46 protein-coding genes and 1 pseudogene (2 of these 47 cut by a window edge) are annotated in these 57,671 nt (G+C 67.4%); 15 read left to right on the top strand and 32 right to left on the bottom strand.

Translation table 11 applies throughout. The features are described from left to right. Nucleotides 1-1,129: the 5' portion of a low temperature requirement protein A gene (locus NJ1_RS26045; protein ID WP_169813209.1), read on the bottom strand. Its footprint begins 17 nt before the window's first position; the window shows 1,129 of its 1,146 coding nt (coding positions 1-1,129); it begins with the start codon at nucleotides 1,127-1,129; its stop codon lies beyond the left edge, outside the window. A gap of 163 nt (nucleotides 1,130-1,292) precedes the next feature. Between NJ1_RS26045 and NJ1_RS26050 the strand changes: the two genes are divergently transcribed. The 3 genes from NJ1_RS26050 (at nucleotide 1,293) to NJ1_RS26060 (ending at nucleotide 2,977) form a co-directional block, all read left to right on the top strand. Continuing rightward, nucleotides 1,293-1,880, top strand: coding sequence for a GNAT family N-acetyltransferase (locus tag NJ1_RS26050; RefSeq protein WP_067698982.1), 588 nt, complete (start codon nucleotides 1,293-1,295; stop codon nucleotides 1,878-1,880). 238 nt (nucleotides 1,881-2,118) lie between these two features. Beyond that, nucleotides 2,119-2,679: a TetR/AcrR family transcriptional regulator gene (locus NJ1_RS26055; RefSeq protein ID WP_067698984.1), complete on the top strand. Its 561-nt coding sequence runs from the start codon at nucleotides 2,119-2,121 to the stop codon at nucleotides 2,677-2,679. Nucleotides 2,680-2,695: 16 nt separating this feature from the next. Beyond that, on the top strand, nucleotides 2,696-2,977 hold the full coding sequence (locus NJ1_RS26060; protein ID WP_067698986.1) for a hypothetical protein: 282 nt from the start codon (nucleotides 2,696-2,698) through the stop codon (nucleotides 2,975-2,977). 15 nt (nucleotides 2,978-2,992) lie between these two features. Here the strand turns inward: NJ1_RS26060 and rlmN are convergent, their stop codons facing one another. After that, nucleotides 2,993-4,105 carry a dual-specificity RNA methyltransferase RlmN gene (gene rlmN, locus NJ1_RS26065; protein WP_067698989.1) on the bottom strand — a complete coding sequence of 371 codons (1,113 nt, stop codon included), beginning with the start codon at nucleotides 4,103-4,105 and terminating at the stop codon, nucleotides 2,993-2,995. A 283-nt stretch (nucleotides 4,106-4,388) separates the two neighbouring features. Here rlmN and NJ1_RS26070 point away from each other — a divergent pair, with 283 nt between their 5' ends. The 4 genes and pseudogenes from NJ1_RS26070 to NJ1_RS41210 form a co-directional block, all read left to right on the top strand. Then, nucleotides 4,389-5,549, top strand: coding sequence for a hypothetical protein (locus NJ1_RS26070; protein ID WP_157574206.1), 1,161 nt, complete (start codon nucleotides 4,389-4,391; stop codon nucleotides 5,547-5,549). Between the two features lie 23 nt (nucleotides 5,550-5,572). Continuing rightward, nucleotides 5,573-5,989 carry a YbaB/EbfC family nucleoid-associated protein gene (locus NJ1_RS26075; protein ID WP_067698993.1) on the top strand — a complete coding sequence of 139 codons (417 nt, stop codon included), beginning with the start codon at nucleotides 5,573-5,575 and terminating at the stop codon, nucleotides 5,987-5,989. A 13-nt stretch (nucleotides 5,990-6,002) separates the two neighbouring features. Then, nucleotides 6,003-7,781 (top strand): WXG100 family type VII secretion target, encoded by a 1,779-nt coding sequence (locus NJ1_RS39375; RefSeq protein WP_157574207.1) that lies wholly within the window; start codon nucleotides 6,003-6,005, stop codon nucleotides 7,779-7,781. Beyond that, nucleotides 7,778-8,158 (top strand): annotated as a pseudogene (locus tag NJ1_RS41210) (WXG100-like domain-containing protein); the annotation flags it as partial. The gene NJ1_RS39375 and the pseudogene NJ1_RS41210, both read left to right, overlap by 4 nt. Nucleotides 8,159-9,276: 1,118 nt before the next feature. On the opposite strand, the gene NJ1_RS39385 reads toward NJ1_RS41210, so the two are convergent. After that, the gene (locus NJ1_RS39385) at nucleotides 9,277-9,471 is read right to left on the bottom strand and encodes a hypothetical protein (RefSeq protein WP_157574209.1); all 195 of its coding nucleotides are present in this window, start codon (nucleotides 9,469-9,471) and stop codon (nucleotides 9,277-9,279) included. Nucleotides 9,472-12,370: 2,899 nt separating this feature from the next. On the opposite strand from NJ1_RS39385, the gene NJ1_RS26090 reads away from it, so the two are divergent. Further along, the gene (locus tag NJ1_RS26090) at nucleotides 12,371-24,376 is read left to right on the top strand and encodes a LuxR C-terminal-related transcriptional regulator (RefSeq protein ID WP_157574210.1); all 12,006 of its coding nucleotides are present in this window, start codon (nucleotides 12,371-12,373) and stop codon (nucleotides 24,374-24,376) included. Between the two features lie 135 nt (nucleotides 24,377-24,511). Beyond that, nucleotides 24,512-24,832, top strand: a complete 321-nt coding sequence (locus NJ1_RS26095; protein ID WP_067699002.1) for a LapA family protein — start codon at nucleotides 24,512-24,514, stop codon at nucleotides 24,830-24,832. A gap of 172 nt (nucleotides 24,833-25,004) precedes the next feature. Here NJ1_RS26095 and NJ1_RS26100 read toward each other — a convergent pair whose 3' ends face one another. The 4 genes from NJ1_RS26100 to NJ1_RS26115 form a co-directional block, all read right to left on the bottom strand. Continuing rightward, on the bottom strand, nucleotides 25,005-25,856 hold the full coding sequence (locus tag NJ1_RS26100) for a phosphatidate cytidylyltransferase (RefSeq protein ID WP_067699087.1): 852 nt from the start codon (nucleotides 25,854-25,856) through the stop codon (nucleotides 25,005-25,007). Between the two features lie 308 nt (nucleotides 25,857-26,164). Further along, nucleotides 26,165-26,722: a ribosome recycling factor gene (gene frr, locus NJ1_RS26105; RefSeq protein WP_067699004.1), complete on the bottom strand. Its 558-nt coding sequence runs from the start codon at nucleotides 26,720-26,722 to the stop codon at nucleotides 26,165-26,167. Between the two features lie 51 nt (nucleotides 26,723-26,773). Further along, entirely contained in the window at nucleotides 26,774-27,508 is a 735-nt protein-coding gene (gene pyrH / locus NJ1_RS26110; RefSeq protein WP_067699006.1) for a UMP kinase, read from the bottom strand. Between the two features lie 217 nt (nucleotides 27,509-27,725). Continuing rightward, a complete protein-coding gene (locus NJ1_RS26115; RefSeq protein ID WP_067699008.1) occupies nucleotides 27,726-28,607 on the bottom strand; it encodes a helix-turn-helix transcriptional regulator in 882 nt (293 codons plus the stop codon). A 106-nt stretch (nucleotides 28,608-28,713) separates the two neighbouring features. On the opposite strand from NJ1_RS26115, the gene NJ1_RS26120 reads away from it, so the two are divergent. Both NJ1_RS26120 and NJ1_RS26125 read left to right on the top strand, forming a co-directional pair. Continuing rightward, on the top strand, nucleotides 28,714-29,595 hold the full coding sequence (locus NJ1_RS26120; RefSeq protein WP_067699089.1) for an NmrA/HSCARG family protein: 882 nt from the start codon (nucleotides 28,714-28,716) through the stop codon (nucleotides 29,593-29,595). A gap of 9 nt (nucleotides 29,596-29,604) precedes the next feature. Further along, on the top strand, nucleotides 29,605-30,132 hold the full coding sequence (locus NJ1_RS26125) for a cupin domain-containing protein (RefSeq protein WP_067699010.1): 528 nt from the start codon (nucleotides 29,605-29,607) through the stop codon (nucleotides 30,130-30,132). An 87-nt stretch (nucleotides 30,133-30,219) separates the two neighbouring features. Here NJ1_RS26125 and tsf read toward each other — a convergent pair whose 3' ends face one another. Together tsf and rpsB are read right to left on the bottom strand one after the other, a co-directional pair. Beyond that, entirely contained in the window at nucleotides 30,220-31,044 is an 825-nt protein-coding gene (tsf, locus tag NJ1_RS26130) for a translation elongation factor Ts (protein WP_067699012.1), read from the bottom strand. A 101-nt stretch (nucleotides 31,045-31,145) separates the two neighbouring features. Next, nucleotides 31,146-32,030 carry a 30S ribosomal protein S2 gene (gene rpsB / locus NJ1_RS26135; protein WP_067699014.1) on the bottom strand — a complete coding sequence of 295 codons (885 nt, stop codon included), beginning with the start codon at nucleotides 32,028-32,030 and terminating at the stop codon, nucleotides 31,146-31,148. A 332-nt stretch (nucleotides 32,031-32,362) separates the two neighbouring features. On the opposite strand from rpsB, the gene NJ1_RS26140 reads away from it, so the two are divergent. Both NJ1_RS26140 and NJ1_RS26145 read left to right on the top strand, forming a co-directional pair. After that, on the top strand, nucleotides 32,363-32,872 hold the full coding sequence (locus tag NJ1_RS26140; RefSeq protein ID WP_157574211.1) for a M23 family metallopeptidase: 510 nt from the start codon (nucleotides 32,363-32,365) through the stop codon (nucleotides 32,870-32,872). 67 nt (nucleotides 32,873-32,939) lie between these two features. Beyond that, entirely contained in the window at nucleotides 32,940-33,452 is a 513-nt protein-coding gene (locus tag NJ1_RS26145; RefSeq protein WP_067699017.1) for a DUF1990 domain-containing protein, read from the top strand. Nucleotides 33,453-33,609: 157 nt separating this feature from the next. Here the strand turns inward: NJ1_RS26145 and NJ1_RS26150 are convergent, their stop codons facing one another. The 11 genes from NJ1_RS26150 to NJ1_RS26200 all read right to left on the bottom strand — a co-directional run bounded on the left by NJ1_RS26150 (nucleotide 33,610) and on the right by NJ1_RS26200 (nucleotide 43,279). Further along, complete coding sequence (locus tag NJ1_RS26150) at nucleotides 33,610-34,374, bottom strand: siderophore-interacting protein (RefSeq protein ID WP_067699093.1); 765 nt, start codon at nucleotides 34,372-34,374, stop codon at nucleotides 33,610-33,612. Between the two features lie 154 nt (nucleotides 34,375-34,528). Then, the gene (locus NJ1_RS26155) at nucleotides 34,529-35,293 is read right to left on the bottom strand and encodes an N-formylglutamate amidohydrolase (RefSeq protein WP_281202161.1); all 765 of its coding nucleotides are present in this window, start codon (nucleotides 35,291-35,293) and stop codon (nucleotides 34,529-34,531) included. Nucleotides 35,294-35,336: 43 nt separating this feature from the next. Beyond that, nucleotides 35,337-36,260, bottom strand: coding sequence for a tyrosine recombinase XerC (locus tag NJ1_RS26160; RefSeq protein ID WP_067699021.1), 924 nt, complete (start codon nucleotides 36,258-36,260; stop codon nucleotides 35,337-35,339). Nucleotides 36,261-36,507: 247 nt separating this feature from the next. Then, nucleotides 36,508-37,785 carry a DNA-processing protein DprA gene (dprA, locus tag NJ1_RS26165; RefSeq protein WP_084478842.1) on the bottom strand — a complete coding sequence of 426 codons (1,278 nt, stop codon included), beginning with the start codon at nucleotides 37,783-37,785 and terminating at the stop codon, nucleotides 36,508-36,510. Continuing rightward, complete coding sequence (locus tag NJ1_RS26170) at nucleotides 37,782-39,290, bottom strand: YifB family Mg chelatase-like AAA ATPase (protein ID WP_067699024.1); 1,509 nt, start codon at nucleotides 39,288-39,290, stop codon at nucleotides 37,782-37,784. The genes dprA and NJ1_RS26170 overlap by 4 nt, the downstream gene beginning before the upstream one ends. A 1-nt stretch (nucleotide 39,291) precedes the next feature. Continuing rightward, nucleotides 39,292-39,651, bottom strand: coding sequence for a YraN family protein (locus tag NJ1_RS26175; protein ID WP_067699097.1), 360 nt, complete (start codon nucleotides 39,649-39,651; stop codon nucleotides 39,292-39,294). Between the two features lie 87 nt (nucleotides 39,652-39,738). Then, the gene (locus NJ1_RS26180; protein ID WP_067514125.1) at nucleotides 39,739-40,044 is read right to left on the bottom strand and encodes a DUF2469 domain-containing protein; all 306 of its coding nucleotides are present in this window, start codon (nucleotides 40,042-40,044) and stop codon (nucleotides 39,739-39,741) included. Nucleotides 40,045-40,087: 43 nt separating this feature from the next. Next, the gene (locus tag NJ1_RS26185) at nucleotides 40,088-40,771 is read right to left on the bottom strand and encodes a ribonuclease HII (protein WP_281202162.1); all 684 of its coding nucleotides are present in this window, start codon (nucleotides 40,769-40,771) and stop codon (nucleotides 40,088-40,090) included. A 133-nt stretch (nucleotides 40,772-40,904) separates the two neighbouring features. Further along, complete coding sequence (gene lepB / locus NJ1_RS26190; RefSeq protein WP_422615779.1) at nucleotides 40,905-41,708, bottom strand: signal peptidase I; 804 nt, start codon at nucleotides 41,706-41,708, stop codon at nucleotides 40,905-40,907. 95 nt (nucleotides 41,709-41,803) lie between these two features. After that, nucleotides 41,804-42,145 carry a 50S ribosomal protein L19 gene (gene rplS / locus NJ1_RS26195; RefSeq protein WP_067699026.1) on the bottom strand — a complete coding sequence of 114 codons (342 nt, stop codon included), beginning with the start codon at nucleotides 42,143-42,145 and terminating at the stop codon, nucleotides 41,804-41,806. 261 nt (nucleotides 42,146-42,406) lie between these two features. Then, a complete protein-coding gene (locus NJ1_RS26200) occupies nucleotides 42,407-43,279 on the bottom strand; it encodes a hypothetical protein (protein WP_067699028.1) in 873 nt (290 codons plus the stop codon). A gap of 231 nt (nucleotides 43,280-43,510) precedes the next feature. Between NJ1_RS26200 and NJ1_RS26205 the strand changes: the two genes are divergently transcribed. Continuing rightward, nucleotides 43,511-43,735, top strand: coding sequence for a hypothetical protein (locus NJ1_RS26205; protein ID WP_157574212.1), 225 nt, complete (start codon nucleotides 43,511-43,513; stop codon nucleotides 43,733-43,735). Between the two features lie 259 nt (nucleotides 43,736-43,994). Here NJ1_RS26205 and NJ1_RS26210 read toward each other — a convergent pair whose 3' ends face one another. The 6 genes from NJ1_RS26210 to NJ1_RS26235 form a co-directional block, all read right to left on the bottom strand. Then, nucleotides 43,995-46,421, bottom strand: a complete 2,427-nt coding sequence (locus tag NJ1_RS26210; RefSeq protein ID WP_422615780.1) for a Tex family protein — start codon at nucleotides 46,419-46,421, stop codon at nucleotides 43,995-43,997. A gap of 162 nt (nucleotides 46,422-46,583) precedes the next feature. Beyond that, nucleotides 46,584-47,267, bottom strand: coding sequence for a tRNA (guanosine(37)-N1)-methyltransferase TrmD (gene trmD, locus NJ1_RS26215; protein WP_067699105.1), 684 nt, complete (start codon nucleotides 47,265-47,267; stop codon nucleotides 46,584-46,586). 5 nt (nucleotides 47,268-47,272) lie between these two features. Next, nucleotides 47,273-47,809: a ribosome maturation factor RimM gene (gene rimM / locus NJ1_RS26220; protein ID WP_067699033.1), complete on the bottom strand. Its 537-nt coding sequence runs from the start codon at nucleotides 47,807-47,809 to the stop codon at nucleotides 47,273-47,275. After that, on the bottom strand, nucleotides 47,810-48,052 hold the full coding sequence (locus NJ1_RS26225) for an RNA-binding protein (protein ID WP_067699035.1): 243 nt from the start codon (nucleotides 48,050-48,052) through the stop codon (nucleotides 47,810-47,812). Beyond that, on the bottom strand, nucleotides 48,052-48,504 hold the full coding sequence (rpsP, locus tag NJ1_RS26230; protein ID WP_067699037.1) for a 30S ribosomal protein S16: 453 nt from the start codon (nucleotides 48,502-48,504) through the stop codon (nucleotides 48,052-48,054). The genes NJ1_RS26225 and rpsP overlap by 1 nt, the downstream gene beginning before the upstream one ends. Before the next feature lie 472 nt (nucleotides 48,505-48,976). Further along, entirely contained in the window at nucleotides 48,977-49,462 is a 486-nt protein-coding gene (locus NJ1_RS26235) for a hypothetical protein (protein WP_067699039.1), read from the bottom strand. Between the two features lie 258 nt (nucleotides 49,463-49,720). Between NJ1_RS26235 and NJ1_RS26240 the strand changes: the two genes are divergently transcribed. Further along, entirely contained in the window at nucleotides 49,721-50,152 is a 432-nt protein-coding gene (locus tag NJ1_RS26240) for an SRPBCC family protein (RefSeq protein WP_067699040.1), read from the top strand. A gap of 182 nt (nucleotides 50,153-50,334) precedes the next feature. Here NJ1_RS26240 and NJ1_RS26245 read toward each other — a convergent pair whose 3' ends face one another. The 6 genes from NJ1_RS26245 to NJ1_RS26275 all read right to left on the bottom strand — a co-directional run. Next, entirely contained in the window at nucleotides 50,335-51,438 is a 1,104-nt protein-coding gene (locus NJ1_RS26245) for an amidohydrolase family protein (protein WP_067699042.1), read from the bottom strand. A gap of 498 nt (nucleotides 51,439-51,936) precedes the next feature. Further along, nucleotides 51,937-53,499, bottom strand: coding sequence for a signal recognition particle protein (ffh, locus tag NJ1_RS26255; RefSeq protein WP_067699046.1), 1,563 nt, complete (start codon nucleotides 53,497-53,499; stop codon nucleotides 51,937-51,939). 91 nt (nucleotides 53,500-53,590) lie between these two features. Further along, complete coding sequence (locus NJ1_RS26260) at nucleotides 53,591-53,899, bottom strand: hypothetical protein (protein ID WP_245717589.1); 309 nt, start codon at nucleotides 53,897-53,899, stop codon at nucleotides 53,591-53,593. Nucleotides 53,900-54,079: 180 nt separating this feature from the next. After that, complete coding sequence (locus NJ1_RS26265) at nucleotides 54,080-56,536, bottom strand: [protein-PII] uridylyltransferase (protein WP_067699048.1); 2,457 nt, start codon at nucleotides 56,534-56,536, stop codon at nucleotides 54,080-54,082. Between the two features lie 128 nt (nucleotides 56,537-56,664). Continuing rightward, entirely contained in the window at nucleotides 56,665-57,003 is a 339-nt protein-coding gene (locus NJ1_RS26270) for a P-II family nitrogen regulator (RefSeq protein WP_040811017.1), read from the bottom strand. Between the two features lie 3 nt (nucleotides 57,004-57,006). Then, a protein-coding gene (locus tag NJ1_RS26275) for an ammonium transporter (RefSeq protein WP_157574216.1) crosses the window boundary here: on the bottom strand, nucleotides 57,007-57,671 show its final stretch. Its footprint extends 673 nt past the window's final position; the window shows 665 of its 1,338 coding nt (coding positions 674-1,338); its start codon lies off the right edge, out of view — the gene reads right to left on this strand; it ends in the stop codon at nucleotides 57,007-57,009.

Raw genomic sequence — 57,671 nt, forward strand, 5'->3', positions numbered from 1 at the left:
ACCTGAGCACGGGCAGCGGCCGCGCGGTGGCGACGATCCAATGCTCGTAGCCGTTCAACGCCGCGATCACACCGGCCACGATCGCGAGGCTGACGAGTCCGGGCAGATGCGCGGCCAACGGCGTCAGCGCCCCGAGTGCCACCGCCACCGCGGTCCGCCCCACGGTGGGCGCGCCGAACATGCGCCAGCGCGTGAAACAGAAGCCGAGCACGAACAGCGCCGCACCCATCGGCAGCAGGTAGGCGGTGACGCCGTGCACCGCGTCGGTGGGATGCTCGACTGCGCCGCGAGCGCCGACCGACACCAGCACCAACCCGACCACCAGCAGCATGTGGCCGTAGCTCAGCACATCGCGAACGACCGTGCCGCGCACCTGATCGGTCCGCAGCGAGTGCTCTACCGCCGAGAATCCGAAGGCGAAATACAGCCACCACAGCCCGCATCCGAGCACGAAGGTCAGCACCACCGCGATCCAGGCCGCCACTCCCAGATGCGATTCCGCGGCCTGCGAGCCGACCGCCGCCACCGTCTCACCGAGGGCGATGATCACGAAGGTCGCGAACCGCTCGGGCAGATGACTCGCCCCGAACCGCACGGCCTTCATCCGCTGTGACAGCACCGCCGGACCCGCGAAGGCGATCAGCACCGCGATCACCCAGAGTCCGTTGCGCACAAGCCCTTCCGGCGCGACCGCCGCGATCACCAGCAGCACCGCTCCGGCCATCGAGATGGTGTACGGATTCACCCGGTCCGGGAACGACCCCTTGCGCCGGATCTCGATCCACAACAGCGTCCGCAAGACCAGATGCGCGATCGCGAAGATCAGCGGCTCACCGTGCCCGGCGAAGGCGTGCGGCGCCGTGATCGCCATGAAGAACATGCAGAGCCCGCACGCGAAGAGGAAGAACCGCTGCCGATTCGAGTCCTCGACCCCGTGCACCGTCAGCGTGGTCCCCACCCACGACCACCACATCACGGCCAGCAGCAATACCGCCTGCCCCACCGCGGCCCAGTTCGGATGCCCGACCGGTAGATGCGCCGCCTGCGTCACCGCGAACACCAGCACCAGGTCGAAGAACAACTCCGCCCAGCTGGCCCGCTCGTGCGCCTCGTGTTCAGGTTCCGTCACCACGTAAATCCTTGCCTAGCTCGACTTTTTCAGCGCGCTCACACTAGCGGCAGTGGGTAACCCGCCGATGCCGGCCGCTATTCCGGTGCGATCCCATCCACCCGGGAACAGCGCGGCGAAGAATCGCCTTGCTCGCAACCCGTGTGCCGGACAAGATTTCCGAATGGAACCGGCGCCGCCGCCCGCACTCGCGCCCGGGGTGATTCCGCCCGAGCGAATCGACCTCGGCGATATCCTGCTGCGCCGTTGGCAACCCGGCGATCTGGAAGCGCGATTCGAGGCGATCTCGGCGTCCTTCGAGCACATTCACCCGTGGATGCCATGGCTGGCCGAGCGCCCGACCCTCGAGAGTCAGCGCCTGCACAGCGAGAGCGCGGATGGTTCGTGGCCGAGCCCGGACGGCGGTTTCACCTTCGGGATCTTCGATGCCGCGGGCACGGTACTGGGGGCCGCGGGACTGCACGATCGAGTCGGTCCGGCAACCCTGGAAATCGGGTACTGGTGCCATGTCGCGCACACCGGACGAGGCGTCATCACCCGCGCCACCGCGGCCCTGACCGACATCGCGCTGAAGTTACCCGGCATCGAACAAGTCGAAATTCGTTGCGACGCCGCGAACCTGCGCAGCGCGGCGGTTCCGCACCGGCTCGGATATCGACTGGATCGGGTCATCCCACGCGAACGCCTGGCACCGGCCGAATCCGGATTCGGCATGATCTGGGTGAAATCGACTGCGGCGCCGGACAACTGAGCGGCGACTACCCTCGATTCGCGCCGACCTCTCCCTTCGGCGAACATGGCCCGCGAGTTTCGATCGCGGCCTCGAAGTCACGTCGACCGCGACGCAGCCGCGCGCGGAAGTGTTGCCGCACAGGGCCGTTGCGGCCCGACCCCGCACAGGCCGACGCGGTCAGGGCGATGCAGCCCATTGCCTGGCACGCGCACCGAGGTTAAAGTGAACGAAACCGTTTCGTTCAGATGGGTGTGGCGTGGCGCGAAGTGACGACCGGGAAGAGGCGATTCTGCTCGGAACGCTGGAGCTCATCGGCGAAGTGGGCTACGACCAGATGACCATGGACGGCATCGCCACCCGGGCCCGCGCCAGCAAGGCCACGATCTACCGACGATGGCCCGGCAAGGCCGAACTCGTCGTCGCCGCGCTCGAGCGGTACAGCGCACCCCCGACGATCCCGCCCGATTCGGGCACGCTGCGCGGCGACCTACTGGGCCTGCTCGCCACACTGCGCGACAACCTCGCGGGACAGGATGCCTCCCTCGTCCTCGGACTGATGAAGGCGATGCATCACGACTCGGCCCTGGCTCGAGTCGTCCGCAGCAGGCTCGTCGATGTCAAACGCGCCGCGTTCGACGCCGTGGCGGCCAGAGCCGTTGCGCGGGAACAACTATCAGCCGAGGCCGACCATGTCCTCGCCGCCGAGGTCGCGAGCGCTGTGCTGTTCTCCCGACTTCTCATCACCGATCAACCATTGGACGACGCGTTCATCACGCACCTGGTGGACGCGGTACTCCTGCCGATACTGCACCGATAGCATCGAGGGGCAAGACATGTGGCCTGCACTCACCCTGGGGTTTCTCGGCGGCCTGATGGCCGGAAACGCCGTTCCGCACTTCGTCCGAGGGATCACCAAGCAGCGATATCCCACCGTCTGGGGTGGCGGCCCGATCCCCAATCTCATCGCGGGCTGGGCTGGTCTGGTCATCGCGGCGCTCCTGCTGCACACCGCATTTCACGACCACCCACACCCGTGGGCCTTCTCCGCCGCCGCCCTCGGCGTCCTTCTCATCGGCCTGTTCCACGCCGGACCCGGCGCTTTCGGTCACGAATGACGCGGTAGGCCGAATTCAGCCTTCGGCGGCCAGCTGCCCGCAGGCCGCGGCGATTTCCTGGCCGCGGGTGTCGCGGACGGTGCAGGGGACGCCCTGTTCGTTGACGCGGCGGACGAATTCGCGTTCGACGGGCTTCGGGGAGGCGTCCCACTTGCTGCCGGGGGTGGGGTTCAGGGGGATGAGGTTGACGTGGACCCGGGAGCCCAGGGCCTTGTGGAGCTTCTTGCCGAGCATGTCCGCGCGCCACGGCTGGTCGTTGATGTCGCGGATGAGGGCGTACTCGATGGAAACGCGGCGGCCGGATTTGTCGGCGTAATACCGTGCGGCGTCGAGGACTTCGGCCACGGACCAGCGATTGTTGACCGGCACCAGGGTGTCTCGGAGTTCGTCGTCCGGAGTGTGCAGGGAGACAGCCAGAGTCACCGACAGATCCTCGTCGGCGAGCTTGCGGATGGCCGGGGCCAGGCCGACGGTGGAGACCACCACATTGCGCTGGGAGATGCCCAGGCCGTCGGGGGCGGGAGAGGTGATGCGGCGGACCGCGTTCACGACACGCTTGTAGTTGGCGAGCGGCTCGCCCATGCCCATGAAGACGATGTTGGACAGTCGCCCGGGGCCGCCCTCGACCTCACCGTCGCGCAGGGCGGCCGCCGCCGCGCGCACCTGGTCGACGATCTCGGCGGTGGACAGGTTGCGGGTCAGGCCCGCCTGGCCGGTCGCGCAGAACGGGCACGCCATCCCGCAGCCCGCCTGGCTGGAGATACACAGCGTCGCCCGGTCGGGATAGCGCATCAGCACCGATTCGAGCAGGGTGCCGTCGCCCGCCTTCCACAGCGTCTTGCGGGTCTGACCGTCATCGCACGCGATATGCCGCACGGCGGTCAGCAGCTGCGGGAACAGCGCCTCCCCCACCGCGGCGCGCATGGCCTCGGGCAGATCGGTCATCTGCTGCGGATCGGCCAGCAGCCGCCCGTAGTACTGCCGCGCGATCTGATCGGCCCGGAACTTCGGTAGCCCCAGCGCCTCCACCGCCGCCTTGCGCTCGGTGGCGTCGAGGTCGGCGAGATGCTTCGGCGGCATGCCACGGCGAGGGGCGTCGAACACGAGGGGAAGCGGGGCGGCAGTCATAACCCGCCTATTCTTCCACCCGGAACCACGCTCCCGGGCAGGGGGTGGTGGAACTCATGCAGAAACCCGCCATTACCCGGCCGCGGCCTTACCGCCCGACCGCGCGAGGCCGCCGACTCGATGTCCGAGGCCGTCGAGCACTCGAGAAGATCCGCGGCCCTCGGACAGCACAACCCGGGAGGTGCGGCGCCGCGCACCAGGACCGCGACTCCCCACCAATGGGAAGCCTCGACAATCGAGGGCAGGTGTATGCGGATTTCCGGCGTGGAACGAGGAGGATTGCTTGGCGGAGGCATTTCACGCTCACGCCGCCGAGCGCAGACTGACCGAGGCGTTGACAGCACTCGGGCCGACGGGCTGGCACCGAATGGAGGCCGTCTTCGCGATGACGGTGGCGAGCGAAGTCAGCCGGCTCGTGTATTCCATCGGCGAGCGAAGGGTCTCGATATCGCCGCCGGAGGACGTCCTGGCCCTCGTGCGTGAGCAGCGGGCGCTCGCGGCCGCCGCGAGCACGGGACCGTGGTGGCGAATGTCCTTGGTGTTGAGCGCGTCCGGCGCACTCGATGTCGAACACGACTACGGCGAGGAGCCGTTTCCGCACGGGCAGTTGTTCGCGCCGGAGGCCTACCGCGCGGATCTGGCCGCCTACCCGCGTGACCGACTTCCGGTGTGGCTGGCCGCCTATACCGGTCACGGCGACCGGCAGCGCCGCTCCCCGCAGCAGGCGGCCCGCCAGGCACGCGCCGATCGCGCCGACCGGGTGTGGCCGGTGCTGTCGGAGTACGAATTTCCCCCCTTTCCGCTGCTGTGGGCACGCTGGGCGACCATCGCCGCGGCATTCGTCGCCGTCGGATCGGATCGTGGTCCGCGCATGTTGCCGTGGACAGCGGTATTCGAGGGCTCCGCGCTCGACGGGTCGATCCTGCACGCGCTGCCCTCGGGTCGCGCGGTGCTCTCGGGCGGAGTGTGGAACGCGCCGACTCTCGACGCGGTATACAACGGCGGCGCACCGATGCCGAATTTCTATGCGGGCGCACCGGATTGGGTGGCCGATCCGGTACTCGACCCGCGCGCGACCTCCGGATTGCTGTCGTTCTGCTACTGGTGGGACGCCGGGCGCTGGTATCGCGGAGCGTCGCCGTCGGCGCAGGAGTGCGAGGTGGCCGTGCCCGGTGTGTGGACAAAGGACATCGTGACCGGCGTGATCGCCGGCCTGTTCGACGAGCAGCCCCTCCCCGCCACGCTGGAGGCGATCGGCGCGCTGCTGCGGGCGGCGGAGGCCGGCACGGTGACGCGACGGGAACTAGTCGCGGTGTTCGGCTCGACGGAGAGCGTCGATATCGATGGCGCGCTGTATCAATTCGGATTGGCCGGGCTCGTTCCGCCGACACCGGAACCGATGTCGGAGTCCGATGCCATCGCCCGAGTGCGGGACGACACCTGAACGAGAGGCAAGGAACCAGACCGATGGATCGTTGGGAACAAGAAGGACTGCACTCGGCGAACTTCGGGATGCGCAACCAGGTCGACCACATCCTCGACGCGCTCGCCGAGCAGCAAGCTCGCCTCACCGAGGTCCAGCAGCGACTCGACGCGGCACGCATCACCGTGGCCTCGGCCGATGGTCTGGTCGAGGTGACTGTCGATTCCGCCGGCGTCCTCACCGACGTCACGTTCACCGCAGCGGCGTTGCGCGGCACGGCCGAACAGCTCGGCAAGTCCACCCTCGAGACCGGTCGAGAGGCCGCCCGGCGCGCGCAGGAGCAGACCAGGGAGATCCTCGCCCCGGTCGCCGAGGCGGGCGCGGCGATGCCCGATCTGTCCGATCTGGTACCGGGTGCGCCGAGCCTGCGCGACGGGCTCGACACCGCTGGTGAGAGTTGAAGGACAACCCACCATGGGTCAGTCGTTCGATTTCGATCCGAGCCTCGCTCAGACGCTCATCGCCGAACTCACCGCCATCGCCGAAGCCGCGCACCAAGACCTGACGGAGCTGAGGAATGCCCTCGCGCGTGAAGGCAAGCCGTGGGGTGACGATGAACCGGGACGGACGATCGGCCACACCTACGAACCCGAAGCCGAGAAAGGCTTGACGGGCTACGGGAACCTGGTCGACAATCTGCGCGGATTGAGGACGGGGCTCGCCGACGCCAACGAGGCCTTTCAGAGCCAAGATCGGGCCGGGGCTCAGCGGATCACCGCGTCCGGCAGGCCGAGCAGCGGACCGAACCAGCCACTCACCTACTTGGCGACGCCGGCACAGCAGAGTCCTGGTCCGTTTCACTCAGCGCCTCCGCTTCACTCAGCCGGTTCGTTTCGATCAGCGCGTCCGCCAACCAATTCGGAAGCCCTATCCGGCAACGGCACGCAGAGTCCGTCGAATGCCTCCGGTCGCCCCGCCGCCGCACAGCCGGAAGTGACCCCGGGCAACCATCAGCAGAGCCCGATCGGCGATCCGCGGCCGAGGACACCCGGGCACAGCCCGTTCGGCGCCACACCGACGGCCGACAACCAGCCATGGCGCACCGACCCCGGCGCTGTCACACCGGGCGAGCAGGACACGACGTCCCGACCCGGTGCGAACGGTACGTCCGAGGGCGTTTCCGATGCCGTGCCACCCACGGTCCCGGACAGCTCCCCCCAGACCGCACCACCGCCCACCACGCTGCCACCCGCCACACCGCTGCCTGCCACACCGCCGCCCGGGGCGGCGGCCCCCCGCCCGGGAGAGGTCGCCGCCACCGGGAAATCCACGGCCACACCATGGTCGAGGGCTTCGGCAGCACCGATGTCGCCGAACTCGCCCGCCACCCCGTGGGCCGGAGGTCGATCCGCCGCCGGCCACTCCGGCCAGATCTCTCCGCCACCGCTCTCGGGGAACAGGTCCGGCGCGGCGAAACCCGGCACGCTGGGCCGAGATGGCAAGGCGCGCAAGAAGAAACAGCAGGCCGTGCCGAAGAAGGCGGCAGCGGTCACCACCGATGCGGCGGCCTTGGCCGCCGCCCAGGACATGGCCGCTCGGCACGGACTTCGTCTCACCGGATTCGACACCTCGGGTATCAGTGAGCACACGGTGACCGATATCGCCACGGCCCTCGACGATGTCCTCGGCAAGTATCCGTTCCTCGGCCTGGGTGGGATCGAGATCACCGACCTCGGCGACGGCCGGATATCTCGCGTCGCCCGTGACCGCGCCGATACCGACACGGCGGCCGCACACGGCGGACCGTGGATCCTGCTCGATCGCGCGCTGGTCGCGGATCGCACGCGGCTCGGCGAAACGGTATGTACCGCAGTGCAATCGGGCGAATTGGTCACGGGGTCGCGGGACCGGCCGATGTATTCGGTCATCCTCACCGATCTCGGCGTAATCCTGGAGAGATCGGCGGGAGCCACGACGAGACAGTTGGCGCAGCGCGCGTTGATCACCGAATATCGGCGCATCAACGGCCCGTGGGACCACCGGAACACACTGGCGAGCATCGTCGGCGGTTACCGACTCTGGCGAAACCAGTTGACCGGCAACAGCATTGCCGAGGATCGATTCCAGCCACGCGCGGCGCTGGTCGCCGCGTTCGTCGAGGTCGAGTTGTCCGCCGACACCGCGTCCGGTCCGGCGCGCGTGCTCTACCGGCTGCTGGTCGAAACCGCGCGTGGTCGGTCGTCGCCGCCGTGAGTGTTCAGATCCCGCAATCCTTCCCGGACTGGCTGACCCGCTGGGTAATCGGGCACTTCCCCGTCGGCAACCCCGACGACATCCGCGCCGCCGCCCAGGCCTGGGCACACTCCGGCGAACGACTGACCGCCACCACCCTGCACGATCTGCAGCGACTCACCACCCACGCCGCCCTGACCGGCCTGACCGGCAAAACCGGCGACGCCATCCGCGAACAACTCACCACCCACATCACCAACACCCGCAACCAGGCCGAGTTCGCCCACGGCATCGCCGGGCTGCTCTACGACGCCGCCAACGGCATCGAACTCGAGCAGTACATCGTCATCGGCATCGCCGGAGTTCTGCTGGCGAACCTGCTGCTGGACACCGCCGCCCCCGCCAAGGCCCTCGCCGACCGCCTCAACGCCGACATCGCCGCGAACACCGCACGCCGCACCACCCTCACCACGCTGATACGAACACTCACCGCGTTCACCGAACGATTCCCCCACCTCGCCCTCGCGATCCGCGCCACCATGACCGGCGCACTGTCGATGGGCGGGGTCGTCGCCGGAGCCCAATACACCCAAATCGCAGTCGGTCACGGTCAACCCGGACGCCGCACCCACATGGATTGGAAACAGGTCGGTGTCGCGACCGCCGCCGGCGCCGGGGGCGGGCTGGCCGGAGCCTACGCCACCCGGCTGCTGCTGCCGGTGCTGGCGAAGGCGGGCACGGGCCGGGTGCTGACGGTGCTGCTGGCCAGTGCTGGGGGTGGCGCCGCCGGTGGCGGTGCGGGTGCGCTGACCGCCGCCGCGCTGGGTGGCGGTCCGCTGAACCTGACGGAAATGATCCTGATGGGTGTCGGTAGCGGTGTCGTCGCCGGTGCCGGTGCGGCGGTCCGCGCCGGACGCGGCGATGCGGGGGTGAGTGGTGAACGGCCCGGTGCGGAGGTGAGAGGTGGCGAACGGCCCGGCGTGGTGCCGGAGCCGTTGCCGCGCACGGAGCCGGCGCGTGAACAACCCGCTGCCGGTGAGAGCCGGGCTCATGACGGTCACAGCCCGCGCCCACACGAGGCGACCATCAAGGAACTCGAGCAAATCGGCGCGGACGCGCAGATCCGTGCCGATGATTTCAGTCCCGGCCCGGCGCGTGAGGAAGCCATCCGCTTCGCCAATGAGCAGCCCGGGAAACCCGCTGGGCTGGGATGGTACCGCGAGGTCGCTGTCACCGAGTTGCAGCGCATGGCCGATGCCGAAGCATTCCAGCAGCTCGGGGTCTCCACCGACGGTGCCCAGCCACCGGGCCGACCACCCGGATCCACGGGTACGCCCCCGAATTCGGCACCGGGATCGCCCTCCTCACCGGGCCACACGCCTACCTCCGTGCGGGACTCACGCGCGTGGGATGCCGTGTTCCAGCAAGCCCGCCAAGGCGCCGGCTCGGCCTCCGGTGGCGCGGCCGGCCCGGCCACCTCACCACTACGCGCAACGGGTGGACAGGCTCCCGCAGCTCAGTTTTTCACCGGCACTTCACCTTTGAAGCTGTCCGGAATCGTCGTGCATGCCGACGGCCACATCAGCAGCACCGCGGGAGGTGCACCCGCACCGGGCACGGTGATGACGATGACCATGACGGCGACGAATGGCGCCGGATCCCACACCCATGTCGCCAGGGTCACCGATCTCGGCGGCACCGGCCCGAACACGGAAACAACGGTCTCCCCCGGCGATTCCTCCACCACGGGCGGTCCCGGACCACGAGCGACCACCACCGGCCGCGGCCCCGGCGGTCCACCGGCCAACCCCGACGGCCCGACCCTGCTCGACCTGGGCTTTTTCGACGACGCCCCGCAGCAGGGCTTCGGCACACCCACAACCGGCACCTCCCCCGAGCCGACGTCACCTCCGACCGCACCGGATGCGAAACCGGCAGAACCGGTTTCGATTTCACCGCCGACCACCACCGACAGCCCGGTCCCGCCGGTCACACCGTCCGGCCCCGACGCGGTCTCCGTCGGCCCACCCGGCAACTCGAACCTCACGGCCGAAACCAAGCCCTCCGGTACCTCGTCCGGTCCGACCGTGTCCGCGAACACAGCTCCCACTGCCTCACCGACGATCACCGGCACGGCCTCGCCCGACACGAAGCCACAGACGGGCTCGACAAGGTCGACACCACCCACGGTCACCACACCGCCGGTCACCGCCTCGGCGGCACCCCTCGCCGCACTCGCGGTCCAACCCGACGCCGCACATACGCCAGGGGCACCACCACCGTCGCCCGGGTCGGGTATCCCCACCTCGATCGCTCCGCCCACCGCCATGCCGGGCAATACCTCGCCCGCGAATACTTCTGCCACACCTACCAATTCGCACGCACCGACATCAGGCGCTCCGGCACCGGATCCCCAGGCCCGGCAACCGGCCGCCACCGCAGCAACAACACCGCCGAGCACGACCGCGAACAGCGTTGTCGCAGCACCCTTCTCGGCATCATCGACCGCCGCCCCCACCACGCACACACCCGTGGGAGCCGGTGCCGCCCCCTATCTCTCGACACCGACCGGACAGAACGACGACGACAACTCGCTCCCGGAAGAGCCGGAGGAATTCCGCGTCCCAGGCGAGATCGGCACCATCGTCTCGCCGCCCATGCCCAGCTACGTCCCCGCCCAACCCCAGGTGGACGAATTCCCCGACCACTCACCCGACGAATACGTCAAACCCTCGGGCACCGTCTACCGATTCCCCGGCATGCCCGACGCGCCCGACGGCCCACCGCCCCACGCGATCCCGGTCGTCCCACGCCCGTCGAACCCCGTTGTCCCGGAGGCCCTGCCCGAAGCTCCGCGCGTCGACCGGCCACAGACACCCACCCCCGACCAACCGATCCCCGGCGAACCCACCCGAGACGAGGACAACGCGACGAAGGCCCCGCCCAACCCCCTACTCCCCCGTCACGCGGACACCCCGACGCCGCACCTGCCCGCACAACCCGCCGAGGCACCCACCGAATACGCCCAACCGACCCACTACGCCACCGAACCCGACCCATCGACCCCCGGAGCACCCCAAGATCCCACCGCGGGAACACAATTCCACCCCGACAGCACCAACTACCTTCCCGACCTCGGCATCAACGCCACTCGGGGCGGAGTCCCCTCCACTCGACTGGCCGGGTCACCCGCCACACCCGCGGTCGCACGACGTCCGGTCCCGATGATGGGTCGAACCTCGCCCGAGGACCCCAAAAAGCGCCGCAAGCCCACACCCATCGAACCCGCGGCTGCGCCGAACCTCCCGGAACCAATTCCGGGAGACAGCTCGCAAGCCCCCGCCGACTCACCCGGCAGCGAGGGCACCCGGCAGGGACAGAACGAAAAGCGCGGTGTTCGTGGGCAAGGGAGGGGGTCCGGCGCACCGGGCGACGAAGGACAGCGTGCACCGGCACCGGCACCGGCACCGAGCGAATCCGATCACGCCCGTTCCGATCTCGCCATGGCAATGGGCATCGCGCCGGAATTCGTCACCCTGCCGGGCTCGGTGAAGCAGGTAATCGATCAGTTGCAGGTCGAATTGCGGTTCCTCGACGAGGAAGACCTCGACCGTGTTCGCACCGACGAACTTCCCGCGTGGCTCGGCCGCGCGCTACAGCGCGAATACCGAGCCCAGCGTGCGATCAGCGAGGAGTCCACCCCTGAGGAGGTGGCGCAAATACAAAGCGCCGCGCTCCAACTGGAGAGCGAACTGCCGAGGCTTCTCGGTATGACCGAACCGCCTTCCGGTTGGCGGCCTGCGACCAGCGACGACCCTGTGCGTGAACTGCGGCAACTGGCCATGCGCCACAACGCGCCGCGCGCGATCGTGGATCTCGTCGACGCCGCGGCGCGTTTCCTCGGTGCGGCACCGCTGGTGCGTCCCACGCCGAGAACGGAAAGCCCATCCGTGGCCCGCGCCCGCGCGGCCATCCGCGAAACGGTCACCGACACGGACACTGTCGCGGCAGCGTACGCGACGCTCGACGCACTGATACGGACCGCGGACGGTCCCGTCGTTGTCCGAGTGCGGCCGGAAGGGGCACTATCCCTCCGTATCGAGGTGGTCGACCACAGCCGGGCCCTGCCGGTTCGCGACGAGGTGGACGAGAACACCGGCGAGGTCGTGCCCACCGAGCCGAGCCGAGTCACCGAACTCTTGGACAAGTCCGGGCGGTGGGGTTTCCACCTGGACGACAATGGTTCGCGCACACGGTGGTTCACGGCCGGACCTGCCGATTCGGCACCCGAGCCACCCATACCCGCCCTGCGGATAGCCTTCGCTCTCGGCGAGGTCGAATCCGGTGGTTCGCGAGCACGCCGCGAGGTCCGTAGGTTCCTGGCCCAGCACACCAGACTCGCCCAACCCACGATCGATGCCGCGGTCCTGGCCGCGTCGGAATTACTCGGCAACGCCGCTCTCTACGCGCGCGAAGGTGGCGCGGAACTCACCGTCGACGCGAACGATTCCCGCGTCCGAATCGCTGTCGCGGACACCTCGCTCGGCTTGCCGAAATGGCGCACCGAAAGCAACGTCGACGCAGCCGACGAGGCAGCGCCATCACCCACGGTGAACGAGGACGACATAGCCGCGTTCCTGGACGCATTCGATACCGATCTGCCGGAACCCGAGAACGCAGACCCGAACGCGCTCGGCAATCGTGCGGAGGGCGAACACGGTCGCGGCGCACGGATCGTGACAGACGCCGCCGCGGCAGTCGGCACTATCGTGACCGGGGGCGGCAAGTCGGTCTGGGTCGAATACCGCACTCCCCCGAGGAGTTATCCCGCAACCCCGGCCGACGTGTTCGATCGGCCTCGCGGCCGCGCGCACAGCGCCGACGACGCAGTCGCGAACCTGCCGTGGACAGGACGCGGGCGGATCGTCGAGGGACCGCTGGTGTTCCACGGACCGCCGGGGGACACTCCCGGCGTCGGGCGGTCCGCACCCCCGGCGCCACCACACACGGCCGACACCGCCCTTGCCTCCGCACAACGCGACGAGTTCACGGCGCTCGCCGAACTACGCCGTCAGCACGGACAGTTCGTGTTCGACGAGGTGACATCCCAGCTCGAGAACAATGCCGCACCGAGCGACCGACCGACACCGCCGCTCGCCGAGTTGCTGGTGCGCGTGGTCTTCGACTACGCCGAGGCCAGCCGATGGGCCGTGCCGGACGGTACCGAACCCAGATCGTGGCTGACACGCGTCACCGAGATGGTGCTGGACCAATGGCGCGGTCGCACTCCCACCGAGCGCAGACTCATGGGCCGGATCGCAGCCGCGATTCAACGCGGAGGCGCTTCCGGCCCAAGGGAACTGGGCGCATTGAGCATTTTCCTGGGTGCGGTGCGCGGGCAGTCGGTCAGTACTGAACCCGCCGATCTCTCGTACACCGTCGAGTCACCCGGTGTACGAACCGCCAGGCGATCACTCGTGGTCGGCGTGGCGGCGCAACTGCTCGAGGTCGAGAACACCGCGCGAGGCGAGACGGCGGCCCCCGGGCTACACGCGCTTCCCATCGAAAAGGTCGTCGAATTCATTCACCTCGCCGAGTGCGCGCTGGCGCCACTGCTGGCGGTCGAGAACGGGAGCGATCTGCACAGCGATGCCTTCCTCGAATCCGCCGGGAGCACCATGCACAATCGCTGGTTGCAACGCGAATGGCGTGCTGCGGAGCCAGAACTCAGAGTGCCGTACGACGACCCCGGCTTTCCCGAAGAGCAGCGCGCGCGTTACCGCGACCTGCTCCGTGCCGCCATAGCCGTCGTCGTAGCGGATCGTTCTATCGACACCTCCGTCACCGATCCGTTCGAGCACTGCACGACCACCGATCAGATCGCTGCGGAATTGCGACGCAGACACCACCTGGCCGTGGTCGGATTCGACCTGCCCGGACTGTCGGTCGATATCGCACGCGAGTTGGCGAGCACCATTCACCAGTTGTTGACGAAATATCCGCAGATCCAACTGCTACAGATCGACGTCGGGGCGATACCGACACCCAGCGAACTAGCTACGAGCGCGCATTTCGCCGGGGATGAGTTCACCTATCCGCTAACTCGCTCGATCACGCTGAGCAACGAAGCCGCCCACCACCCCGAAGAATTTCGTTCGGCCTGGGCAGCCATGGTGGCGGCGGGTTCGGCCGTCGGCCCGGCCGATCGGCCGGCCATGGGATTGATGCTGCGGGAGTTCGGCTCGGCCGTAGCCAATGGCGCCGGGCGAAGTATCACGCTTCCGTTGGCCGAATGCTATGAGACCACCGAGAACTGGCGACCCTCCGGACTGGTCGAATGGCAGCTGGCGCAGTTCCGTAGCTATGGCGCCGAAGGACAGCGGTTGGATTCCGGCAAGGCCGCTGCCGGCGGGTTCGCAGCGACCGAGTTCGATGCGTCGAATGCGACCCTCGGCGAGGGACTCGTCCACGAGCTGCTGACGACCAGCCTCGAGGAGACCGCGGAGGAGTACGAAGAATTCCAGCGATTGGCCTCCGAGTATCTATCGGTGTCGCCCGCCGAACAACAGACCAAGCTGGAATTGATTGCGGCGGCCGAAGAGTGGCTCGACGAGCGAGTGCCCGCGGATCGGGAGGGCGAACCCCGTCCGTGGTTCGTCGGCTCGGAAAACCCCGGCATCAGCCTGAGCACGGTCCGCGAGATCATCGATGCCGTTCGCTACATGGTCGCCAGGTTCCCGGTGATCGGTCGGCAGCAAATTCGCTTCGTGCCACTGGCGAGGAACACCCATGCGACCTGGTCCATGCAGAACAGTGACGGCAAGACCGGCATTTCCATCAATGAGCTGCGAGCCACCACTCCTGGCACGATGCGCGACAATGCCCTGCGATTCACGGCCTCCGGATTTCATCGCGGCAATCCCGAGCAGCCGTTCGCCGCGCTGGTCGTACACGAGATGACACATGCGTTACGTGGTGCGCTGCCCTACACCACTCCGAGTACCTACACCGTCCTCACCACGTATTACCAAAACGAGTACGGCATAACTGACAGACCGGAGTTCACGAACCGTCTCGGCAGTCAGTTGACGGGCTACGGTCTGCAGTTGGATCCGGCTCAGCCCCGAGACAGGAACCTCGCCGCGAGCACAGCGTTTCGCAGGCACGTGGAATCGGAGGAAGCGGAGGCGGAGTCGAATGTCGCCTACCTGCTGCCCGGTTCGGGCCCCTCGGAAATCGAAACACTCATCGCCGAGGCGATGGCGGCCGCGGCGGACGCCGAGGCCGAGCGACTCGGCCTGACGCCCGTGAAAACAGCTTATGAGGCGTGGCTTTCGGCCAACGGGGGACCCTCGGCCGTCTACAAAGATACCGAGCCGGACCCGCCCTCCGCCCCGGAGTACAACCTCGGCACCAACCAGGCCATCGCAGCACAGACCTTCGCGACCTTCGGCGTCGAGATTCTGGGGCTGGATAAGGTCGGAATCTCTGTCGATTGCGCACTGGCGGTCCGCAACGCGGTAGCGGATGCCTGGTTCGAGGATCCTGACGCACTTCCCGCGGCGGTAGTCATCACTGATTTGTCTCCGAGGGTCCATGCCGCTGCGGAGTGGATTCTCGGCGCGTACATCGTTTTTCTCAACGAGAACGATGTGACCGATCCTGACTTTTTCGCCCGACGAACCGAGTCCGATTTCCGGGACGGCCGGAAGGCAGCTCCGACCGGGAATCCGGTATACGACACTCTTCGCCATGAGTTCGCGCACCTACGGGATCGCGAGGACTTGCGTTCGCAACACGCCGCCCCGATCAGCGCGAGTCGATACGCTGAACTCGCGGAGTCACGGGCCACGGGAGCCCTGGCTTCCGACAGGCGGTTCGATCAGCGACAAGATTTCATGAACCAACTCGCGCCGAGAGCCTTCGGATTTCTGCACGAGTTTTTCATCGGTCTGCGCGCCCGCGGCGAACTCCCGGCGGACACCCGGTTCGACATATGGCTTGATCAACTCGACGGCTACAGTCGCGAAAACAAGGAAGACCCGAGATTTCCGCGCGAAGGGAAGCCCTGGGCGCCCGTCATTTCCGACGATGAGATCGACCCGGATGCCGACCGATCCGTCTTCTTTCCGCCGGAGGCATTGGCCGAGGCGAACAACTCCTTCGGCCGCAGCGCTCCGACCGATCCGACGCACCCGGTGTACGGCCTGCGAGCGTTGTTGAACGGCCGCACTGTCGAGCAGGCGCTGCTCGACGAACGCGGCCCTGCCGAGGAGCGGCCGTACGAAAGCGGCTCCGTTCCAGCCACATCGGGCTTCGTCCCCAGCGTCGCGCCGGACGGCACCCTCGCCGCATTGGTCAGCCGGTGGCACAGCATGACCGCCCAGGCGCGCACCGAGTTCCGGCGCGGGCAAGAACCGATATTCACCTACTACGACGACAACGGCCGGCCGTACTTCGTACTCGATGCCATGGCTCGGATGCTCGACGAACAGCTGTCAGACCCCGGCGCCGCGAACAACGCGGACACCGCGGGCAATCCGCCACCCCTGCGCGCGCAAACGCCACTGACGGATGAACAAGCCAACAATCCGGATGCGCAAGCGCACACAGGCTCCGCGAGGTACTCGAAACCAGATCCGAACTCGCTCCCCACGCCGACAAACTCTTCGAACCTCGATCCCTCGGTGTTCCACCACCATCCCCCCGGTGGCGATCCGGACGCACCCGAGTATCCGTGGAGCGATGAAACCGGCTCTGTCACAGGCGGTTCTCCGTCATTCACGGTCACCGGTGTCTTCGGACCGCCGGGCAGCGGCACATGGTCGCCCGATGCGGTGCACGGCAGACCGAAGTCGGCCACACCCGACACGCCATCCGACGACCGGCAGGACGACGCGGCGAATGTTTCGTCGCCCTACGCCCTTCCGAAGGAGAGCGAGCGCCTACGCTCGCTGCGCGACGCCGTCGCCACGGAGCGCGCCGATGCGATGGTCGACCTGAGCACAGTCGTTTCCGACGATCAGCTTCGGCGGCTCGAACGGCTGGAGCGCACGCTGGCGCTGCTCGATGAACTACTCGCCGTCGAGGGCGAACAGCACCCTTCGATCCCCGCCGCGAAACTCAGGTTGCTCCACGCGTTCGCGCACGCGGTCGATACGTGGCTGCGTAAGGCCGACGAGGCTCTCACGGTGGAAGCGCACACGCGTCAGATCGCGCCGACGGACGCCCAGCGACGCCAGTGGAGAGCCGACGCCACGCGGCGCGTCGCGAATGCCGGTCACCGCCTCGCCCAGGTCAGGGCGAGACTGGGCGAGGTACAGGACACGGCGTGGACGGAGAGCTCCTCCGATTCGCTGACCGCTATCGAACCCGATGTGCTGCACGCCGTGTTCGAGCGCATCGCCCAGGAACTGGTCACGGCGGCGGGCACGGTCGACCAGACCGATCCGTACAGCACCGAATCCGGCACGGCCGTAACCCATTACCGCATGCTGCAACGCGCGTTCTCGGCGCTCGAAGACCTGACCGCTCTCATCGAGAACCCCCGATCGAGGGTCGGTGTCGAAACCCTCGACGTGCTGATCGAAAACTTCCACGCGACGGCATCCTGGTACGCGGAATCGGACAACCTCGCCAACACCGATCGGACCGGCAGTACACCGACCACAGCGGAGCAGACCCGGAGATTGGCCGCCGCACTCGCCGATCATGCCGCCGCCGATGCCGAGGTCCGCACGCTCGCCGCCGCCTTGGCCGCGTTCGGTCCAGCAGCATCGGTGCTCATCCCCCCGCCCGTGGTCACGACCCCCCAGCCTGCGCCGACCGTGTGGCCGGAATCCCACGCGTGGCCGACACCGCAAATGACCGGGCCGCAAGAAGTTCCGCCATTCCAGACATGGAACGAGGCCGAGGATCGATCGCAATCCTCGCCAGGTTCAGCTCTGCGGCAACAACCATCGATCTGCGTCAACGGTTACAACCTGCTACCTCTCGATCAGCATTTCGAAGACCAGGGCTCGATGGCGGCGGTGAGCAATGTCGGCCTGGTGCACGAGGGCAATGAAGACTGGTTTGCGATCGGCTCGGTCGAGGTCGACGGAAAGCCGGTACGGATAGCCGTCATCGATGACGGCGTATCGAGCACTGGTCTGCACGGCGAACCGGACGCCTACCTCGCTGCCCAGCTCGCCGCCTACACAGCACGCGACTACCTGACGAACGCATTGTCGGCAATCGAGCCGGGCATCGAATGGGATCCGGAACAGCTCGCGCAAGAAGCGGTTCGCGCCGCCGAACAGGCGGTACTCGGTCTGGCCGATGCACCGCGATATCTGGAAGCACGCAAACCGCCCGGGTGCACGATCATCCTCGCTGTGGTCGAAGAGGATCAGGCCACACTGTGCTGGAGCGGCGATTCCCGAGGATACGATCTGCCCCTCGACGGCCGCACGGCACAGCGGCTGACCGAGGACGATTCGCTGGTCCCGAAGTTGATGGCCCCCACCGCCGACGGGCGCCCCGGTATCGACGAAGGCGAGGCGCTTGGTTATGACATGGCCCATGCCCTGACCCAATTCCTGGGCAAGCGTGAAAACGACACGAACAGAACACCTGAACTTGTCCGACCACACACCGTGAAGGTCTCCCTCGTCGGCAAGAAGGGTGCTGTGCTCATCTGCACCGACGGCATGTGGAACGAAACCTACAAGGCCCAGGCGCTCGGCGCCATCGTCCTCGCGGCCCTGAGCGAAGCCCCCGGAAACCTGGGCGCGGGAATCAAAGCGCTCGAGAAGCGCGCTATGGACACGGGAGCCGAGGATAATCTTTCCGGCGTTCTCATCGCCTACGGCGGCCGAGACCAGGGCAAGCCGACATCGACCCGATCCGATCACCCACCCACGACTTCGCCCGTCACCCAACCCGATGGCTCCGGACCTGTTGCGGAGCCAGCGGTTTCGGCCCGGTCCCGCGCGCGGACACCGTGGGCGAGCCCGCGTGCGCAGGCACCTGTTCCGACGCAGGATCCCGAGTCGGTCAATCCCACCGCGCCGTCCGGTGGCGGACGCGACGACTCATCGCCCCGGCTACCGGAACAGAGAGCGACGCTCGGCGCACCGGTGGCGGGAACGGGATTCGAAAACCCATGGCAGCGTTTCGGCTTCGAGACCGCGCGCACGCAGGTGAACGAATTCGCCGTGTGGAAGCACGACGGCGGCGGTGCTCAGCGCGGAAAAGCGGCAGCGAGGAAAATGGCTCGGGGTCGCGATCTCTTCGACCAATTGAATTACCACAGTGCGACTTCGGACCGAATCAGCACGGTGACGGGACCCGACGACCCCATCGAGGACGGGGCGATGGCGTACATCGCGGGAAGTCAAGGATTCGATGCCTTGCCTGCGCTCGCCGGAGCCGACGAGGTCGATGCGATGGTCGCGACAGGCTGTCAGGAATTGTTCCGCGGTGTGCGTGATCCACGCTATCTCGCGGAATTCAGGACAGGCCGATACCTGCCTGCCATTCCATTCAGCTCGTCATTCGGGATCGGCATCTACGCGAGCACGGATCGTGACATCGCACTCGGCTACGCCGATGACCAACCCGAATGCGTCGACCGGATGGTGTTGCGACCGGAGGCTCGAACTATCGATTTCGCTCTACTTCTGGATGATATGACCAGGGCCACGGCCACTCTCGACAACGAGGAAAGCGATCTCTCCGGTCGCGAACAGACCGCCTCGGTCCGTGCCCGCCGCCAGGAACTCTCGGTCAAGCGCGAAGTTCTCTCCGATGCGGGCCGTTTCGCGGCGGTTCGCGGCTACGACGCCTATGTCGTGCGGGAACCCGGGGCGGCGGAGGTGTGGATCATCGTGAACCGGTCGGCGGTGGTCGTCGCCGTCGCACCTGCGCCGACCGAGGCAGACAGCACGCCGAAAACGACCTCCACGATACCCGCGGAATCCGCTGCGGCCGCATCGAAAGATGTCGCTCGCATCAAACCATCTCGTACGATTTTCGACGGGGCGGAAATGAATTTCCGGCCCGAATCCGATGAGTTCTGGCAGCGCCGAGTCGAGGTCGTCATCTTGAAGCCGGATGATCATGGCGTCTTCCTCGACTCCGAAAAACGGCCGCATAACACCAGAGCTTATTCTGGAGACACATTCATCCTGCTGCGCAGTGGCACGTTGATCACGACACCCGAAGCGGTCGGCGAACATCCGCATCTCCTCCTGTCGTATCTGGCCCGGCACGCCGATGAAAACGAACGTCGCGACAGTGCAATGCGCAACGCACCGAGCATTGCCGCCGGATTCGGTTACATGCGCATGGTGGAAGGCCGCCCCGAGCTGATCGGCGCCTTCAGTGGCTTGTTCTTCGGTCATAACGTCCGCAGTCCAAAATTCTGGGTTCAGCTGCGATACTGGCTGCGCGATCATGTGAACCTCTCCACAATAAAATTCGCGCACGGTGACGAACTCGTCAGCCCCATGTGGTGGAATCCCGCGCGGGTCGACGGACCGTATTCCGCCGCGGAATTGATCCCGGATCCCGGTTCGGTCACAGATAGGACCGCAGCGGCGGCCGAAATGCTGAAGCACTTCCGCGGCGGCGACGTCGAATTCTGGGTCGAAGCGGAACGTGCTCGCATCCCCGAAGCGGGCGGCATTTCTGTCGATTTTGTCGTCCAGCCAGTGCTCGGCGAGCCGGCGAGGTTCACATTCGACGTGAATCCGGCCGGTTCAACACGAACGGCCCGGATCCGCGACTTCGATCCGGGGCCGGAGACCGAGCGAACCTATCCGGCCTGCGCGGCCACACATGATGTCCTGACACGATGGCTGCACGCCTCTGGCTACAGCTGGTCGGAAGACAGCCAAGTTTTTCTTGATCCGGCGGCCCGAGACCCCAACGGACGATCCTCGAACGACACGCAGCGCGTTGCACAGCCACCTGGCGTCGACGCTGTCGCACCCAACCCCTTCGCCCCGGAGCGACACCGTCTCGTCGGCACGAACCGCCCTCGGCAATTGCAGCAGGCGTTGTGGTTTCATCACGATCCGCGGAATGGTCTGGAGTGGCACGGCGGCGTCCGTCGACAACCGCAGATACCGAACCTCGAGACCAGCGCCCCGGAGAAGGGGCGGGCCGACGGAACGCAGCCAGCCGACACCGATGGCGCCGACGCGGCGTCCGAACAGATTCGCACGTTGATCGCGGCGGGCAATACCGACGCGGCGGTCGAGTTGCTTCATCACCGCTTCGACGGTGTGGTGCGCAGGATGGCGGCCGGTCTCGGGCCCCGAACGGTCGATCGGATCGTCGATGACGTCTGCGCGAACGCGACGCGCCGCTTCGCCCAGATCACGGACAGAACCATCGACGAGTGGATCACGCGGATAGTCGCGCCGAATGTCATCGCGCCGCATCGCGAGATCGCCGAGTTCTGGCGACGGATACAGGTGTTCCTGAACCGCGGTGCGCGCGAAGGCGAATTCGATCTCCTGCCACCGGAATTGGGTCAGGCCGAGACCTCGGAACTCCGGGGGATTCTCGAGGCTTTCGGTCACCAGCAGACGCATCTGCGCCGGTTCTGGCCGACGGGACGCGGCACGACGGTCCCACCGAACGATCCGGGCGCGGAACCTCCCGAGCTGTGGGACGCGGCCCGCACGTTCTCCGTCGCGGTCGCGTCGCAGCGAGGTGTCCGCCTCCAGATTCCGCCCGCGTCCGATCGCCTGTCCGATAGACCGGCGGTCCCTGAGCCGAGCCAGGTTCGGAGCGTGGACCGTCCGCGCTGGGCTCTGAGTCTCGGGTTGACCGATCGGCACGTCGACGTCGTCCATCTCCTCGACACATGGATGACCAACCAGCAGATGGCCGACGCTCTCGGCATTTCCAGAAAGACCCTGCAACGACGACTGACCATGATCTATCAAGCGTTCGGCACCAGAGCTCGTCCTGCCATCGTAGAACTGACGCGGCAGTGGCGAGCCGCATACGGCGAGCCCGAGCCCGATGTACCGCCGGCACCGATCGAACAATCGGCCGAGCCATCCTTTGATCTCCTGCCGCCGGAATCTGGTCAGGTCGAGACGTCGGGGCTCCGGGGGACGGACCTCGAGATTCCTCCCGCGTCCGATCGCCTCTCCGATGGGTCGGCGCGCCCTGAGCGGAGCCAGGTTCCGGGCTGGGCTCTGAACCTCAGGCTGGCCGATCGGCACGTCGACGTCGTCCATCTCCTCGACCGAGGGATGACCAACCAGCAGATGGCCGACGCTCTCGGCATTTCCCCGAAAACCCTGAAGGAACGACTGGGCATAATTTATCGCGCGTTCGGCACCAACTTTCGTCCAACCATTGCCGAACGGACGCGGCAATGGCGAGTCGCATATGGCGAGCCCGAGCCCGATGTACCGCCGACACCGATGAAGCAAACCACACCTTCGAGTGCGCAGACTCCACGTCCACTATCTCCCCGCGAAACCCAGGTATTCGATATGGCCGCGGCGGGAATGAGCAACCGGGGCATCGCCGATTCATTAGCAGTCACCCCGGATACAGTGGACTCTTATCTGGCCCGGGCACGCCGTAAATTGGGTTTGCCTGCCCGAACAACACCCGCGGAGAACATCGCCGCGGGGCAGCGGCCCGTTGACACCGGCACCGCCGGCGCACCCGCTGTGTCCGCGGCAGGGCACACGAACCGACCCGATACGGCGATGCGGTCCCGAGCGCGGTCGCTGGAAGAAGCCGATCACGTTGCGACAGAACTTCGGCGGGCGCGTGTGCTCCGTGATGAGGAAGCCGCACGACTCGGAGTAGACACACAGACCTTGACACCTGGTTCGACACAGCTGTGGCGTATGCGGCGCGAAAGTGCCGTTGCCTGTGGAGAACTGGCGGACCTACTCGGCGTGGAACCGGCGATACTCACTTCGGAGCGAGTGCGGGACGCCCTGGGCGGCGTACGGGACGAACTGGCACCGATACGCCGGAAGGGGTGGCAGCCGACGATCCGGGCAGCACAGCCGGCGCAGGTGTTGGAATGGATCGGTCAGTGGACTCGTCACCTCGCGGAGGAGGACGCGGCCGACACCCTGGACACACGAGATCTGCTGCGGCACAAACGCGTCGAACTTCGCGCCGCCCTGACGGCCTTGCTCGGCCTCGCGCTCCCCGATCGTATCGCCGACCGCGCCTGGGGCACTGTGAAAGATCCGGTCGACGGCGTCGCGCTGATGGGCACGATGATGAATTCGGCCGAACTCGGAAAGTTGGCCGCCGCCGCTCGCCGGTTCGATGTCGACACCCTGGTCCGCCGAGCCGACGAGCACAACCGTTTGACGGTGCGATTGCACCGACTTCATACCGAGGCCGCGCGTGCCACCTCCGAGGTCGCCTCGAACTCGCCCGTGCCGGTCCGGATGCTGTTCACCACCGCTGTGCCTTCGCGCGAAGTGTTTCTCGAGAACTACCCGGAAATACCCGTGGAGAAGGCGTTTTCCAGTGTTGCTGACATCGTCCAAGCCTTTTGCCTGGACGAAGAGGGCGCACGCGCGGTCGCCGAGGCCTACGATCTCGGAGCCCGTTATTTCGCTCCGTTCTTCACCTGGATCGCCGATCGAATGTTGCCGAGGCTGCACGCACGCGCAGCCGAAAACCTCGCATGGATGGCGGCATTCGTCGCCAGGGACGGGCACATCATCGCAGCCGCGGTACGTGGACGCGATCCCGAATTCTTCGCGAGACGGTGTCGCGAGGTCCTCATGTCACGCCCCCTGATCGAAATGATCGCGCGCGACTATGAGGCGGCAACACGGTTACGGATCCCCCTGGGCGCATCGTTCCGCAGGTCGCTGACCGACGCCGAACAAGCGCGGGTGCCCGGCTCGTGGGGTCTGTACACTCGCTACCTGCGCGAGAGGGGAATCGCGGCCGGGCTTCCCGGCAGTGCCTTCACCCTGGTGGACAACGGCTTTCGAGGCAGCGCCGAGGAGGTTCTGAAGTGTCTGTACCCGCTCAGCGAGATCTCGGGCGAATACGCGCTGTTGAGTCTCGCACCTGACGACCCGCACCCGGAGAGTAAACGAGGCTATATCTTCCAGCTGCCGGCGGACTTTTGGCAAGGCGGGCCGGCCCGATTCCTGCCCGACGACGAGATGCTCACCCTTCTGTCCAATCTGGCGGTCTCGCTCATGGAGACGCTCAGCCAGGGACCGTCGAAGTCGGTAGGTGCAATCAACGACCATGGATTCGAGCGACAGCCGCCGCCCAACGCCGATCGCAGATATTTTCCCGATCCACGCGACGAACGTTTCTCCGAGGACAGAGTCGTGGAGGCGGTCAGAACCGCGATCCTGCTGGCCACCGCGCACCACGCACAACGAGGTGGGCCGGGTGAGGTGTTCCCCTTCATTCGTCAGATCCGGTCATGGGTCCTCGCGGAGAGCACCGGCGATCCCCGATTCATGGCATTGTCGTCGGCTTTGCAGCCGAAATGGGGTGTCCAGGTCGGGCCTGTGGTGCGCACCAGCGTCGGAGCGACGAGGGGCTCGGGTCAGCATCGTGCTGCTCCCGCAGCCGGTTTCGAGGACAAGGCCGCAGGACTGTGACCGGGCTCGGGCACCCGATCGACGAGATGCTTCGGCGGCGTGCCCGGCGAGGGGCGTCGAACCGGGCAGCGACACGCCCATTAATCCGACCGACCGTTACGGTAATGACTCATAGCCATCGGCAATGATCGAGAGATGACAACCGATGCCGTACCAACGTCCGGGGCGGATCCGAGCCCGGACCAGAACAGTAAGCAGAAGGGCCAGGGTGTCCTCAAGACCCGTGCCGGGTACGCCTGGATCGGTCTCGTCGTCGCCGCGGTTCTGGGAATCGTGTTGCTGATCTTCATCCTGCAGAATCTCGAGCAGGCGAAGGTCGAGTTGTTCGCGTGGCAGTGGAATCTGCCGATCGGCGTGCTCGTACTGCTGTCGGTGATCGCCGGAGCGCTGGTGACGGCGCTGGTCGGCGGGTATCGAATCCTGCAGCTGCGGCGAGTGGCCAAGAAGGCGCACTAGGCGGTCTCGGCTCCGAGAACGAGAGAAGTCCGCGATCCGATGAGGGACTCGCGGACTTCTCTCGTTCTCGGATGACCGTGTTCGAAGATGACTGGGTTCGAAGAAGACTGGGTTCGAGGATGTCCGTGTTCGGGGTGACGCGTTCCGGCCTGATTCAGAGTTCCGGCGTGATTCAGAGCAGTGCGGTCAGCACCAACCAGGACACGAAGGCCGAGGGCAGCATCGAATCGAGGCGATCCATGATCCCGCCGTGACCGGGCAGCAGCGTGCCCATGTCCTTGATGCCGAGCTCGCGCTTGACCTGGGATTCGATCAGGTCGCCGGTGGTGGCGACCACGACCAGGCCCACCCCGAGCAGCACGCCGATCATCGAATTCGCCTGCAGCAGCAGGGTCACCGTCAGCAGACCGCCGATGACCGAGAAGACCAGCGAACCGCCGAAACCCTCCCAGGACTTCTTCGGGCTCACTGCCGGAACCATCGGATGCTTGCCGAACAGCACGCCCGCGACATAGCCGCCCACATCGGAGCAGACCACCAGGATCATGAAGGTCAGCACCCGCAGATTGCCGTCGTCCTCGAGCAGCAGCAGGACCGCGAAGGAGGCCAGCAGCGGAATCCAGGCCAGGGTGAAGATGCTGATCGCGGTGTCGCGCAGGTAGTTTCGCGGCGTGGCCTGCAGTCCGTGGTCGAACAGTCGCCACACCATCAGGACCAGGGTCGTCGCGCCGAACGCGCCCAGCACGCCCTGTGACCCCGCCGGCCAGGCCAGCCAGATGATCGCCTGCCCGCCCAGGATCAGCGGAATCCGCGGCACCAGGACATCGGCCTCGCGCAGCCGCTTGGACACCTCCCAGGTCGCCACGGCCATGGCCACCGCGATCACGCCGATGAGCACCTCGGGGGCCCACAGCAGAATCGCGATGAGCGACAGGCCCAGCGTCATACCGACCGCCAGCGCCGCCGGGAGATTACGCCCCGCCTTGGACGCGGGCGCGGCGGGCGCCGCGTCACCGGACGCCACGGCCGGGGCCGACGTGACCGCGCCCGCATCGACTCCGGCGTCCCCGCTCACGGTCGCCTCGTCTCCCCCGACCCCGGAGGCCGCGGCGGTGACCGGACCTGTCGCCGGCACTCCCGCGCCGCCGTTCGGTGCGGCACCGGCTTGTCTCGGCGCGGAGTTGCCCTCGACCGGTACGGACGCGCCCTGAGGCGGCGTCGCGTTGCCGGCGGCGGCAGTTTCTTCGGCCACGATTGTCCCGTCGCTCACTTGTCGTCCGTGTTCCTACCCCCGGCCGGCGCGGCCGGCCGTCCTAGAACATCGAGCAGCCCTCAGACCTCGAGCAGCTCGGCTTCCTTGTGCTTCACCAGTTCGTCGATCTGGTGGACGTACTTGCCGGTGGTCTTGTCCAGATCCTTCTCGGCCCGGCCGACCTCGTCCTCGCCGGCCTCGCCATCCTTCTGGATGCGGCCCAGCTCGTCCATGGCCTTGCGGCGCACGTTGCGGATCGCGACCTTGGCGTCCTCGCCCTTGGACTTGGCCTGCTTGACCATTTCCCGGCGGCGCTCCTCGGTGAGCTGCGGCACCAGCACGCGAATGATGTTGCCGTCGTTGGTCGGGTTCACGCCCAGATCCGAATTGCGGATCGCGGTCTCGATATCGCGCAGCTGCGAGGCCTCGTAGGGCTTGATGACCAGCATGCGCGGTTCGGGCGAGGCGATGCTCGCCACCTGGGTGATCGGGGTGGGCGAACCGTAGTAATCGACGACGACCCGGGAGAACATGCCCGGATTCGCGCGACCGGTCCGGATCGTGCCAAGGTCTTCCTTCGCCGACGAGACGGTCTTCTCCATCTTCTCCTCGGCGTCGAAGAGCGCTTCTTCAATCACGGCGTTTCCTCCACAGCGTCATCGTTCTACTCGTACGGATCGAGTCGTCGGTCAGGACCGGACCAGGGTGCCGATCTTCTCACCGGCGACGGCACGGGCGATATTGCCCTTCGTCAACAGATTGAACACCAGCATCGGCATCTGGTTGTCCATGCAGAGGCTGAAGGCGGTGGCATCGGCGACCTTCAGATCGCGTTCCAGGACTTCCTTGTGCGTGATCTCGGTGAACATGGTGGCGTTCGGATTCTCGCGCGGGTCCGAATCGAAGACACCGTCCACGCCCTTGGCCATGAGCACGACCTCGGCGCCGATCTCCAGGGCGCGCTGCGCGGCGGTGGTGTCGGTGGAGAAGTACGGCATGCCCATCCCGGCGCCGAAGATCACGACGCGGCCCTTCTCCAGATGGCGCTTGGCGCGCAGCGGAAGGTACGGCTCGGCGACCTGACCCATGGTGATGGCGGTCTGCACGCGGGTGTCGATACCCTGCTTCTGCAGGAAGTCTTGCAGGGCAAGGGAATTCATCACCGTTCCCAGCATGCCCATGTAGTCCGAGCGGGCGCGCTCCATACCGCGCTCCTCCAGCTCGGCGCCGCGGAAGAAGTTACCGCCGCCGATGACCACGGCCACCTGCACACCGTCCTCGACGACCTCGGCGATCTGCTCGGCCACGGTCTGCACCACATCGGGATCGAGGCCGACCTTGCCGCCGCCGAACATCTCGCCGCCCAGCTTGAGGAGCACTCGGCGATAGCCCTTGCGGTCGGGCGCCGTATCCGGGTCCGTCATCGGTCTCCTTGTCTCGGGCTGAACGCGCGTGGGGCGCACATGAAAAGACCATCCCGGCGCATACGGAATGCACGGGACGGCAACAATCTTTGTCTATCCTGCACCACGAGCGGTCACGACGGTGCGGCGACCCTCGATACGGCTCACCTATTCGTGACATTTCGGACGCGCCCACCCGGCAGAGTCGGACCCGGTCACCCGGTGAAGTCGGACCCGGTCACCCGGCGGAGTCAACCGCGTTCTCCCCGGCCGCCAGCAGCGCGGCGATCCGCCCGGCGACGACGGCGTTCGCGGGCACCTGCGTGACCAGCAGCAGGTCCGGATTCTCCACCGGGCGCAGCTGGAAGACCTCGAGATCGAGGATTCCGGCCACGGGATGGTCGATCACGATCACCGCCGGACGGAATCTGCGCACCCGGTGGTCGGACCACCAACGCGCGAACTCCGGACTCGTCCGGCTCACCGCCGCCGCCAGATCCAGCAGTCGCGCGTCGCCGGGACGCCGCCCCAGCGCTTCGCGCAGCTGGCTCAGCACCGCCCGGGCCGCGGGCTCCCACCCCGGCATCATGGAGCGGGTCACCTCGTCGGTGAACATCATCCACAGCAGATTGCGCCGGCCCTCGGGCAGGGCGAGCGGATCGCGGCGGGTCACCGCGTAGGGCCGGTTCCAGACCAGGAAATCGAAGCCCCGGTCGTAGATCGAGGCGATATTCGGCGACACCGCGTCGACCAGGCATTGCAGGCGCGCTCGATCGGAATCGGAATAGCCGACCTCGGGCTCGGACAGTCCCGCCAGGAACCGCAGGTGCCGATGCTGATCGGGATCCAGGCGCAGGGTGCGCGCGAGCGCGTCGATCACCTGCCGGCTGGCCTCCACATCGCGGCCCTGCTCGAGCCAGGTGTACCAGGTCAGGCCCACCCCGGACAGTTCCGCGACCTCCTCGCGCCGCAATCCGGGGGTGCGCCTGCGCGCCGGATCGCCGTGCGGCCGCAGCCCCACCTCGTGCGGCTGCAGCCGGGCGCGCTGCACCCGCAGGAATTCGCCGAGCTGCGCGTGCCGCGAGCCTGCCGGACCGGAATTGCCTTTGCCACTTACCATTTCATCGATCCTGTGTACAGGGTCCTACCTAGCAGTATCGCCACCAGGACAGATTCGCGTGCGAGTTCCTACCGTGAGCTTCAGTCACGAGACAGGGGTGCACGACGTGAGCGATACCAAGGGACCGGTTCTGGTCATCGGAGCAACCGGCAGACAGGGCGGAGCGGCCGCTCGGGCACTGCTCGAAAGAGGCTGGGAAGTAAGGGCTTTCGTCCGGGATCCGAAATCTCCGGCGGCGGCGCGACTGCACGAGGCCGGGGCGGAGCTGCTGGCCGGCGACCTCGACGACGAGGAATCGCTGCGCGCGGCCCTGGAGGGGGTCCACGGCGTCTTCCTGATGCTGACCATGATCGAGGGCGTCAATATCAGCCTGGCGGCGGTGGCGGCCGAGGAGCGGCGCGGGAAGGCGGTCGCGGATCTGGCGCTGAAGGCGGGTGTCGGGCATCTGGTGTACAGCTCGCTCAACGGCGTGTACTCGGGGTCCGGCATCGAGTACTACGACGCCAAGGAACATATCGAGGAGCACATCCGGGAGCTCGGGCTGCCCGCGACCATGCTGCGGCCGGTGTCGTTCATGGACAACTTCGGCACCTACAGCAAACCGGCCCGGCAGGGCGACGAGCTGGTGCTGTCGCTGGCCCTGGGACCCGATACGCCCATGCCGCTCATCGCCATTCGCGATATCGGCGAGGTCGCGGCCATCGCGTTCGAGCGGCCCGGCGAGTTCATCGGGGGCGTCGTGGAACTCGCCGGTGAGGTGCTGACCCCGCGGCAGATCGCCGACACGTTCGGCCGCGCGGCCGATCTGCCCGCCCGGACCTTCCAGGTGCCGATCGCGCAGATCAAGGCGTTCGACGAACAGGTCGGCAAGATGTTCGAGTTCTTCGAACAGAAGCCCGCCACCGTCGATGTCGCGGCCCTGCGCGAGATCCACCCGGGACTGCTCACCCTCGAGGCCTGGATCCGGGCCACCGGCTGGAAACTGTAGGAGCACACCATGACCGACGGATTGCTGGCGGCCGACGGCCTGCTGCTCCCGCCCGGAACCGGCGACAGGGTGCAGCCGACCATGACGCTCAAGGTCGGCGCGGACCGTTCCGACGCCTGGTCCGCGTTCGAGGCCCGGGTGCCGCCCGGCTTCGACGTGGGCGCGCACTGGCACGGGGAGGCGGAGGAGATCTTCTACGTGGTCGAGGGCGAACTGGACCTGCTCGCCTTCCACCCCGCCGCCGAGGCCATCGGAGACTGGCGCGCCTGGGAGGCCTCGGACGGCACGACCGTCTATCGAGGCGGTCCGGGCAGTTTCATGTACGTGCCGGCCGGGTGTCCGCACGCGTTCTTCAACCCCGGGACAGTCACGGCCACAATGCTTTTCATGGTCACCCCGTCCGGGCACGAGAAGTACCTGAAGGAGCTGACCGACCTGCTGACCTCGGGTGAGGCGACAGCGGACAGCATCGGGGAACTGCGGCTCGAGCACGACATCCACCAACTCACCCCACTACAGAACCGCCCGCCGGGCTGAGCCGCGAGACTGGCAACTTCCTGCCAGTGGAACGAAACAAGCCCCCGCGCACCGGAATCCGGCGCACGGGGGCTTGTTTTCGGCCTATCAGGCCTGACCGACCTCGAAACGAGCGAAGCGGGTGATGGTGACACCGGCCTCGTCCAGGAGGGCCTTCACGGTCTTCTTGCTGTCGGTGACCGACGACTGCTCCAGCAGGACGACGTCCTTGTAGAAGCCGTTCACGCGACCTTCGACGATCTTCGGAAGGGCGGCCTCGGGCTTGCCCTCCTCCTTCGCGGTGGCCTCGGCGACACGACGCTCGGCCTCGACGACCTCGGCCGGAACCTCGTCACGAGTGACGTACTTGGCCTTGAGCGCGGCGATCTGCATGGCGGCGGCACGCGCGACCTCGGCAGCGGCGTCGCCCTCACCCTTGTACTCGACCAGCACGCCGACGGCGGGCGGCAGGTCGGTGGCGCGCTTGTGCAGGTACGTGGCGACCGGGCCCTCGAAGGACACGACGCGACGCAGCTCGAGCTTCTCGCCGATCTTGGCGGCCAGCTCCTGCACGGCCTGGTCGGCGGTCTTGCCGCCCAGGTCGACAGCCTTCAGGGCTTCCAGATCGGCCGGGCGCGCCTTGGCGGCCGCGGTGGCGATGCTGGTGGTCAGCTCCTGGAATTCGGCGTTCTTGGCGACGAAGTCGGTCTCGGAGTTGATCTCGTACATGACGCCGTCCTGCGCGGCGACCAGGCCCTCGGCGGTGGCGCGCTCAGCGCGCTTGCCGACGTCCTTGGCGCCCTTGATGCGCAGGTGCTCGACGGCCTTGTCGAAATCGCCCTCGTTCTCCTCGAGCGCCCGCTTGCAGTCCATCATTCCGGAGCCGGTGAGCTCGCGAAGCCGCTTCACGTCAGCGGCGGTGTAGTTCGCCATCTAGGGCGAGCCTCCTCAGTGTTGGTCTGTGGTGGTCACACCATGCCGCCCGCCTCCGAACAGGAGGGGGCGGCAGGGTGAACTTACGTCGTTGACGCGACTCAGAAGTCGGCCGGCGTGGTGGCCGGGGGAACTTCCTGGAGTGCGGCCTCAGCGGCGGTCTCGACGGGGGCCTCGGCCGTGGCCTCGGCGGGAGCCTCGACGACGGGGGTCGCCGAAGCCAGCAGCTCCTGCTCCCACTCCGCCAGCGGCTCGCCGGCGGCGCCGGCTTCCGGCTTGGAGTCGCCACCGGCGCGCGCGGAACGAGCCTGCATGCCCTCGGCCACCGCGGAAGCGACGACCTTGGTCAGCAGCGCGGCCGAGCGGATCGCGTCGTCGTTACCCGGGATCGGGTAGTCGACGAGGTCGGGGTCGCAGTTGGTATCCAGGATCGCGATGACCGGGATGTTCAGCTTGCGAGCCTCACCGACGGCGATGTGCTCCTTGTTGGTGTCGACGACCCAGATGGCCGACGGAACCTTGGCCATGTCCCGGATTCCACCGAGGGTGCGCTCGAGCTTGTTCTTCTCACGCGTCAGCATGAGGATTTCCTTCTTGGTGCGACCTTCGAACCCGCCGGTCTGCTCCATCGCCTCGAGTTCCTTCATGCGCTGCAGGCGCTTGTGGACCGTCGAGAAGTTGGTGAGCATGCCACCCAGCCAGCGCTGGTTCACGTACGGCATGCCGACGCGGGTCGCCTCGGAAGCGATCGATTCCTGGGCCTGCTTCTTGGTTCCGACGAAGAGAACGGTGCCACCGTGGGCGACAGTCTCCTTGACGAACTCGTAGGCCTTGTCGATGTAGGTCAGCGTCTGCTGAAGGTCGATGATGTAGATGCCGTTGCGGTCGGTGAAGATGAACCGCTTCATCTTCGGGTTCCACCGGCGAGTCTGGTGTCCGAAGTGCGCGCCGCTGTCAAGCAGCTGCTTCATAGTTACGACAGCCATAGCTCCCGTTAACCTCTTTCTTTGCTGGTTGTCACAAGGGTCGGCGACCCCTGTCCTAGCGCTCACGGCCACCGGAACCCTCCGAGATAATCAGGGGGACCAGCCGGCGGCACTCGATGTGGGCGCGCGAAGTCGGTCGGCGTTTACGCAAACCGCTGGCTCAGTTTACGCAGCGGTCCCCCAGTCGCGAAATCGGGTCCTGGACGTGCGGCTGAAAGCGACGCGGACAGAGCTCAAAAGTTAGAAGCGGGTGATATTCACATGCCGCCGATCAATCCACACTCGCCGACGGGGCCATTTCGCGACACGATGCGCGGGCGCACGCTCTGCTCATGCGCCTGTATATGTCGATCGTTCTGGGCTGGTTGCCGCTGATTCTGTTCGCGCCGTTGCTCACCGCACCGGTCTGCACGGCCGCGCCGAACACGGATTTCGACTGGCCGCTACGGCCGCGCCCGGAGGTGGTGCGGGTATTCGACAAACCCGCGCACGACTGGCTGCCCGGGCATCGCGGCGTGGATCTGGCCGGGAGTGCGGGACAGTCCGTTCTCGCGGCGGGGGACGGCGTCGTGGCGTTCGCGGGTGCGGTGGCGGGCAAGCATGTGATGTCCATCGATCATGCCGACGGGGTGCGCACCACCTATGAGCCGGTCCAGGGGGCACTTCCATTGGGCCGCAGAGTAATTCGCGGTTCCACCATCGGAACTCTGGAATCGGGGCACCCGGGCTGCGCCGCATCCGCGTGCCTGCACTGGGGTGCCCGGCGCGATCACGATTACATCGATCCCCTGGGCCTGCTGCACCACACTCCGATCCGCCTGAAACCGGTCGGCACGTCGTGAATCACCGAGGTGGTGAGGCGGCTCACCGACCACCCATCCGGGTGCCGAAACCTGTGAGGATGGGGATATGTCGAACGAGCCCGCCGTCCCCTTCACCTATTCCGAGGTCGGCGCGACGAAGGGGAACTTCCCGCCGGGCTACCACGAGTTCCGGCTCCGTCGTCGAATCGGTGCGGGCCGGGCACTGTTCGAGACGGCGGGCGCGCAGATCCTGGCCTATCGAATGCAGAAGGGCACCGGCATCTTCCGCGAGGCCACCACCGACACCGCCGAGCCCGGCACCGAGCTCACGGTTCGCCTGGGCCCCGGCCCCCTGGGCATCACCGCTCCCTGCCGAGTCGTCTACCTTCTCGACGAACCCGACCGGCGCGGCTTCGCCTACGGCACTCTCCCCGGCCACCCCGAAACCGGCGAGGAACTGTTCGCCGTGGAATACGACCCCACCGACGAATCCGTCTATGGCATCGTCGAAGCCTTCTCCCGCCCGGGCGCCTGGTACACCCGGCTGGGCGGCCCGGTGGTCCGTCTCGTTCAGCGCTGGTTCGCGGGCCGCTACATCGACACACTTCGCCCACGCTGAGAGGGCGAGCCCCGAAGCGAAATACCCCGGCACCCTGCGGCGGCCGAGAGTATCGATCGAGCGTGCCGGTCAGCCCGCGTTCAGCTCCGTCGGAGCGGGACTCGCATTCCGTTGCGGCGATGCACCGTTCGTCGATGTCGGGGCAGGCCGCGAGGGCTCATACGGCGGCGGGGGTCGCCTTTTCACGCTCGGCGAGTTCGGACTTCCAGGTGCGGAAGCCCTCCTCGGTACGGCCGCGACGCCAGTAGCCGGAGATGGAGTTCGCCCATTCCGCGGAGACGCCGTGCTCCTTGCGGATGTAGGGGCGCAGGTCGTGCATGACGGCCTGGGCTTCACCGTGGATGAAGACCTGGACCTGGCCTTCGAGCCACGGCAGGGCGCGCACGGCCGCCGCCAGCGCCACGCCGGGTTCGGCATCGCCGCGGTGGACCCAGGTGAGTTCCACACCCTCGGGGTGCACGACCGCGACTTCGTCCGCGGGACCGTGGACTTCGAGAACGATGTAGCCGACGGCGTCGGCGGGCAGTGCCTCGGAGGCCGCGGCAATAGCGGGCAGGGCGGATTCGTCACCGGCGAGCAGGTGCCACTCGGCGTCGGCGCGCGGGGCGTACGCGCCGCCGGGGCCCATGAGTTCGATGGTGTCGCCCGGTTCGGCGGCGATCGCCCAGGGTCCGGCGACACCCTCCTCGCCGTGGTAGACGAAATCGATCGCGATCTCCTCGGCGGCGGGGTCGACCGAACGCACGGTGTAGGTGCGCATGACATCGCCGTCCGGACCGGGGAAGGCGAGCTTGACGTACGCGTCGGTGAATCCGTTGGGCTGGAACGAGGCGAAGCCGGGACCACCGAGATGCACCCTGACCAGGTGATCCGACAGGCGGATCGTGTGCTGGACCACGAGCGTCGTGCGTGTGCGTGCCAAGGGATCCTCCTGCATAATTAGGGTTACCTAACTGAACCTAGCATGACCTTCGATAGCTCGTCGATACAGCGGCGATATGACAGATCCCACGATCCTGCCGTCGACCGGCGACGAACCCCGCGTACGACGGGGTCCCGCGCACCGGTCACGGCGTTTACGCCAGTGCCTCGACGAGACCACTCAAAGCCCTTGCCAAGCGCTCGAGTCCAGGTCCGGGCACACCACCTGGCTCGGTCATATACGAATCGCGCCGGATTTCGATCATCAACGCACTCACGCGTGAATCGATTCCATAGCGGTCCAGCGGCACATAAGTACCCACGAACGGAGTGTTTATGCCTCTTTCCCCGAAGTCGGCGAAGACGGACTCGGCGAGCGCGGTCAATTCGGGAGGAGTGTGAAATTCGTCCACGCCCAGACAGATCGCCGGCCGAGGGGCGTCACCGTGCAATTCGTAGGGCAGTCGGCGCGTGGGGTACGAGTGCACGTCGATGATCACGGCCCGGCCGGTGACAGCGAGCCGATCCGCCACCACCTCCGACATGGCCCGGGCATACGGATGGAAATAGCTCTCGAGCAACGGCGCGGGATCGAAATCCGGCGGGCGCAGCGCATCGCCATGGGTGGTGCGGGTGTAGACCGCGCCCATGCCGACCGCGAGCATCTGCTCCCGCTCGTCCGGGAACCGCTCGGGATCCACCACCAGTCTCGACAGCCGATTGACGAATTGCCAAGGCGAAGAATGGCATTGCGCCGCCGCGAGAGCGGCGAGCCGAGCGGTGTGCGCGTCGGTGATGCGGTCCAGTTCCGCGTCGAGTGCCCTGTCACCGAGCAGGATCCCGGCCCGAACCGCGGCCGGAATGGCGGTGGCTGAGTGTGGCACATGCAGGATCACCGGCGAATCGGCATCCCCGCGCACCAGCTCGACCGACTCGGGGATACCTGCGCGGCGACGCGGATGCTCACGCGCGGGGGTGGGCTTGATCGTGCACCTTCTTGAGACGCTCTATGGAGACGTGGGTGTAGAGCTGGGTGGTGGCCATGCTGGCGTGCCCGAGGATTTCCTGAACGACTCGCAGATCCGCGCCGCCTTCGAGCAGGTGGGTGGCCGCGGTATGGCGGAAACCGTGCGGGCCCATGTCCGGAGCTCCCGGAATCGCGGAGATCACCTCGTGCACAACACTTCTGGCTTGGCGCTGATCCAGCCGACCACCCCGCCGGCCGAGCAGCAGGGCGCGCCCCGACGCGTCGGTGGCGAAGGCGGAGCGGCCGTGCCGCAGCCAACTGTCCAGGGCCGCGTCGGCCGGTCCGCCGAAGGGCACGGACCGCTCCTTGTTGCCCTTGCCCAGCACCCGGACGAGTCGGCGCTCGCGATCCACGTCCTCGATGTCGAGCCCGCACAGTTCACTGACCCGGATCCCGGTGGCGTACAGCATCTCCACGATCAGCCGATCCCGCAGGGCCATCGGATCATGCTGGGCCGCACCGGATTCCGCCGCCTCCATGGCCGCTCGCGCCTGTTCCTTACCCAGTACCGACGGCAGCACTCGATGCGCCTTCGCCGAGCCGAGCCGAGGTCCGGGATCCACCGTCAACCGCCCGGTATAGGTCAGCCACGCGGTGAAGGTGCGCGCCGAGGAGGCCCGCCGCGCCATGGTCGTGCGCGCCGCACCGCTCGCCGCCTGCTGCGCCAGCCACGACCGCAACAGCGCCAGATCCACCTCGCCCACACCGGAATCCGCCGACCGCTGCACCAGATGCTCCAGCAGTGACCGCGCATCCCCCGCGTACGCCCGCACCGTGTGCTCCGACCGATTCCGCCCGAGCCGCAGATGCCGCCCGTACTCGGTCAGCAACGCCTCCAGATCCTCGGGCAATCCACTCATCACCCCACCTTCACCACCCCACCCCCACAAGGCAAGCACCCGCGCCGGTCACCCCGCTCACACCTATCCCACATCACAGTGCCCCGCCGACCCGCACAGCAGAACCACTCCACCGGCGCGGGCAGCATCACGAAACCAGCCCAGGTCACCCACTCGCGGCCCTCTCTTCTGCGCCACTCACCCAGCCGGGCGGCACCCGCGTCGGTCGACCCGGTCGCATCCCTGCGCGTCCGAAGGTCGCTGCTTCCTACTGCCGACTCTGCTGTGAGACTCGGTACCAGCCGTTTTCGTCGCAGGCGACCAGGCCGGCGAGTTCCAGTGCGCACAGGGTGGCGCGAGTGGCGGGTAGGGGAAGGCCGGAGCCGTCGGCGATCGAGCGTGGCAGGCGGGACCCGACGGCGGGGAGGGCGGCGAAGATTCGGGCCTCGTCTCCGGTGAGGTTGTGCTGCGGTTCCGGGGGCACCACGCCGGGAAGCGACAGTCGCAGTGGGCCCGCCTCGTCGAGGATCTCGTCGGCGCGGGTGACCAGGAATGCTTCGCCGTCGCGGATCATGCGGTGGCATCCGACCGATGCGGCAGAGGTCACCGGGCCGGGGACCGCCAGCGCCGGTCTGCCCAGTCGGCGAGACCATTTCACGGTATTGCGCGCACCGCTGCGCGCCCCCGCTTCGACCACGACGACTCCGTCCGCCAAGGCCGCGATGAGCCGGTTCCGGGCCAGGAAGTGATGCTTGCGGGCCGCGGTTCCCGGCGGATACTCGGTGACCACCAGGCCCGTGTCCGCGATCTCGGCGAGCAGCCGATCGTGCTGCACGGGGTAGGGCCGGTCCACCCCGCAGGCCAGCACCGCCACGGTCACCCCGCCCACTGCGAGCGCGGCCCGATGCGCCGTTCCGTCTATCCCGAATGCCGCACCCGACACGATCGTCCACCCCCGCACCGCCAACTCCCCCGCGATCTCCCCGGTCGCGTGATTTCCGTACCCGGTGCTGCACCGCGCGCCCACCACCGCGATCGCCTTCTCCGTGCAGTGCGCCAGCGACCGCGGTCCCCGAGCCCACAACACCAGCGGCACAGCGGCATCGGTGTCCCGCCCCGAATCCAACTGCCCCAACCCCAGCATTCGCCACGCCGGCCACTCCTGATCGTCCGGCGTGATCACCCGTCCACCCAGCCGCTCCACCAGCGCCAGATCCGCTTCCGCGCAATCGATCCCCCGCCGCAGCTCGGTAGCCCCGCGCAGCGCCTCCGGCAACACGCACTCCCGCACCGCCCGCGCGGCTTCCACCACCCCCACCGACTCGATCAACGCCGAGAGCGCCGCACAGGGCCCCTGCACCACGCGCGAGAGATACACCCATGCCAACCGCCGCTCGTCCGAGCCGCGTTTTGCCCCCGAATCCACGCCACCCGCGGCGGCATCGGCGGTGCCGCGCCCGGATGCGCGTTCAGGCGTGAGTTGTTCGAACGATGGTGTGCAGCTGCTTTTCTCGACGAGGTCGGAGGTGGATTCCTCGATACTCATATCGCTCCTCGCTGCCGGAAGCCGAGGGCCTGCAGGACATCCTGGGGAGTGGGGATCCCGCCACCTCGCAGATCGCATACCGTCCAGGCGACTCGGATCGCCCTGTCCGCACCCCGGGCGGACATGCGGCCGTGCCGGAGGGCGTTCTCCACGGGGGCCAGCGCGTCGGCGGGGAGGCGGAATTTCTGACGCAGGATGTGGCCGGGGACTTCGGCATTGGTGGTGAGGCCGAGGTCGGACCAGCGGTCGGCGGCGGCGGCGCGGGCCGCTGACACTCGGGCTCGGACGGTTTCACTGCTTTCGACCTCGGTGTCGCTGAAAGCGCCGGCGGATTGGGCGTGCATCTGGACCGTGAGGTCGATGCGATCCATCAGCGGGCCGGAGAGTTTGCCCAGATAGCGGCGGCGCGCCAGCGGGGCGCAGATGCAGTCGATATCGCGAGCGGGGGCACACGGGCAGGGGTTCGCGGCCAGCACGAGTTGGAAGCGGGCGGGATAGCGTGCCACGCCGTCGCGGCGAGCGATGCGAACCTCGCCCTCCTCCAGGGGCGTACGCAGCGCCTCGAGGACTTTCGTGCCGATCTCCGCGCATTCGTCCAGGAACAGCACGCCTCGGTGCGCACAGCTGGCGGCACCCGGGCGGGCCGAACCCGAACCACCGCCGACCATCGCCGTCACCGAGGTCGAATGATGGGGCGCGACGAAAGGCGGCCAGGTGATGAGGGGATGGTCGTCGGTCAAGGTGCCCGCCACCGAGTGGATCGCGGTCACCTCCAGCGACTCCCGCTCCCGCAGCGGCGGGAGCAGACTCGGAAGCCGTTGCGCGAGCATGGTTTTACCGATTCCGGGCGGACCGGTGAGCAGCAGGTGATGGCCACCGGCGGCGGCCACCTCGAGCGCCCAGCGCGCCTCGTCCTGACCGACGACCTCGTTCAGGTCCCCGATGGCCGGGACGGGAACCGGGCGCATCGGTTCCGGAGCGGCGAGTTCACCGCTGCCGCGCAACCAGTCCACCAGCTCGATCAGAGTGGTTGCGCCCAGTACCCGCACACCGTCGACCAATCCGGCCTCGGCCAGCGCGGCCACCGGAACCACGACCGTGCCGCGCCCGGAATTGCGGGCCGCGATCACCGCGGGCAGGATGCCGCGCACGCGCCGGATCCGGCCGTCCAGGGCCAGTTCGCCCAGCAGTACCGCGCCCGCGAGGCGTGGACCGGGGATGGAACCGGCCGCGTCCAGCACGGCGGCGGCCAAGGCCAGGTCGTACACGCTGCCGACCTTGGGCAGGGTGGCCGGGGACAGGGCCAGGATCACCCGCCCGTCGGGCCATTTCTCCCCGGAGTTGGAGATCGCCGCGCGCACCCGGTCCCGCGACTCCTGCAGCGTGGTGTCGGGCCGCCCGACCAGATGAACCGAGGGCAACCCCTGCCCGATATCCGCCTCGATCTCGACGAGCTGCCCGTCCACCCCGGTCACGGCGACGGAGTACGCCCTGCCCAGTGGCATCTCAGAACACCGCCTCGAGGTGCTGAATCACCGGATCGCCACCGCAGCGCCTCAGCAGGACTGAAACAACGTCGAATCGGATCCGCAGCCATGGACCGCGCTGTTCGTCCAGCCACAGCAGCGCCAGGCGTCTTATTCGCTGCTGTTTGAGGTAGGTGACGGCCTCGGCCGGTGTCCCGAACCCGAGCCCGCTGCGCGTCTTGACTTCGATGAACACCGTGACACCCGCATCACGGGCGATGATGTCCAGTTCGCCGTACCGGCACCGCCAATTGCGAGCCACGATCTCGAGCCCGGCCGCGCTCAGAAATCGCGCCGCCAGCTCCTCCCCCTGCGCTCCCAGCGCGAGATTGTCTCCCATGGAAGCCAGCATGGCCGGGCCCGTGACGGACCCGGCCATGCCGACCTGGGAAAACTGCTGCCCTGTGAATAACGGAGAGCCTGTGGATTACTCGGGAAGCCGCAGGTCGGGCTTCTCCAGCTCCTCGATATTCACGTCTTTGAAGGTGATCACACGAACGTGCTTCACGAAGCGGGCGGGCCGGTACATGTCCCAAACCCATGCATCGGACATCCGCACCTCGAAGTACACCTCGCCATCGGCGTTCTGCGGTCGCAGCTCGACGGTATTGGCCAGGTAGAAGCGGCGCTCGGTCTCCACCACATACGAGAACTGACCGACGATGTCCTTGTACTCGCGGTACAGGGATAGTTCCATCTCGGTTTCGTATTTCTCGAGATCCTCGGCGCTCATCGGGTGGAACGTCCTCCTTATCGCCACACTGGGTGTGGAGACATCATCCCGCATACGCGGTATCGGTAGCCACTCGGCCGGTCTCCCGCACGTTTCGCCACGATCGCCGGTGCTCGCTGGTCGGGCCCAGCCGGCGCAACGCCTCGTTGTGCTCCGCGGTGTTGTAGCCCTTGTGGGCGGCGAATCCGTAGCCGGGATGTTGCTTGTCGAGATCGACCATAATCCGATCCCGGGTCACTTTGGCAAGCACGCTCGCCGCCGCGATGCAGGCCGCCGTCGCGTCCCCGCCGATCACCGGGAGCGACGGCACCGGAATCCCCGGCACCCGGAAACCGTCGGTGAGCACGTACCCGGGCACCGGATCCAGCCCGGCCACCGCGCGGCGCATGCCCTCGATATTGGCCACGTGGATACCGATCGAGTCGATCTCCCAGGCCGGGATCACGATCACCGAATAGGCGAGCGCCAGCCGTTTGATGACCGGGAAGAGCTCCTCGCGCACGGACTCGGTGAGCCGCTTGGAATCGTCGAGCCCGGCCAGCGCGGTATGCGCCTTCGGCGCGAGCAGGCAGGCCGCGACCACCAGCGGCCCCGCCGAGGGACCGCGCCCGGCCTCGTCCACGCCCGCGACGGGCCCCAGCCCACTGCGGATCAGCGCCGATTCGAGCGTGCGTAGTCCACCGGCCCGGCGCATCACCACGCGCGGCGGCCATTCACCGCGTTCGATCGGCTGAATCTTCTTGCGGCCCTGTTGCTTCCGGCTCACGCCGGGTTTGGCCGGGGCCGCACCGCTCGCCATCTTGCCCACCGGTCGATTATCCCGTAGCTCTCGGTTGCCAGCTGTCAGTTGGTCTGTGCTGTCAGTTGGTTTGTGGATCTTCCGATTTCACCGAGCCGATGCGCCCCAGCGGCCAGATCTTGAACACGGCCTTGCCGCGCACGTCGTCGACCGGAACGGTGCCCTGCAGCTCGTCCTTCTGGTGGTAGCGCGAGTCGGCGGATTCGGCGCGGTTGTCGCCCATCACCCACAGGTTTCCGTTCGGCACCGTGATCGGGCCGAACGCGCGCCCGCCCGCGTTGAACGGAACGTCCGGATGCGCGGGATCGAACGGATTGTTGAACTTCACGTACGGCTCGTCCAAAGGCTTGCCGTCCACCAGGATTCGTCCCTGCGCGTCACAGCATTCGACCTTCTGCCCACCGGTCGCGATGACCCGCTTGACCAGATCGTTCTCGTCCGGCGGCACCAGGCCGAAGAAGGACAGGAAGTTCTGCAGTCCGCGCACCACGGTGTTCTGCGAGCGAATCGACTTGTAGTGCTTGTTCCAGTCGTCGGTCGGGCCGACGAACACGACCACGTCGCCCGGCTTCGGATCACCGAAGTAGTAGCTCATCTTCTGCACGTAGATGCGGTCGCCCGTGCAACCCGCGCACCCGTGCAGGGTGGGCTCCATCGACTGGGAGGGAATCACGTACGGCCGTCCGATGAACGTCACGACCAACGCGGTGATGACCGCCGCGATGCCGACCAGCATCGGCAGTTCCTGCCAGAACGGTCGCTGCTTCTTCTTCGGCTTCTGGTCGGGTGTCCCGGCCACAGGGTCCTGCGTACGACCGTCGTCGTCCGACCCGGGCACAGTCACCGACTCGCTCTCGTCTGCCACCGCAACAGAGTAGCCCGGCACCGCGAAGAACCATGCGGTGCCGGGCTACTCGGCGTTCTGGAAGGCTGGAGGTTTCCCCGTACAGGGAAATCAGCTCAGCGCTTTTCCTTGATCTTGGCGGCCTTGCCACGCAGATCGCGGAGGTAGTACAGCTTGGCGCGACGCACGTCACCGCGGGTCACGACCTCGATCTTGTCGAGGTTGGGGCTGTGCACCGGGAAGGTGCGCTCCACGCCGACACCGAACGACACCTTGCGGACGGTGAAGGTCTCGCGGATGCCACCGTTCTGACGACGGATGACAACGCCCTTGAAGACCTGGACGCGCTCCTTGTTGCCTTCGATAACCTTCACGTGCACATTGACCGTGTCACCCGGGCGGAAGTCCGGGACGTCGCTACGCAGCGACTTTTCATCGACGAAGTCGAGGGTGTTCATTATCGTCCTTATAGGTTCGCGCGAACAGAGGAACCTGGCGGCTGCGCGAGGCGCTCGACCGGTTCGTGCTCCGGATATTGGTCGGTACCTGGGCGGACTCTCCTGTGTTCAGGACAGTCTCCGTGCCGAGGCAACCTGAACATTGTGCCAGATGGCAAAGGTGGGCCGGAAATCCGGGGGGTCGCACCGACCGACCGCGGGTGATCGCCCGCGCCGGCCGGGGGTGGACCGTGCCGCTCGAGACTCCCCCGCCCGGTCACGTCAGTCCGCGATTTTCTGGCTACCGGATCGGTGGTAGGTCGGGATGGGAGCGGGCGGGGCCGGAACGACCGTGCGCACCAACTCCTCCTCCGCGGCCCTGCGCACGTGCGCCACATCGGGCTTACCGGCGACCAGGTCCTGGACGAAGATCTTGGCGCGGATGAGCGGTCGCCGATAGCGGCGTTCGCGTGCGATGGCCCGCCGCATGACACCCTTGCGCCGGCCGTAGCGCCAGCGCGCCCAGGGAGCGCCCGGCCTGCTCAGCCGCAATGCGCCGATCACCAGCAGCGGCAGGAAGAACATGCCGAACAGACCGGTCCAGATCTTGCCCTTGGCGATGACGACGGCCGCCAGCACCAGATTCACCAGCGCGAAAACCACGATGACGATGCGCTCGGCCGCGCCCGGATCGGTCCGGAAGTCGTTGATGTCCAGCAACCAGAGCGGATGGAACCCGAGCAGCAGCAGCCCGGTGACCGCGACCGCCACGAACACCGCGTCCACCGAAGTCCGGCCCTGCTCTTCCCAGTACACGTCGCGCAGGTAGTAGATGAGCGCGAACTCGTCCAGCACCAGCGCCGCGCCGACGCCGAAGAAGGCCGCGCACGCGCTGATCACCCCGACGCTGCTCTGATACAGCGCCATCATCGACATCCCGGACACGAGCACCAGGATCACGCCGAACACCATGTGATGAATGTGCACGTCCCCCGCGCGCACGTTCCCCGGCCACCATCTGACCTGTTTCCTGATGAGCCGCACACTGATTCGGATCAGGATGAATCCGACAATGAACCCGAGCAGCAGGCACGCCAGGGGCAACCGTCCGCTGGCGACGACATCCTCGCTCCACCACCGCCGAAAATCCGTCATGCCTCCGTCACTCCACGCTGAGTCCCCGCGGTCCCCTGGCTCCAGCCACGCTACCTGTCTCCGGCAGGTGCCCACCCGACCTGGTCCGACGCATCCGGCGTGTACGTACGTGATCACTTACCGCGCGTCGGCGACCCGATTCGCGGGACCGACCGGCAGGTTCAGCGTCCACTCACATTCGGCGGGCATGATCGACGGTAGTCAGCAACCCATCAGCGAGAGGACCGATCGGTGCCCACATACCCGGAAGCCTTGGATAGATGGACCGACGAGGGCGGCGCGCTCCCCGGCGGTGCGACCCCGACCGGCTCACCGGCCCGCTCGTCCCTGCGCGGCGCCCGCGACGTGATTCGACCCAGGACCGCTCTCGCACTGCTCGTCGCGGTGGCGGCGATCATGGGCGCGCGGGCCGCCTTCCGCCGGGCGCGCGGCATCTCGGCCTCGGGCCGCGGCTGAACGCGTTCCCGAACCAGAGTCCGGCCACATCGAGACGCCGGATCCCAGCTCACGAGGAAGGGCCCCGGCGAACGTTGCCGGGGCCCTTCCTCTTTCGTGCCGAACTACCTGACCGGCCTCATTGGGCGCGCAGTCTGGACCCGCGAACTCCACTGCCGGGGTTCCCGAACCCATGCAGCCCGAGGTGCTCGAAGCCGCAGGGCTCGATACCGAGCTCGTGTGCTCGAATCACAGTCCCGGGCACCGCACCCGGCGTTGGCTACTTGCCGAAGCCCGCCCGGCGCAGCGCGTCCGCCATGGAACCGCTGGCAGCGGGCTGGCTGCGGCGGTCGGGCTGGCGGTTCCCCTGAGCGCCGCCGCCCTGGTTTGCGCCGCCTTGGCCCTGACCACCCTGGCGCGGACGACCGCCGCCACCGTTGCCCCGCGGCTGCCCGCCCTGCCCCTGACCACCGCGCGGGCGGCCTTCGCCGCGTTCGGGTTTGGTGGCGCCGGGCTCGTCGTCCAGACGCAGCGACAGACCGATGCGCTGGCGTTGCACGTCCACCTCCATCACCTTGACCTTCACGACGTCGCCGGTGCTGACGACCTCGCGCGGGTCCTTGATGAAGGTGTGCGACATGGCCGAGACGTGCACCAGGCCATCCTGATGCACGCCGATGTCGACGAACGCGCCGAACGCGGCGACATTGGTGACCACGCCCTCGAGCACCATGCCCGGCTTCAGATCGCCGACCTTCTCGATGCCCGCGGCGAATTCGGCGGTCTTGAATTCCGGACGCGGGTCGCGGCCGGGCTTCTCGAGTTCGCTGATGATGTCGCTGACGGTGGGGACACCGAAGCGCTCATCGGTGAAATCGGCCGGGCGCAGCGCGCGCAGCGCCGTGGTGTTGCCGATGATCTCGTGCATGCCCCGGCCACTGGCGTCGAGGATGCGGCGCACCACCGGGTAGGCCTCGGGGTGCACCGAGGAACTGTCCAGCGGGTCGTCGCCGCCGCGGATGCGCAGGAAGCCGGCGCACTGTTCGAAAGCCTTGGGGCCCAGGCGCGGAACGCCGAGCAGCGCGGTGCGGCTGCGGAAGGGCCCGTTCGCGTCACGGTGGGCGACAATGCTTTCCGCGACCGAGCCGGTCACGCCGGACACCCGCGAGAGCAGCGGCACCGAGGCGGTGTTGACGTCGACGCCGACCGCGTTCACCGCGTCCTCGACGACCGCGCCGAGCGAGCGGGCAAGCAGCGTTTCGGACACGTCGTGCTGGTACTGGCCGACGCCGATGGACTTCGGGTCGATCTTCACCAGTTCGGCCAGCGGGTCCTGCAGGCGGCGCGCGATGGAGACCGCGCCGCGCAGCGACACGTCCATATCGGGCAGCTCCGCCGAGGCGTAGGCCGAGGCCGAGTACACCGACGCGCCCGCCTCCGAGACCACGATCTTGGTGGGCTTGTTCTCGGGGATCCGCGAGATGAGTTCGGCGGCAAGGGTATCGGTCTCGCGCGACGCGGTGCCGTTGCCGATGGCGATGAGTTCCACATTGAACCGGGCGACCAGCGCGCCGAGCACGGCGAGCGACTTCTCGGTCTGGCCCTGCGGCTTGTGCGGGTAGATGACCTCGGTGGCCACGGCCTTACCGGTGGAGTCGACGACCGCGACCTTCACGCCGGTGCGGTAGCCGGGATCCAGGCCCATGGTGGTGCGGGTGCCGGCCGGTGCGGCCAGCAGCAGATCGCGCAGGTTTGCGGCGAACACGTCCACGGCGTCGCGTTCGGCGGACTGCCGCAACCGCATCCGGGTGTCGATGCCCATGCTCACCTGCAGCTTGGTCCGCCACGCCCAGCGCACGGTGTCCAGCAGCCAGGTGTCCGCGGCGCGGCCCTTGTCGGCGATGCCGAACTTGACCGCGATGCGGCCCTCGTAGACGCTGCGCTGTCCGGGCTCGAGCTCCTCGGTGTCCGGTTCCAGATGCAGCGTGAGTATTTCCTCCTTCTCCCCGCGCAGCAACGCCAGGATCCGGTGCGAGGGCAGCTTGGTGAACGGCTCGCTGAATTCGAAGTAGTCGGCGAACTTCGCACCGGCCTCTTCTTTTCCGGGGCGCACGGTGGAGCTGACCTGTCCGCGGTTCCACATGAGCTCGCGCAGTTCACCGACCAGGTCGGCGTCTTCGGCGAAGCGCTCGACCAGGATCGCGCGCGCACCGTCCAACTGCTCGGCGTCGTACTGCGCCGGATCGGTGGTCGGCTCGTTCAGAAGTGCGTCGGCCACGGGCTCGTGCCCGGCCTCGCGCGCGATCTGAGCCTTGGTGCGCCGCTTGGGCTTGTACGGCAGGTAGATGTCCTCGAGCCGGGCCTTGGTGTCCGCGAGCATGATCTGCCCGTGCAGTTCCGCGTCCAGCTTGCCCTGGCTTCGAATGGATTCGATGATCGAACCCCGGCGCTCGTCCAGCTCGCGCAGGTAGTGCAGGCGCTCGTCGAGGGTGCGTAGCTGCGCATCGTCGAGCCCGCCGGTGACCTCCTTGCGGTAGCGGGCCACGAACGGCACGGTCGATCCGCCGTCCAGTAGCTCGACGGCGGCACGCACCTGCTCGTCGCGCACCCCGAGCTCATCGGCGATGCGCCGATTCACACTGGCGATGCGGACGGTGCTCTCGGCACCTGCGGATTCTGCGCTGACGGTTTCGGAGGCTGTCGTCACGCCCGCAGACACTACCGGCGTCGGATTGCGGCCCTGCAGGTGCCGCGTCGACCGATTCCGCCGCATCCGTACGCCGAGGGCGAAACCGGGCAGTTCGTTGGCCGGATGCGGCGCACCGGAATTCGGTCGTTTCCGGCCGAAATCCGGCACGGGACAGCGAATTCAGCCGGGCGGAAGCAGGTCGGGGCGACGCTCCCGGGTGCGCTCGAGCGATTGCTCGTGCCGCCAAGCGTCGATCTTGGCGTGATTGCCCGAGAGCAGAATCTCCGGGACGTCCAGGCCGCGCCAGGAGACCGGGCGAGTGTAGGACGGGCCCTCGAGCAGACCGTCGGAGAACGAATCCTGTTCGTGCGACTGCTGATTGCCGAGCACGCCCGGGATGAGGCGGACGAACGCCTCGGTCATCACCAGCACCGCCGCCTCGCCGCCGATCAGCACGTAGTCGCCGATGGAGACTTCCTCCACGCGAACACGTTTCGCGGCATCATCGAATACGCGCTGGTCGATGCCCTCGTAGCGGCCGCACGCGAAGACCACGTGCGATTCGGTGGACCAGCGTTCGGCCGTGGCCTGAGTGAAGGGGACACCGGCCGGAGTGGGGACCACGAGCAGGGCCTCGTCGGGGCAGACCTCGTCCAGGGCCTCGCCCCAGACGGTCGGCTTCATGACCATGCCCGGTCCGCCGCCGTAGGGGGTGTCGTCGACGGACTTGTGCACGTCGTGCGTCCAACCGCGCAGATCGTGCACCTCGACCTCGAGCAGACCCTTGTCGATCGCCTTGCCCAGCAAGGCCGTTCGCAGCGGCTCGAGGTATTCGGGGAAGATCGTGATGACGTCGATGCGCATCGTCGTCACTCCGGATCCAGCAGACCTTCGGGCGGATCGATGACGATCAGACCGTCCGCGACGGACACGGTGGGGACGATGGCATTCACGAAGGGCACCAGGATCTCCCGGCCCGCGGGCGGGAACGCCTCGGCGGCGGTGATCGAGAGCAGTTCTCCCGCAGCGGAATGCAGTACTTCCTTGACGGCGCCCACGACGGTGCCGTCACCGAGTTGCACGGTGAGGCCCTCGAGTTCGTGGTCGTAGTACTCGTCCGGATCCGCCGAGGGCGGCAGATCGGCGGTATCGACGAGGAAGATCATGCCGCGCAACGCGTCCGCGCCGGTGCGATCCGCGATCCCTTCCAGACGCAGCAGAAGCCGGCCCGAGTGCTCCCGGGCCGACTCCACCACGAAATTCTGGGACTGCTTCGCGCGCGGCAGCCTGCCTGTCAGCGGGCTGCCGGGCGCGAACCGCAGTTCCGGCTCGTCGGTACGGACATCTACGACGAGTTCGCCACGCACACCGTGCGATTTGGCGACCCGACCGACGGCGAGTTCCATCTATTGATCCGTGTCGACCACGTCGACGCGAATGCCCTTACCGCCGATACCGGCGACGAGGGTGCGCAGTGCGGTAGCCGTACGGCCACCGCGACCGATCACCTTGCCCAGATCCTCGGGGTGCACGTGCACCTCGACGGTCCGGCCACGTCGGCTGGTGATCAGCTCGACGTGCACGTCATCGGGATTGGCGACGATGCCGCGCACCAGGTGCTCGACGGCATCGGCGACCATGGCGGTCATTACTCGGCAGCCGGGGTCTCGGCAGCGGCCTCGGCCGGAGCCTCGGCAGCAGCCTCTTCCTTCTTGGCGGCCTTCTTCTTCGGCGTGGTGGCCTCGGCGGTCGGCTCGCTGGAAGCGGCGGCCAGCGCGGCGTTGAACAGGTCCAGCTTGGAGGCCTTCGGGGCCTTCACCTTCAGGGTGCCCTCGGCGCCCGGGAGGCCCTTGAACTTCTGCCAGTCGCCGGTGATCTCCAGCAGACGCTGCACGGGCTCGGTGGGCTGGGCGCCGACGCTCAGCCAGTACTGCGCGCGCTCGGAATCGATCTCGATGAGCGAGGGCTCTTCCTTCGGCTGGTAGATGCCGATGGACTCGATGGCGCGACCGTCACGACGGGTGCGGGCGTCGGCGACGACGATGCGGTACTGGGGGTTGCGGATCTTGCCCAGACGGGTCAGCTTGATCTTGACAGCCATTAGCTGTGCCTTTCGGTGGTGGCCGGCCCGCGAGGGGTCGGCCGAGTGGTCACGGCCGCAATTCAGCAGCCCGCACGAGTACGGGCCCGGTTTTGCGTTGAGTGTGTGACCGCCGCGCGGTACGTAACCGGAGACGGGCTGCACTGTCCAAGAGGAGGACGGTCGTCCATTCTGCCAGACCGGTCGCGGACGAAGAAATCGGCTCCGGAAATGCCACAGCCCACCGGGTCGAGGGAGGACTCGGTGGGCCGCAGCGCCTTGCGGACGTGCAGGGCTTTTCTCGGTGCGCGCTACCTAGCGGTCGCTGCCCGAGGTCAGCAGCTTCACGATCAAACCGGCCAGAATGCCGGTCAGCAGACCTTCGACGGAACCCAAGGTCGTCTCCTCACAGTGTGGACCTACAAAACATGTGAAGTGTGACCCATTCACTTAATCCGTGTGGCGGAATCGCGAGACCGGTAATCCCGATCGCTCAATCCTGCGGCTGCTCCCCCGCGCACTCCACCGAGGCGTAGAACCGCACGCTGTTCTCGGGCCCCTCGGCCAGGAACCGGCACACCTTGTTGATCGGCAGCGTGAATCCGCCGTCGCCCATGGTCAGGAACGCACAGACCTCCAGCGCCCGTTCCTCGCCGAGCAGCGCCCGCGTCTCGGGGAAATCCGTCACGAAGTCGTCGTAGTCGACCCATTCCAGTCCGCGCGGCGAATTCCTGCGCATCACCTCGCCCAGATACGCGCCACCCCACAGAATCGTCCGGCTCCACTCGGCCCCACCGGCCTCCTCCGGCAGCACCTCTCGCAGGTGCGCCAGATACTCGTCCACCGCCTCGAGACTCTCCACCGAGAAATCGAGCCGCTCGCGCGCGAGCCGATCGGCGTCGACGATCTCCTCGGTCGCCTCGATCTCCCCCGCGAAAATCGCCGCGAACTCGGCGAACACGTCATTGATGGTTTCCATGCACGTCCTCCGGGGGCGCGCCCGCCCCACCCTCGCCGAAATCCCTGTCGCGTCGGCACATTACCGCGCCCGGCAACCCCACCGGTCGGATCGGCATCGAAGTATCCACGCGCACCGCGACCGGCGCGGGCGGCGAGCGGACCGCGTGATGCCACCACCGAACCTCGCATTCCCCTGCGCCGCACCAGAAGCTGGTCCGGTGACCGATTCACGCGGCGAAGGCGGAATAGGTCGGGGGCGGCGAATGCTGCATCCGGCATGAGCACCTTCGAGAACACCCTGACGATTCGGCGAGCGCCCGAAGACGTTTTCGCCTACCTCGCGGCGTTCGAGAACGTGCCGCGCTGGAACTACGCGATCACCGACACCGTCAAGACCTCCGACGGGCCGGTCGGGGTGGGGTCCAGGTATCGGCAGACCCGGACGATTCCCGATCACGCGGTCGAGGAGTTCGAGGTCGTGCGCTTCGAACCCGCCGAGCGGCTCACGATCCGAGGACAGCTGGGGCCGTTCCCAGCGACGGTCTCCTACGACCTGTCCAGGACCGCGGACGGAAACACACTGCTGCGCAATGTGATCGAGCTGCAGGTGCGCGGCGCGCTGCGGCTCGGCGGCCCGGTCCTGACGTCCCGGGTCAGATCGGCGGTCGGCGCGAACCTGGATGTGCTGCGAAAGTTGTTGGAAGAATGAGTTTTTCAGGGCGCCGAGTAGCTCGCCCGCATCCAGGCGAGTGAGCTCCGCGGTCCGGACTTCCGCACCGACCGGGCGCCCCGGACTCGGATCGACTCGCCATGACGGCCTCTACTGAATCCTGCCCGGAATCACCCGCTGGATGGCGGGCGCGGCCCAGCACAAACTCCTCCGGCAGCACCTCACCGATAGGCGGTGACCGGGTCGCGGCGGTCGTACACCCGGCCGCGCAGCACCACCCAGGACGGAGTGTTCAACACGGCGAGGTCCAGTCGTGGATCCTGCTGGTACACAACGAAATCGGCGGGCGCACCGGGTTCGATACCGACGTGCCCCAGCCAGGATCGGGCATTCCAGGAGGATGCGCCCAGCGCGTCGTGCGCGGAGAATCCGGCACCGGTCAGCGCGACGATCTCATCGGCGATCCGCCCGTGCGGGATGGACCCGCCGGCGTCGGTCCCGGTGTAGATGGGCACACCGGCTTCGCGCGCGAGCGCGACGGTCTCGCGGGAACGGCGATGCAGGTCGCGCATGTGCGCGGCATACACCGGGAATTTGCCCGCGCCGTCGGCGATTTCGGGAAAGGTGTCGATATTGATCAGCGTCGGGACCAGTGCGGTGCCGTTCGCCGCCATCATGGCGATGGTGTCCTGCGTCAGACCGGTGCCGTGCTCGATGCAGTCGATTCCGGCGTCCAGCAGCCCGACGAGCGCCTCCTCGCCGAACACGTGCGAGGTCACCCGCGCCCCTTCGCGGTGGGCCGCGTCGATGGCCTCCTTCAGGATGGCGTCGTTCCACAGCGGACGCAGGTCGCCGACGGCCCGGTCGATCCAATCCCCGACGATCTTGACCCAGCCGTCCCCGCGCCGTGCCTGTTCGGCAACGATCGCGGGCAGGTCCCGCTCGTCATCGAGTTCGATGCCCAGTTCGCGAATGTAGCGGCGCGGCCGGGCGATGTGCCGGCCGGCGCGAATGATCCGCGGCAGATCCTCACGATCGTCGATGAACCGGGTGTCGATGGGCGAGCCCGCATCACGCAGCAGCAGCGCCCCCGCATCCCGCTCGACCTCGGCCTGCGCGATCGCCCCGTCCCGATCCTCGTCTCCGCCACCGTATTTGATCCCGACGTGACAGTGCGCGTCGACCAGCCCCGGCACGATCCATCCGGACGCGTGCACCGTCTCGGCCTCGGCGATCGGCTCGAACCCGATCACCCCGTCGTGCACCCAGAGATCGCGCACCTCGTCCCCGGGCAATACCACCCCGCGAAAATGCAGACGCATCATCGGCCTCCTCGCACGCAGTGTCTCGACACGAACCATGCTCCACTACAAACTACTGCGCACCCCGGAGCAAGATCACCGACGCCCGGAGTTCGCGCGGTGCGCCCCGGCCCGCCACCGAATCCCTCGCGTGTCCGAGCCGGAGTCTGCCCGTAGCGGTTGCGATACACCTCCCGATACCTGTGCGAAGTCGGGAAACCTTCCTCGAACACGATCCTGTTCATCGCGAGCGGCAGCGCCATGGGACAGTCGCCGATCCGCGCGCTCGGGACCGTACGCAACAGCGCGCCCGGCGGCGTAGCCCCGGCACTCTCGAACACTGTGCAGGGAAGCCGAATCGACCGCCGGTGACCGGCATCGACCGGGCCTCTCCCACAACGATGCCCGAGCCGGTGGCACTGGGCGTCATCTCGAGATCGCCGGAGCCGAGACATACTGCCGCACAGAGCACTCGGGCCCGTCGCGTGAAGCGACGGACCCGAGTGCTCTGTGCGAGAGTCCCTAGTTCTTGGGGAAATTCAGCTTGCTGAGGTCGAAACCTTCCAGCCCGGGCGGCAATTCGTTCAAACCTGCGGGGAGGTTGGAGATGTCGGGCATGCCGCCGGGGAGGCCGGGCATGCCGGGGAAGCCGCCGCGCATCTTGGGCTGGGTGGGGCCGCGGCCGCCCTTCTTGCCCTTCTTGCCGCCCTTGCCCTTCTTGTTGTTGCCGCCACGGCCACCGGGGAGGCCGAACTGGCGGCTCATCGCGCCCATCATCTTCTTGGCTTCGAAGAAGCGGTCGACGAGCTGGTTGACGTCGGTGACGGTGACGCCCGAGCCGTTGGCGATGCGCAGGCGGCGGGAGGCGTTGATGATCTTGGGGTTGTCGCGCTCGGCCCGGGTCATGCCGCGGATGATGGCCTGCACGCGGTCGAGCTGCTTGTCGTCGACCTGGGCGAGCATGTCCTTCATCTGGCCCGCGCCCGGCAGCATGCCGAGCAGGTTGCCGATCGGGCCCATCTTGCGGATGGCCAGCATCTGCTCGAGGAAGTCCTCGAGGGTGAGCTCGCCGGAACCGATCTTGCGGGCGGCTTCCTCGGCCTGCTTGGCGTCGTAGACCTGTTCGGCCTGCTCGATCAGGGTGAGCAGATCGCCCATGCCGAGGATGCGCGAGGCCATGCGGTCGGGGTGGAAGACGTCGAAGTCTTCGAGCTTCTCACCGGTGGAGGCGAAAAGGATGGGCTGGCCGGTGATCTCACGCACCGAGAGCGCCGCGCCACCGCGGGCGTCGCCGTCGAGCTTGGTGAGCACGACGCCGGTGAAGCCGACGCCGTCCCGGAACGCCTCGGCGGTGGCGACCGCGTCCTGGCCGATCATGGCGTCGAGCACGAACAGGATCTCGTCGGGATTCACCGCGTCGCGGATGCCGGCGGCCTGCGACATCAGCTCGTCGTCGATGCCGAGGCGTCCCGCGGTATCGACGATGACGATGTCGTACTGCTTCTGCTTGGCCTCCTCGATACCGTCGCGCGCGACGGCGACCGGATCGGAGGCGGTGATGCCGAGCGGGTTGTCGCCGCCGCCGATCGAGGTGCCCGGATGCGGCGCGTAGACCGGCACCCCGGCCCGCTCGCCGACCACCTGAAGCTGGGTGACCGCGCCGGGTCGCTGCAGGTCGCAGGCGACCAACAGTGGCTGATGCCCTTGGCCCTTCAGCCATTTCGCGAGCTTGCCCGCGAGCGTGGTCTTACCGGCGCCCTGCAGACCGGCCAGCATGATGACGGTCGGCGGGTTCTTGGCGTACCGCAGTCGCCGGGTCTCGCCGCCGAGAATGCCGACGAGTTCCTCGTTGACGATCTTGACGATCTGCTGGGCCGGATTCAGCGCCGCGGAGACCTCGGCGCTCTTGGCGCGCTCCTTGACCCGGGAGATGAAACCGCGGACCACGGGCAGCGCCACGTCGGCCTCGAGCAGGGCGAGCCTGATCTCACGTGCGGTCGCGTCGATATCGGCCGGTGACAGGCGCCCCTTTCCTCGAAGGTCCTTGAGGGCACCGGCCAACCGGTCGGAAAGGGATTCGAACACCGATCGCGCTCCTGGTATCTCGACGGACGTCACTCGAGATACCAGGGTAGTGGGATCTGAGCCGAGCTGTTATTCCAGCATATTGCAGTGGCTATTCGAGTGAACGCGGACGCACCCGCGGGCGGCGCAGGTCGTGCTTCTCCGCAGCCACCATCAGGACCGCCTCGCGGGCGGTGAGTCCGAGTTCGCGGGCCATGACGTCGAGTTCGGTCCAATCGGGTTCCTCGGGCGCGTCACCGGCCAGGGCCGAGGCGATGGTCATGGCGGTCACCGCCTGCGGACCGGAGAGGGCTCGGCCGGGCAACCAGGACACGACCCAGCGATCACCTCCGACGCAGCGGGCAATGTGCGGGGTCACATCGCTGGTCATCATCGACGCGGAGTCCACTTCTATCGCCACCTACCGCTCCCCTCGTGCTCGCGGTGTTCACGCACCCGAGGTGCGCGACCCACACAGTGCTCAGGGGAGCCTAAGGTGTGGCGAGCGTCACTCGACATGCATTTCAGCAAATTACTCGCAACAATTGAGTTAACTGGCAAACGTACGGTTTGCCAGTTAATTCAGGACCCGGGCCGCCGGTCAGAAAACAGTGGCAGATCCGTTTTCCGTGTCCGATTCCGGTGATTTCTTCGGTTGTTGCGGAGGCACCACCGCAAGCACCGCCAACTCGATTCTCGCGCGGCGTTCCGGCGTGTCGTCCGCGCCGAGATCCAGGCAGAAGGAATCGATCACCGCGGCGCCCATCGTGACCACCTTCGCCCAGGAAACATTCACCCCGGCGTCGGCCAACGCCGCCGCCAAACGAGACAGCAGCCCGATTCGATCCTCGGCACGCAATTCCAGCAGCACCCGCCCGGGCTCGGCGGTCGGGAACCAGAACACCCGCGGCTGGGCCTGCGCGAACGGATTCGGTTGCGTCCCACCGGCCTCGCGCTCCTTGCGCGCGAGGACCGACACCAGGTCCAGATCACCGTTGATGGCCCTGATCAATTCCTGGCGCAGCAGTCCGGCGTCCGGCGGATCACCGAATCGAGGCGCGACCACGAATGTATCGATCGCCGATTTTCCGACGCTCACGAGATTCGCCGACAACACCCGTAGAGAATGCAGCGCGAGAACTCCGGCGGCATCGGACAGCAATCCCGGATTATCCGGAGCCACGACGGTCACCACATGCGTGTATCGCCCGTCTCCCGGTTTCAATTCCACGTGCACGCCGCCCGTTTCCGCACGGGCGCGAAGATCATCCGGAATTGTCTCGGGTTCGGGAAGTTCCTCGCCCGCCATCGACATCCGGCACCGCCGAACCAATTCTCCGATGAGCGAGGATTTCCAGTCGTTCCAGACTCCGGGACCGGTGGCCAGCGAATCCGCCTCGGCGAGCGCGTGCAGCAATTCGAGCAGGTGCGTATCACCGTCCAGCGCCTCCACCACGGCTTTCACCGTCGCGGGATCGTCGAGGTCGCGCCGGGTCGCGGTATCGGGCAGCAGCAGGTGATGACGCACCATCGCCGAGAGCGTGCGCACGTCCGAGGGCCACAGCCCGAGTCGCCGCCCGATCGAGGTGGCCAATTCCGCGCCGACGACGCTGTGGTCCTCGGTGCGGCCCTTGCCGATGTCGTGCAGCAGCGCGCCGATCAGCAGCAGGTCCGGCCGGGACACCCGGGTGGAGAGCGCGCCGGCCTGCGCGACCGCCTCCATCAGGTGCCGATCCACGGTCCAGGTGTGCATGGCGTCGCGCGGGGGCAGGTCCCGCACCACACCCCATTCGGGAAAGAGCCTGCCCCACAAGCCGGTTCGGTCCAGGGCTTCGATGGCGGCGATGGCGCCGCGGCCCGCGCCCAGCAGCACCAGCAGATCGTTGAGCGCCTCCTTGGGCCACGGCTCGCGTAGCTCGGGCGCGTCCTCACCGAGCCGGTTGAGCGTGTTCGCGGCCATCGGCAGACCGGTCTGCGCGGAGGCCGCGGCGACCCGCAGGATCAGACCGGGATCGCGCTGCGGGCGGGCATCGCGCGCCAGCACCACCTCACCGGAATGCTCGACCACCCCCTCATCGAGCGGTCGGCGCACCGGGACGCGGCGCAGTCGCGCGAGCCCGCGCCGCGGCAGCGCGTTAGCTGCCGTGCGCAGTCCCACGTCAGCGGAGTAGCTGACGGTTCGCGCCGCATCGCTGAGCGTTCGGGCGAGGTCGAATCGGTCACCGATGCGCAGGGCCGCGCCGATTTCGTCGGCATCCTGGGCCCGCAGTTGGTCGCGGGCTCGCCCCGCCACCCGATGCAGCTCCGTGCGAACGTCCAGCAACCTTCTGTGCGCCTGCAGCAGCCCGCCGCCAGGCACGTCCGGACCGAGCCCCGGCATGGCATCGGTCAGTTGTGCGATGGCGAGGGCGTCCAGCAGCTGGATGTCCCGCAGCCCGCCGTGCCCGTTCTTGAGATCGGGTTCGGCGCGATGCGCGATCTCTCCGCTCTTGCGCCAGCGGGTTTCGGCCTGGGCGATGAGCGCGTCGAACCGCGAGCGGATTCCGGTGCGCCAGTCCCGGCGCACCCCGCTGATCAGCAGATTGCTCAGCCCGTCGTCGCCGACGATGTGCCGGGCCTCGAGCATGCCGAGCGCGGCGGTGAGATCGTCGGCCGCCACGCGCAGCGCCTGCGGCACCGTGCGGACGCTGTGATCGAGCTTGATGTGGGCGTCCCACAGCGGATACCAGAGCTGATCGGCGACCTCGGCGACCCGTTTCGGATCGACGTCGTCGTACAGCAGCACCAGATCCAGATCCGAATACGGCAGCATCTCGCGCCGGCCGAGTCCGCCGACCGCCACGATGGCCAACCCGCTGTCGGCGGTGATGCCGACCTCGTGGCCCTTGGTGGTCAGCCACAACTCGTAGAGATCCACCAGCGCCTGGCGCAGCGTCTCGGGCTCGAGTCGCGAGCTGCGGCCGTGGCCGCTGTGCTCGGCGAGCAGTTGATCTCGGGCCCGGACCAGATCCGAAGCGCCATTGGAGACCTTCTCGTCGCGTGCGTGCTCGAAACCCACAACCCACCACCCATCTCATTCAGTTCTTCGAGCGCAAGCGGCGGCCCCGGATCCGTCGGTCCGACACCGACGGAGGCCGGGGCCGCCCCTTGTTCTCGCTAACTCTTACCGAGCGCTTCCTGGATCTGTCAGAGAGCGTCGGAGCCGCGCTCACCGGTGCGGACGCGAATGATCGCGTCGACCGGGGTGACCCAGACCTTGCCGTCACCGATCTTGCCGGTGCGAGCCGCTTCGACGATGACCTCGACGACCTTCTCGACCGACGCGTCGTCCACGACTACCTCGACTCGCACCTTCGGAACGAAGTCGACCGAATACTCGGCACCGCGGTAGACCTCGGTGTGGCCCTTCTGGCGGCCGTAGCCCTGCACCTCGCTGACGGTCATGCCGAGCACGCCCGCCTGCTCCAGGCCGGTCTTCACATCTTCCAGCGTGAACGGTTTGACGATTGCGGTGATCAGTTTCATGCGTCATGCCTCCTTGACGGCGGTGGAACGTGCCGTGCCACCCACAGCAGCGAAATCGTATGCCGATTCAGCGTGCTCGGACTCGTCCAAGCCCGTGAACTCCGCTTCTTCGTCCGCGCGGAGACCGATTGTGTACTTGATGGCGAGCGCGATGATCAGGGTCGCGATACCGGAGAACGCCAGCACAGCGCCCGCTCCGGCCGCCTGCTTGACGAACTGATCGAAGCCGCCACCGTAGAACAGGCCCTTGACGGCAGCCGGGGCCTCCGGCGCGGCGACCAGACCGACCATCAGGGTCCCGACGATGCCGCCGACCAGGTGCACGCCGACCACGTCGAGCGAGTCGTCGAAGCCGAAGCGGTACTTCAGGCCGACCGCGAGGGCGCACAGCACACCGGCGACCAGGCCGATGGCGAGCGCGCCGACCACGTTGACCGAGGAGCAGGACGGGGTGATGGCGACCAGACCGGCCACGATGCCCGAGGCGGCGCCCAGCGAGGTGGGCTTGCCGTCACGGAACTTCTCCACCAGCAGCCAGGCGAGCATGGCCGCACCGGTGGCGACGGTGGTGGTGATGAAGGTGGCGCCGGCGATGCCGTTGGAGCCGACGGCCGAACCGGCGTTGAAGCCGTACCAGCCGAACCACAGCAGACCCGCGCCGAGCATCA

Origin of the sequence: Nocardia jejuensis NBRC 103114, assembly GCF_001613145.1 — a bacterium.
Taxonomy (GTDB): Bacteria; Actinomycetota; Actinomycetes; order Mycobacteriales; family Mycobacteriaceae; genus Nocardia; species Nocardia jejuensis.

What these genes read in the sequence shown, in the direction of transcription:
- NJ1_RS26050 (WP_067698982.1), top strand. Translation starts at nt 1,293, where the DNA reads ATGGAACCGGCGCCGCCGCCCGCACTCGCGCCCGGGGTGATTCCGCCC.
- NJ1_RS26060 (WP_067698986.1), top strand. Translation starts at nt 2,696, where the DNA reads ATGTGGCCTGCACTCACCCTGGGGTTTCTCGGCGGCCTGATGGCCGGA.
- rlmN (WP_067698989.1), bottom strand. Translation starts at nt 4,105, where the DNA reads ATGACTGCCGCCCCGCTTCCCCTCGTGTTCGACGCCCCTCGCCGTGGC.
- NJ1_RS26075 (WP_067698993.1), top strand. Translation starts at nt 5,573, where the DNA reads ATGGATCGTTGGGAACAAGAAGGACTGCACTCGGCGAACTTCGGGATG.
- NJ1_RS39375 (WP_157574207.1), top strand. Translation starts at nt 6,003, where the DNA reads ATGGGTCAGTCGTTCGATTTCGATCCGAGCCTCGCTCAGACGCTCATC.
- NJ1_RS26095 (WP_067699002.1), top strand. Translation starts at nt 24,512, where the DNA reads ATGACAACCGATGCCGTACCAACGTCCGGGGCGGATCCGAGCCCGGAC.
- pyrH (WP_067699006.1), bottom strand. Translation starts at nt 27,508, where the DNA reads ATGACGGACCCGGATACGGCGCCCGACCGCAAGGGCTATCGCCGAGTG.
- NJ1_RS26115 (WP_067699008.1), bottom strand. Translation starts at nt 28,607, where the DNA reads ATGGTAAGTGGCAAAGGCAATTCCGGTCCGGCAGGCTCGCGGCACGCG.
- NJ1_RS26125 (WP_067699010.1), top strand. Translation starts at nt 29,605, where the DNA reads ATGACCGACGGATTGCTGGCGGCCGACGGCCTGCTGCTCCCGCCCGGA.
- tsf (WP_067699012.1), bottom strand. Translation starts at nt 31,044, where the DNA reads ATGGCGAACTACACCGCCGCTGACGTGAAGCGGCTTCGCGAGCTCACC.
- rpsB (WP_067699014.1), bottom strand. Translation starts at nt 32,030, where the DNA reads ATGGCTGTCGTAACTATGAAGCAGCTGCTTGACAGCGGCGCGCACTTC.
- NJ1_RS26140 (WP_157574211.1), top strand. Translation starts at nt 32,363, where the DNA reads ATGCGCCTGTATATGTCGATCGTTCTGGGCTGGTTGCCGCTGATTCTG.
- NJ1_RS26145 (WP_067699017.1), top strand. Translation starts at nt 32,940, where the DNA reads ATGTCGAACGAGCCCGCCGTCCCCTTCACCTATTCCGAGGTCGGCGCG.
- NJ1_RS26160 (WP_067699021.1), bottom strand. Translation starts at nt 36,260, where the DNA reads ATGAGTGGATTGCCCGAGGATCTGGAGGCGTTGCTGACCGAGTACGGG.
- dprA (WP_084478842.1), bottom strand. Translation starts at nt 37,785, where the DNA reads ATGAGTATCGAGGAATCCACCTCCGACCTCGTCGAGAAAAGCAGCTGC.
- NJ1_RS26170 (WP_067699024.1), bottom strand. Translation starts at nt 39,290, where the DNA reads ATGCCACTGGGCAGGGCGTACTCCGTCGCCGTGACCGGGGTGGACGGG.
- NJ1_RS26175 (WP_067699097.1), bottom strand. Translation starts at nt 39,651, where the DNA reads ATGGGAGACAATCTCGCGCTGGGAGCGCAGGGGGAGGAGCTGGCGGCG.
- NJ1_RS26180 (WP_067514125.1), bottom strand. Translation starts at nt 40,044, where the DNA reads ATGAGCGCCGAGGATCTCGAGAAATACGAAACCGAGATGGAACTATCC.
- rplS (WP_067699026.1), bottom strand. Translation starts at nt 42,145, where the DNA reads ATGAACACCCTCGACTTCGTCGATGAAAAGTCGCTGCGTAGCGACGTC.
- NJ1_RS26200 (WP_067699028.1), bottom strand. Translation starts at nt 43,279, where the DNA reads ATGACGGATTTTCGGCGGTGGTGGAGCGAGGATGTCGTCGCCAGCGGA.
- trmD (WP_067699105.1), bottom strand. Translation starts at nt 47,267, where the DNA reads ATGCGCATCGACGTCATCACGATCTTCCCCGAATACCTCGAGCCGCTG.
- rimM (WP_067699033.1), bottom strand. Translation starts at nt 47,809, where the DNA reads ATGGAACTCGCCGTCGGTCGGGTCGCCAAATCGCACGGTGTGCGTGGC.
- NJ1_RS26225 (WP_067699035.1), bottom strand. Translation starts at nt 48,052, where the DNA reads ATGACCGCCATGGTCGCCGATGCCGTCGAGCACCTGGTGCGCGGCATC.
- rpsP (WP_067699037.1), bottom strand. Translation starts at nt 48,504, where the DNA reads ATGGCTGTCAAGATCAAGCTGACCCGTCTGGGCAAGATCCGCAACCCC.
- NJ1_RS26235 (WP_067699039.1), bottom strand. Translation starts at nt 49,462, where the DNA reads ATGGAAACCATCAATGACGTGTTCGCCGAGTTCGCGGCGATTTTCGCG.
- NJ1_RS26240 (WP_067699040.1), top strand. Translation starts at nt 49,721, where the DNA reads ATGAGCACCTTCGAGAACACCCTGACGATTCGGCGAGCGCCCGAAGAC.
- NJ1_RS26245 (WP_067699042.1), bottom strand. Translation starts at nt 51,438, where the DNA reads ATGATGCGTCTGCATTTTCGCGGGGTGGTATTGCCCGGGGACGAGGTG.
- NJ1_RS26270 (WP_040811017.1), bottom strand. Translation starts at nt 57,003, where the DNA reads ATGAAACTGATCACCGCAATCGTCAAACCGTTCACGCTGGAAGATGTG.